The organism is Flavobacterium rhamnosi, from assembly GCF_048286515.1.
Classification (GTDB): Bacteria; Bacteroidota; Bacteroidia; order Flavobacteriales; family Flavobacteriaceae; genus Flavobacterium.
This window is the reverse complement of sequence record NZ_JBLVPS010000001.1, coordinates 288,358-346,028: the sequence shown is the minus strand read 5'-3', so window position 1 is coordinate 346,028 and position 57,671 is coordinate 288,358. Positions and strand designations below refer to the sequence as shown.

Sequence of the window (57,671 nt, the reverse complement as noted above, 5' to 3'; positions counted from 1 at the left end):
TTTGAGCCACAGTACCAATATAAACTAACTTTATCTTATCAGGATTAGGTTGTGCTTGTATGGCTTTTACGATATTTTTTGCTCCACCCACATTTACTTTAATAGTGAGTTCCGGATGATAATCAGCCATAGGCGATACCATTCCTCCTACGTGGAGTACAAAGTCAGCCCCCGTAACGCCGGTCAGAACATCTTCATATTTAGTCAGATCTCCCCAAATTATCTTCAGATTTTTATTATTTTGATAGGAGGACATTATTTTTTTATCTTTTTCAGTAGGCAGTACCAAAGCTACTACGTAGAATCTCTCGCTTCTGCCTAAAAGTCTTATTAAGGTTTCCTGTCCCATATTTCCAGAAGCTCCCGTAAGAAATACTATTTTTTTCATTGTGTTTTTCATTTTTTACAAATGTTCCGTATAATTGTAATTGTGTTAGATACACATGACATACTTAAGTTACAACTAACAGAAACCTATTGTACTTAAATTAATCCTCTTTTTCTGTTCTTATACTAACAGGACCTATCAAACCGGCAGACATTACCTGATCTTCTTGTCCTTTAAACTGAGCATATCGTTTATCCCCCTTTTTTGCATTACCAATAAACCCATTTAACTGACCAGGTGTTACGTGGATTTCGATCAGGTTTGTCCCTGACTTTAGAAAGGATGTTACATCAAGTAAGTAAGGTGCAAAAATTCTTTTTCCGGCAGGCTTTCCGTTAATAAACACTTCGGCAGTAAAGCAAACTGTACCTAAATCAAGAAAATAATGTTTGGAGGAATCTCGAGATTCCCATTGGAATTTAGACGTATAAATCCCTATTGCGGAAGATAACTTCAGTTTTTCATTGGTTTTCCAATCAAATAGTGACGTTCCCTTTATCGTTATACTATCAGCCTTAATATCCCATTGATTAATACTAAGAATTTCTTTTTCCATGTCGGCAATGGAAGGTGAAGTAGATAATTGATTTTCGTCTGCATCATTTGCTGCTGATGCAAATAAAATAATAGAATTATATGGAGCAAATCGATAGGTAATTGTGGAACCACTATTTTTTGTTATAGTTCCCAATTCTGCATTCATCCAAAAACTAGACTTATATTTCTTATCTAGTGTAAGTGCAATAGTTTGCCATTGATCACTTTTATTCCAAATAAAATGTATGCGGCTGCCATCAGTCATTTCCCTTTGCACCTGCCTGATAAAATGATAGGAACCATTGAATGTCACAGATTTTTTGAAGTGCTGTAAACCTTTATCTAACTCCTTTTCATTTTGAGTATAGATGCTGTTTTTTGATTTTAAAGCAGACGTTATACTTTGAGCTGTTTTTTTATCATTTTTTTTCCAGTTTAAAAAAGAAGGCTGTTTAGTCGGCAATACACCGGTAGCCCAGAAATGCATGCCTTTGTTTGCTAGAAGTTTTATCTGTTGGGCCGTCTTCAACTGAATTACAGGAGTATTAATAAGAATCAACGTCTGAAAATGATTCCCACGTATATCAATTTGCTGATCTTTTTCCAGACTAGCTTCCTGTACCGATGCATCATTTACAAATATCCAAGAAATACCTTTGGCTTCTAGTTCATTAATCAAAGGATAAGCTTTAGCTGCCCAAGCTATTTTTTCTGAATCTAATTTTTCTGTACTTGGAGCTTCCTTTGCATTTTTGTTCTTATCTTCAAGATACCCTTTGGTAAAAATTTCTTCTGGATTTTCTGGCATTCCATCAACATTCATAAAAGGATAATAAATCAACACATCTGCAAGTGGTTTTCCGGAACGCAATGCATATTGTGTTCTACTTACGTAGTCATTAATATCTTTTTGATATTTCCAGAAAACATTTCCTTCCCCTAAATTAGTTGAGAAATTAATCATTGTAAGAAATGGCGTAGAAAATGGATACCAACCTTCCGGACCTAATTTATCGGGTGTATACCGATAAGGTATACCATGATAAATTACCTGATTAACTCCTGCAGCGAATAATTTATCAATAGCCAAACGTACTTTTTGTGGAGTAGTGGTATAAGCCTGATTGATTGCCACTGTTGATTCGGCAGTCATTAAAGGACGATTGTATAACAAACTACCCGAAGTCATTACCTTTAGATTGGCTTCTGCTCCCAGCATACTTTCTGTTTCAGGAATGGAAGCTGATCCTGCCATCGCAATCATGTCCATATTTAAACCATAGGCTTGGGTGCGATGCATTAGCCCTTGTTTCTCCATCCAGTTCTTACTAGTTTTGAAAAAGTGTTCTCCTAGCAATTCACTTAGCGTTAAGTCATAATCATACCTTAAACGCCAATCTTCATCAGAAAAATAAAAGTCAGGTTTTGCATCGGGCCTTAAATATGAAACAAAATTGTATCCTTTTTGCATATTGGCCGGCAACCAAGGAGTAATATCATAGCCCCTATTTTTTTTGAAAAAAGAAATAAAATCTAATGAATAATGTCTGTTAGCTTTGAACTCATAACTATCATTAAAGACAGCTCGCATAGGATTGCCAAAATAAGGTTGCAAACCTGTACGTAGACCAAATAAATGTTCGTATGATTTAAGCACTTTTTGTGTAGAAAAATGATCCAATACTGGTCCTTGATTAGGAGATGCAGCAATGTTAGTTTGTTCACCACTTGGAATACTCCACAATGCAATTACTTTCCATTGTCCTTTTGGAAAGTTCCAATTTAGAATGCTGTTTTTTACTAATGCTGTAACAACTTGTGCTGAATTAGGATCCAGTCGAACCGGTTTACCTTTTTCGCTTTCTGAATTAGCTACTAATTTAGCTACTACTACTGCTTGTAATTGGGCAGGAACAGTTGATTTATTTTCGACTGCAGGAAGCGTAATTGCCATTTTTTTTCCACCCTCAACTTTTACCTCGCTGAATTCTAACGAAAGGAATCCATCTTCAGGATCTAAAAAGGATCCGCCTGGAGGCCAGCCGCTTCCGTTTGTCACATCAACGATCATGTTTCGCTTGCGGGAGACTTCCATTACTGTTTTTAAATTCTCATAATATTCTGGCGTATCCCAGCTGAGCACTTTCGCTCGCACTTTTGAATTCATTGGTATACCAATAACCAAGGGCTGAACCTCAACACCAGCGAAGCCATTATCCGCAAATAAGTTAATTTCTCTTTGTAGTTCTTCTTTTGTAACATCATTACCTGGCCACCACCAGCGGGCAAGGGGACCGTACTCCTGAACTGGCAACTGAAATTTGGAAACCTTAAAATCAAAATAGGGCAGCCATTTAGCAGTAGCAGCCTCTTTTCCGGACTGAGCAGAAATTGTTATAGTAGCTGCTAAAAAGACAAACAGAAACAGAGGAAATACTGTCCTTAAATTAGCGTTTTTCTTGTGATAGTATTTCATATTATGTATCTTTTGAGATATTTTTTATGCCAATTTTTATAAAACATAAACTAAAAAGCTTTACCTGATTTCCTTCAATTCCTGTTTTAAAGGCAATTTATGTTGTACTTTTTTTACAACAATTTCCTCAGCCACTTCAAAGGAAATTGTCTTTTTTATATCTAGCGCTGAAGCTGCAATATGTATTGAATACGTTCCTTTATCTACTATCCATGCCGTTTGTTCAGTATCAAATGATGCCAAATCTGCAGCTGTAATAGTAAAGGACAATGTTTGCTTTTCTCCCGGTTGCAATAACTTCGTTTTAGCAAAGCCCTTCAGCTCTTTTAAAGGTTTCTTGAGGATGTTCTCAGGGGCTGAAATATAAAGCTGAACAACTTCTCTTCCTGCCATACTACCGCTATTAGTCACATCAACAGATACTTTCAACTTTTCTTTTAGCTGCTTATCGGTTAGCTTGATTTTGTCATAGTTAAACGTTGTATAAGACATACCATAACCAAACTCATAAGCTGGAGTTACTTTAAAAGTATCATAATATCGGTAGCCCACATAAATTCCTTCTTCATAAAGTGCATTTTCTGGCTTGACACCAGATACAGATGGAAACGTTTTAGCAGATGGGACATCGCTATAGTTTACAGGAAAAGTGATAGCTAGTTTTCCCGATGGATTTACTTTACCTGAAAGTACATCAGCAATGGCATTACCAGCTTCTAATCCAGGCTGCCATGCAAGTAAAATGGCATCGGTACTTTCTCTCCAGCTTGCCACCTCAACCACACCGTCAATATTTAACACGATTACTACCTTTTTGTTAACTTTATGAAATGCGTCTGATATCTGTTTCAGTGAAGCTTTTTCTTCTGCGGTAAGATTAAAATCATAATCAATTTTCCTGTCATGCCCCTCTCCTCCATTCCTACCGATTGTTAAAATTGCTATATCATTAGTTTTAGCTAAAAGTTCAAGTTCTTCCGCAGTAAATTGCATCTGGTCAGCTGCCTTGGGAGTTTCTAATAAATTGGTGCGGGCAGGCATCGAATTTTTTACCGTTTTAAGATAGGCTCGATATTTATCACTAAAAGTTTTATCTAGGGCAAGACCTGCATTTACCAGACCTTTATCGAGGTTAATGACATACGCTTTATTTACTTCTCCACTGCCGGATCCCCCAGCAATAATGTCATACGAATTATTACCAAATAAGGCTATTTTGGCGTCTTTTTTAAGTGGTAGTGCATCGTTATTTCGCAAAAGCACCATTCCCTCAGCAGCTGCATTTCTGGAAATTTGAGCGTTCCCTTTTAGATCAGGATTGTCATTGTTTTTTATTTTATTGTAAGAGGGAGTCTTAAGTGCAATAGCCAGTATCCTCTCAACATTAAGATTAAGGTCTTTAATATCGAGTGTTTTATCTTGTACGGCATTAATAATAGCTTTTGTTTTGGCTGATGTCCCTGGCATCAGTAAATCATTTCCTGCTTTTACCTGATTGATGGTGTTTTTACCTCCAAACCAGTCTGTCATTACAAAACCAGTATATCCCCACTCCTCTCTTAAAATACCGGTTAGCAAATCATGGCTCTCTGAAGCATACTCACCATTGATCTTATTATAAGACGACATCACGGTCCATGGTTTTGACTTTTGTAAGGCTATTTCAAAACCTTTTAAATAGATCTCTCTCAAAGCCCTTTCACTCACAACACTATTTACCGCAGTCCTGTTTGTTTCCTGATTATTGACTGCAAAATGTTTAATACTGGTTCCAATTCCATTAGATTGCAAACCATTGACCATTGCAGCTCCCATCCAACCGCTAACAACTGGGTCTTCGGAATAATATTCAAAATTTCTACCTCCAAGTGGGTTACGTTGTATATTCATACCCGGAGCCAGTAATATATCTACACCATAAGCTTTAACTTCACTACCCATGGCTCGGCCAACTTTCTCAACTAATGACACATCCCAAGACGAAGCAAGCAATGTACCAACAGGAAAGGCCGTACAATAATAGGTTTTTGTTTCCTCTTTCCGAAGTGGTTCTATTCGTAAACCAGCCGGCCCATCCGCTGTAATTACTGGAGGAAGTTCCAATCTTTCAATAGGAAAAGTAGTCCCTGCGGCACCATTAACTTTTCCCATCGTTGCCCCAACAGCTCCATTTACGAAAGCGCTATTCCCTTTCATACCCGTACCAACAACAAACTTAGCTTTCTCCTCAAGGGTCATTTTGCTTAGAATTTCTTTTATTTTTTTATCCTGTGATTGCCCTTTTACTGCGATTGTAAAAACTGTAAAGACCAACAAAAGCATCTTGCACTTATATTTCATTATTTAAATTGTTTTGTATTCGTAAATCCCAAGTTAACAGGCAGTATAAAAAACTCCTTGGGGATTAAAAAACAAGGCAGCAAAAATGCAGCCTTGTTACCTATTATTTTAAACGTACGCCAGTAGCATCAAACATATCCATCATACTTCCAGACAGGTTGTCCTGATCCTTTTTTTCTAAATACATATAAACATCATATCCTTGAGAAGTGAAGTAAACTGTAACCTTGTTTGCCTCTTCTTCTACTTTTGTAAAAGCAAAAAGTTCATTGTTTGAAGTAGGATCTATAGCAGAACCTGATAATTTTCCATCCTGATTGGCGATATTTATAATCATTTTACTATCTCCTCCAGGTGTCCCCTCCACTTTGACATCCCACTTTCCGATAAAAAAACTTTTCTCCTGCGCACTAGCGCTATTTGAAAAGATTAGAGCAAAAAACATTGCTGCAAAAAAAACATTTAACTTTTTCATGTTGTAATTAATTAATTATTTATAAAAATTTGAATTGATTAAAATTAAAATTTATGGCAAAGACAACAGCTTGCGACCATACTAAAAAAACTGTTTTTTCCCATCTTTCATAGCTCGTCAAAATTATTTATTCAGCAGCCAGATATTGGTATCTATAAAAAAATCGAACTAAATATTTTTTTAATTTTTATATAAAAACCTTTGATGGGTCTAACTTCATCATGCAACTTTTAGTTATTCATCATATTTCAAAATTACCCATAAAGTTTCTACCAACTGTCCTACGCAATCGTAATAAAAAAACAGGATTACCTTTCTTTTTTTTATTATATTAATAAAGATTATGTAAGGTATGTCGTGTCGAAAAAACGATCAAATAGACCAGCAGCTTCCAGTATAAATTGATCGGCAGTTTCGGAGTAAGCTTCCCTAGAAATACCTTAATATGGAATCCTGTTCTATTGCTTATTAGCTGGACTACCGAAAAACTAAAAGCCTGCATAGTTAATTCCTTTCAATCCGTTGTTGGCTGATCCCATGTATTTAGCAGGTTACATAGAACACTTGGAAATATGGGAGCAGGTACTGTCGTATCATCAGACTGAGTTAAGAAGCCGGACTCCAAGAACCCATATTTCTTCAAGAAGAAGATTTCAAAACCTTACAGAAAAACTACCAAGGAAACAGCCGAACAAGGTGATTCAAAGTTGGGAGATAAGTTGGGAGATAGTTTCATGAAAATAACGCTATCAAATTACTATTGCTCAATTGGCTTCACAAATAGCAATAAGCACTACTACAGTCGAAAATCGAAGCTTTAATAGTCAATGAGATTGCAATTATACATCATCCTGTACCAAAAAGAAATTATACTGTACGCTATAAATGACATTCAAAAAGGCGGCAGTATCAATGTAGAGTTGAAAGAATTCAACAATGACAAGTCCATTGATGAATAACTATTCTTGTACTTGAATAAACATAATATCGAACTATATGCAAATAAAAAGCAACAATAGTTTAAGGCTTTTATATATGAGGGTTAATGATTCGTTAAAACGATACTTTACAGTTACTACGGCAAAAGTAAATTGTATCTTTGAGTGTGGTTTTGATTAATCACTTGAGTAAAACTATCTGAAAAGAAAAGCTGATTCAAATAGTCATTTCATACTGAACATGTGAGTTGATAAATGGTAAATCAAATCTACAATCGGAGGCCCTTTAAAAAGGCCTCCTTTTTTTGTTAAGGATTACTATTTTCCATTTTCAGGTCTTTTCTTTTATTCTCTTTATTTCCATGCATTATTAAGCCAATTACTTTTTCTTTTCTTCGGCTATAATTAGTTTCAAAGAATTGATATAATCCGTATCAAATTCTATAACTCTTATTTTGTTTAGCTTAAAACTCATTTCACCCTCAAATTTCCCTTCAGGTCCCAAAAAATCTATTAACAGTTCATCCTCATTTATTTCAATAAGCCTACCGAGATAGACCGCTTTATCTGACTTTTTTGTAATCTGAAAAATCTCGTATTTATTTGCTAAAAAATTTATAATTGAAGACAAATCTTTAAGCGGAATAATTTCCTCTGCACTTGTTTTTAAACCTTTAAGTTTAATTACTCTTTCTGTGAATTCATGATCCTTGTCTTGAATAATCGCCTTTACATTTTTGTTTTTTAATATCGTATAGCCATCAATTATAAAATCAACCGGGTTATTTTTAAGTAAAATCCAGTCTTCAGTCCAATCAATAAGAAAACCGTTAAAGATTTCTTTTTTGTCGTCAAATTCTATTGAAATTAATTGTCGTAAGTATTTTTCCATTATGTTTTTAAGTTTTAAGAGCAGTCTGCAACTATCGTCAGTTCGCCCGAAGCGTCCAGATAAAAACCTCCAAACACATCTAAATTTAGCAAATTAAAAGGTAAATATATTGGATTTAAACTACAAATAAAATTCTTTTCAGAAAAAGTCACTTGATACTTCTTAAAAGAAAACAAACCGCAAAAAGCGTTAAAAATCGCTTTTAAAAACCCAAAAGACAAAGCCAATACTTTTACTGCTTTAGTCGATTGTGGTCTATTACATTAAAATTCGATGCAGAGACTCTAACTCGTTGAGAGGTTACACTAATTTATTTAATTTAGAAATCTATATTCATTTGGCGCAATGCCAACCTGCTGCTTGAATAGTCTTGTAAAATGTTGTGGATATTTGTATCCCAATTCATAGGCGATTTCACTCACCGATTTTCCGCTACCGAATAATAACTCCTTTGCAGTCTCAATTATTTTTAAGTGGATATATTCCAAAGCCGATTTACCAGTTTCTTTTTTAACGAGGTCTCCGAAATAGTTTGCGGATAAATTCAATTCGTTGGCAAAAAATGCAACCGTTGGTATACCAATTGCTTGTGGGTTTGCAGATTGAAAATAATTATTTAGCAATGTATCAAATTTTTCTACCACGCCAGTGTAAGCATTGTCACGGGTAATAAATTGACGGTCGTAAAAACGAGTACAATAGTCGAGAAACAATTCAATATTAGATACCAATATTTTTTTACTATGCTTGTCTATCGATTGCTTGAGTTCAAAAACTATTTTCTTGAAACATTCCTGTATCAATTTTTTTTCTTGTTTTGAAAGGTGTAGTGCTTCGTGTACATCATAGGAGAAAAACGAATATTCTTTTATATTTTTCCCCAATGAAGAGCCTCGTATCAAATCAGGGTGAAACAAAAGGGCATAACCAGTTGGCTGATAGTTTTCGCCATCTTCTATAATACTCACTAGCTGTTGTGGAGCAATAAATACTAATGTTCCCTGCTGGTAATCATAACTATTTCTTCCATATTTTATTTCACAATTTTTATCCTCTTTTAGAAAGATAGAATAGAAGCCGAAGCTTACTGCTTCAGCTGATTCTCTTTCTCTTTTCTGCGGTTTTACATTTGAAAAATCAATAAAACTAACCAAAGGATGCAATGTTTCAATATCGACTATATCATTATACTCACTTGTTGTTGCTATGTGGGCTATTTGCTTCATACTGTTTTAATTATCTTATACAAATTTATTAAAACTATTGCTTTACTGGCTATATACTGCAACTATTCCGTAATAATGGTATGTCATTCTGTAATACGGGTAATAAATTTTGGATAAAGCGCCAGTAGCTTTGTACTATAAGAAATTAGAATTAATTATTATAAGAATCAAAATAAAATAAACATGAAAAAAATCGTTTTAGCACTCGCTTTAGTAACCCTTTGTTTATCAGTAAACGCACAAAGAATGAATCGCAACAGCAAAAAAAATGCAGTGATTGAAGATAGAATTGCCCTCAAAAATTTAGTAGATACATTTTCAGTTTTAGCTGATATAAAAGATGTGAAAACTCAACTATTACTTTTCACCGAAAATGCCGAAGTTTCTTCTGTAACTAACGGTCAGCCTGGCGGAACATTAACAGGAAGAAAACAAATAGGCGAAGCATTTACACCTTTTCTTAATCTTTTTGATGTGGTATATCACATCAACGGACAACAAACTGTTACTTTAAATGGAGATAAGGCTTCGGGGATTTCATATTGTCAAGTAGTGTTGATTGGAAATGAAAATGGTAAAAAAATGAAAACCACAATGGGTGTAATCTACCATGATGACTATGTTAAAGTAAACGGTCATTGGCTAATCAATAAAAGACAATCTAATTTTACATGGACGGAAAAAACAGAATTGAAATCTTAAAAAAGAGGTCAATAAAGTGAATTTTCTTAAATCTAATAAATCCCATTGCTAGAAACTTCTTGAACAACAATCCATTTCCCTTTATCTTTTTTCATAAGTACAATAAAAAAATTAGAATGAGAAAATGTTTTTGTCCTAGTAGTGGATACACTAAATGTTAAATATTCTTTTTTACAGGATAGCTTAACGTAAATCTAAGTTTGAAATATATGGCTTGAAGAATAATAGATTTTGGATTGCAAAGGCCTTTGGAATTCATGGGTCGAAAGATTTAAAAGCCCAAAAGCTAAAAAGTTATTTTCAGCTGCGAAAGTGTAAAAAATCCCTTCCGAGCAAAAAACCTGGAAGGGACTATAAATTTATGTCGTTTTTTGAAATAACATAGGTCGATGTACAGCTAAATCATTTAGCCAAGCAAAAATAAAGCCTGCCGTTAAAGGAATTATAATAGATAATAAAGGAATTGGATCAATCTCAGGATGAATTCCAAAGAAGACAATCAATCCCAATTTACAAGTATGCCACAACAATCTTAATAAAAGCACCTAATTTACTATTTGTTCATTATTTAGCGCCGCAGTCAACAGTTATAAATTTATATTTTACCCGTTCAAAATCTATAGGTTCGCCTTTAACAAAATAAGAGGCACCCATAGTGGTTTCTATCTTCCCATTGCCTAAAATAAGTTCGTTTCCTCGCTTTAGAAATGCCATTGGATTTTTGTATGTTACTTTATCATATGTTCCCTGAATAAATGTGTAACTGGCAAATAATGTATCTCCACGGAATTCTCCTGCGATTTTCCCAACCTTTTTAGGCGCATTAAAAATTCTCATCTCCATATCTCCGGTTATTTTTCCATTTCTTAATGTGTTCATTTTTAATTCAATAACATCTTCCTCATATACTGCTTTATAGCACTGGACACTTATCGGTTTTTCAGCCTGGACTTTGGTAGCTTTATCGATTTTTGGGTTTTCATTTTTTTTGCAGCTTTGCAATCCAATACAAACCAGCAGCAAACAAAAAAGACCTAGATTTTTCATAATAGTAAATATTTAGTTAATAGTAGTGATAATTAGATATTTCGACGAAAATTGCCCTGGAATACCCATTAAGAGCAAGGCTTGTGTTCAACTAAGTAGTTCAAGACCTCAAGAGTCCGTACTGCTTAAAGTAAAGGTAATTTTTTAAATTTAGATCCGCAAGTTGCTACACTGATTATGAAGACTTAAAATAGTACCGTGATTTATCACGCATTTTGTTCATTAATACTACGTGTTCACGAAAACGTGAACATAAAAATAATGTGAACATCATAAATAGAAACTTTAGTTCAGAATAGTACAAGCGTGTTTTCTTCAACAGTTTGGCGCAAACCCGGTACTCATTCTTTTTAGTTTCACATTGTGGCCTGCGCTCTATGAGGTGCTTTAAGATTCCCCTGAAGTTTGCGCTCCACAGAAATTCGTGATTGATAAACCTTCTATCTCTGGTCAAGTGGCGTGCCAGACATTCCCATACACCCTAAACCTATTGCTGATACCATAGGTCCGTTTTTTCCTAATTTCCTGTTCATTGTATTTAATTTTAAATTTTTAATAGAACAAAGGTCCTCGAAAGCCTTTTATTCCATTTAGTCTAATTGAGGATTTGGTTAGCCAAAATGAGAAAGTCAGCTAATGTCAAAGTTTAGCTCGATGTTGACAGACGAACAACTCTTGACAACTATATGCTTTTGCATATAATTACCAGGAATTGTTTAAAATCGTTGCAAAAGCATATAATTAGGAGGACAACAGCAGACTTTGAGCTAAATTGGATGCAACGGCTAATCAAATTTTTATAGCACTATAAAACTATTGTGGTAAATTAGCATTCTGAATTATAAAAACGGCTAAGCTTTTTTGTAGCAACTCAAATGACAACGCAACAATGGAAAACAAACTCTTAAAATATTTTTCAGAAATAATGCCTCTTTCCAATGAAGAAGTTGCTGCTATAGTTGAAACTATGAATGTTAAGCAGTACAAAAAAGGTACTATTTTACTTAAAGAAGGGCAGGTTTCATCAGAAGTTTACTTTGTTTTGGAAGGGTGTATTCGGCAATATTATTTGGTGGACGGAGAAGAAAAAACCGGTAATTTTTTCACCGAAGAGCAATGGGTAGTCAATGTGAATAATTTTGGTAAAATCATTCCTTCCCCTTTCTATTTAGAATGCTGTGTTGACAGTTCAGTGGTAGTAGGCAGCAGGCAAAAAGAGGAATCCCTATACAAACGCTTTCCAAAACTTGAAACTGTTTCCAGAAAAGTAATGGAAAAAGTATTTGGAGAACAGCAGCAAATAATGGCTTCCTATACTACTGACACTCCCGAACAACGTTATTTAAAGTTATTAAAATCAAGGCCCGATTTAATCCAACAAATACCACAATACCAAATAGCAAGTTACATTGGTGTTAAACCGGAATCGCTAAGCCGCATAAAGAAAAGAGTTTTAGGAAAACCTTAATAAATTTATCTGAATGAATTATACTGTGGTGCAATCATACTGTTATAGCCACATTACCTTTTTTATGCCCTTTTTCAACATAACTATGTGCCGCTGCGGTCTGATCTAAGGAATACGTTCTATCAATAACGGGTTTCAACTGTCCTGATTCAATAAGTTCTTTAAGAAAATTGATGTCCTCTGCCGTGTGGCTTATTACACCGGTCAATACTTTTACTTTTCTGTTACTTGCCATTGATGCCCAGAAGCCTTGAAGCATTTCAGAAATTCCGGCAGCGCTTAAAATCAATTTCCCGTTTATAGTGCACGACTGTATGCTATCTCTAATTTCAATCGCATTAACAGTGTCAAAAATCACATCATAAGTTTCACCATTTTTAGTAAAATCTTCCTTAGTGTAATCTACTACCTGGTCTGCTCCTAAAGATTTTACCAGCTCAATGTTTGCGGTACTACATACTCCTGTTACAATCGCACCAAAATGCTTTGCAAGTTGAACAGCAGCAGTTCCAACAGCTCCGGAAGCTCCGTTGACAAGAACTTTCTGTCCTTTTTTTATATTTGCCTTTTTAATAAAATGCAATGCCGTAGTTCCTCCAAACGAGATAACAGCTGCTTCCGTATGTGTAATAGTAGCAGGCTTTAACGCTAAAGATCCATTTTCTGGAAAACATTTATATTCAGCATAAGTTCCAAAACTCATATCCGTATGACCAAAAACCTGGTCGCCAACTTTGAAAAGTGTAACCGCGCTTCCAACTTGTTCTATTTTTCCTGAAAAAACACAACCAAGGATACTTATTCTAGGCTTCATCAGTCCCATAAACAATCGTATCGCAAAAGGGTCGGCTTTTCGCAGTCGCACATCACCCGAATTGACTGCCGTGGCACTAACTCTTATCAGAACTTCATTCTGCTTTGGTATTGGCTTTTCCAGCTCTTTGAGTTGCAGAACCTCAGGAGAACCATATTGTCTGTAAATTATAGCTTTCATCTCGCTGTTATTTTAAGTAATTAATATTCACAGTGTAAAATTAATTGTCTCGTTTTTAGAATAAATTGACTTAGGTTAAGAAATGAAAATACTCCATCTTAAAGATTTAGTCTTAAATCCGCAGTTAATTTCACATAAGTCCTACTCAACTTCATTTTTGTCCTATCCCAAAGATTCTATCGGAAAGTACTTTTGCGGAAATATCTTAGAAAGATGATGGCGGAGTAATTTATAAATCAATCCGCCTTTTTTAAACATAGAAACAGGTAAAAGGAATATTTTGATTTCTTATCATCAAATTAAATGTTGTCGAGACTATTCCTGCCTCCTTGCATTCACACATCGGTCTTTAGGGTAACTAAAACAAAAAGGAACTTACTCTTAGACCTTACAAAAAATTAAAATTAACGATATGAACACGAAAGTTATTTGTTATTTGACCTTATTATTTTTATTCTTTTTTAGCAGTATGTTTTCGCAGGAAAAAATCACTTTAAGCGGAACTGTTTCTGATGCCAAAAGCAATGAAACCCTAATTGGTGTTAACGTCTATTTTCCGGAATTAAAAACAGGTACAACCACTAACGAATATGGCTTTTTTTCCATTACGATTCCCAAAGGCAACTATGAAATTCAGGTGAGTTACGTAAGTTTTCAAACAATAACAGAAAATTTTAATCTGGATAAAAACACTAAAAAAAGTTTCAAGCTTTCCTCTATTGAAGAACAGTTAGAAGAAGTCGTGGTTACCGAAAGCCGGAAAACAAATATCAGAAAACCGGAAATGAGTGTCAACAAACTTTCCATATCAACAATAAAAAAAATGCCGGTAGTACTTGGAGAAGTTGATGTTTTAAAATCTATATTGCTGCTTCCGGGAGTAACAAATGCAGGAGAAGGCGCTTCTGGTTTTAATGTTCGTGGCGGTGGTGCTGATCAAAACTTAATTCTTCTTGACGAAGCAACTATTTTTAGCTCCTCGCATGTTTTTGGCTTTTTCTCCGTTTTTAACCCCGATGCAATCAAGGATTTAAAGTTGTACAAAGGCGGCATTCCTGCAAGATATGGAGGAAGAGCTTCCTCGGTTTTGGATATATACCAGAAAGATGGCAGCAGTACTGGTTTTCACATAAATGGAGGAATTGGATTAATTTCCAGTAGATTACTTGCTGAAGGCCCAATTGTAAAAGACAAAGGTTCTTTCCTTATCGGTGGCCGTGCTTCATATGCCCATCTATTTTTAAAACTTTCAGAAGAGCAGAAAAATAATGCAGCCTATTTTTATGATTTGAACACGAAATTATCGTACAAACTAAACCCAAACAACAATTTATTTTTATCAGGTTATTTTGGTCGGGATGTGTTTAGCTTAAACAAAAGCTTTACAAACATATATGGCAACTCAACTTTAAACTTACGTTGGAATCATTTGTTTACCGACAAATTGTTTTCGAACCTATCGGTAATATATAGTGATTATTACTTTGGATTAGATCTGGATTTGGTTGGTTTCAAATGGGATTCAGGAATTAAAAATTACAATATAAAATATGATTTTAAGAATTACATTTCCGATAAATTCAAATTAAATTTTGGCGCAAATAGCATTTATTATGATTTCAATCCCGGAACAATAAATCCAACGAATCCAAATTCAGGAATAAATTTTACCCAATTAGATAAAAAATATGCTTTTGAACCTGCACTATATATAGATGCGGAACATGAAATTTCTAAAAAGGTTTCGCTTTCCTATGGTTTAAGATACAGCCTGTTTTACAGGTTAGGCAAATCAACTGCAAATATTTATGCCAACAATGAACCCGTGACTTTTAATCAGGATTTACAGATTTATGAAAAAGCAACTCCTACAGGGACCAGATTTTACGGTAAAAGCAAAACAATTAAAAGCTACAATTATGTAGAACCACGGTTTGCCATCGCTTATGAACTAGGTGAAAATCAATCTCTAAAAGCGAGTTATAACAGAATGGTTCAGTATTTACAATTAGTTTCAAATACTTCATCACCTACTCCACTTGATGTCTGGATGCCTAGTGATAACTTCATAAGGCCACAAATTGCAGACCAGGTAGCTCTGGGTTATTTCAGAAATTTCAGCGATGATCAATATTCCCTTGAAGCGGAAGCCTTCTATAAAAAAATTCAAAATAGGATTGACTACATAGACGGCGCCGATCTGATTGCAAACGACGCTATTGAACAGGTAATCCTCAACGGTCAAATGCGTTCTTACGGTTTAGAACTGATGTTACGCAAAAATGAAGGTAAATTCACTGGCTGGATTTCCTATACCTTATCAAAATCTGAGCAACAGACCCCAGGAAGAAACAGTTCTGAAATTGGAATCAACAATGGAAAATGGTACAGTTCCGCCTATGATAAATTACATAATCTTGCCGTTACCAGCTCTTATAATTTAAATAAAAAATGGAGTTTTGGTGCTAATTTTATTTTCCAGTCTGGTCAGCCCGCAACATATCCTAACGGGCAATATACCTATCAGGATATTGTAGTGCCCAGTTACGGCTTGAGAAACGAAAACAGATTGCCTATTTACCATCATTTGGACTTTTCGGCAACCCTGACGCCCCATAAAAATGACAAACGAAGCTGGAAATCAGAATGGGTCTTCAGTATCTACAATCTGTATAACCGCAAGAACGCTGCATCAATAGGTTTCAAGCAAAACACCGATACCGGAAATAATGAAGCATTGCGAACCTCAATTTTTGGCTTGGTTCCCGCCGCAAGCTATAACTTCAAATTTTAAGAACAAATCAAAGAACAAATGAAAAATAAAATAAGTCTACTAATCGCAATACTTACAGCCACCTTTCTAAACAGCTGTCAGGACGTCGTTGACATACCTTTATATACAGACAAACCAAGATTAGTAATTGAGGCTTCCATTAATTGGCAAAAAGGAACAACCGGAAATAACCAATCCATAAAACTGTCAACAACAACTGATTTTTACACAAACGCAATCCCGGTAGTTTCTGGAGCAACGGTTTTTATCAAAAACAGTTCTAATGTCATATTCAACTTTATTGAAACGCCTAATACAGGGATGTATTTTTGTAGCACTTTTGTTCCGGTTATCAACGAAATCTATACTTTGACGGTTATTAATAGCGGACAGACCTATACTTCCACAGAAAGCCTCAAACCGGTTGCTGCAATCACTTTGGTGACGCAAGAAATTCAGGAGGGATTAGGAAACGACCTCTTGGAAATAAAAACCTTTTTTAATGATCCCGCAGACGCCGATAATTACTATCTCTACAAATACAAATTTACTAAAAACCTAAAACCGGAATACTCCCTTGATGATGATCTTTTCTTTCAGGGAAATACTTTCTTTAGTCTGGTGCTAGAGGAAGACACAAAACCCGGCGATCAGGTGGAAGTTACCCATTATGGAATATCAAAAGCGTATTCCAATTACATGAACATTCTTCTAAGCGTTGCAGGAACTTCAGAAGGAGGTCCCTTTCAGTCGCCTCCAGTAAAGGTAAAAGGAAATATAAAAAATGAAACGGATTTTGACAACTATCCACTTGGCTATTTCAGATTAAGCGAAGCAGATGTTACTAATTATACAATTCAATAAATTATGCCGGAAATGAAAAATAGACTTTAACTCCTTTATTAGGTACTGCGTCAAAAGTAGTTGTTCCCTGAATACTTGCAACACGGGTTTCTACATTCTTCAATCCACTTTTTGATATTTTTATATCTAAATCCATCCCTATTCCATTATCGGAATAGTTGACTTCTATGCTGTTTTTAGTTTTTTGAAAACGTATTAACACTAAACTGCATTGACTGTGTTTCTTCATATTAACCAATAACTCCTGTATTACACGATAAACTACAATCTTTTTATTCTCTTCTACCCTGTTCCAGTCAATGGCGTCACTATCCTTTAAAATCATATTTACCTGCTCACTTCGATATCCCTGAATCATTTCCTTTAAGGATTCAAAGAAATGTTCATTGGTCTCAATTGTGCTATTTTCTTTAGAAATATTTCGGGTGCGGATATAAAGATTATCCAAATTAGTAAGTAATATTTGCTTATTATTCCCTTCTGCCAAGTCTTTAGCTTCTGCAAAAGTCATAGTATTGAATACATCATTTGCTAATTCGTCGTGCACTTTTTTAGACAATCGTGTTTCTGCTTGATATGTTGCCTGAAGTTTTTCCTTTTTGTTTTTTTCTGTTAAATGATAATACGTAAAAAAAGCTGCAGTTATGAAAGCCAATAATATAAAACCTAATACTAATTTACTGTTTTTTTGTTTCTCCAATGATAAAGCACTTTCTGTCTCTTGGGTTCTAAGTTTTAAATTTTCTGCTCTATTTTGATCTACATCGTATTTAATTTTTGCGAATTGATTTTTAGCATTATTACGAACTTTAATAATGCTGTCATTGAGCCTTATGAACGAAATCGCATAATTATGTTTTCCATTTTTTAAATCGTTGTTAATCAAAAAAGATAAAGATTCCAGCCTCTCATCAATACTATGAATTGACATAGCGGTATGATACGCTGCCAGTGCATATCCATTAGCCTTTTTAGGGTCGCTTTTTAAAAAATATTCAGAAAGATGTAAATTGCTTCCTATAATACCAAAGGAATCATTTCTTCTTTCTCTGATAGCTAAGGCTTCTGTCATTAAATCTAAACCCTCCTGAATTCGATTTACTTTATAATACGAATAACCCAGATTATCCAATGCTCTCGATTTTGTCACAAAGACAGTATCCAAAACAGTTGATTTTAGAATAGATTCTAATATTTTTATGGAGGTACCAAACTCTTTTTTTTCAATATAAACGGATGCTTTATTATTTTCAATAGAAATTTGGGGTACAGTATCTTTCGTAGTTAGCTTAGCTTTCTCATAATAATATAAGGCATCATTATAATTATGAAGCGCTTTCGAAGAAATGCCTAATAAATTGTAAGCTGCGGCTTCATATATAGATTTTTTTGGGGCATAGGTTAGAGATTCTAAGGCGCTTTTCTCGCTTCCAAAATAATCTCCAGCAATTTGTTGTGTGCTTGCCATTTGAATTAAATTATAGACAACTCCTACGCTGTCTTTTTCTAACTCATATAGTATTCTGGAACGGTTATAATAATAAAAAGCACTATCAAATTTTTGACTAGTATAATACGAAATTCCTTTTTCTAAATATATTCTAGCCTGAAGCTTATTTTTATTCTCAATTGTATCCGTAGAAGTGCTAGTTTTTGTTTTTGAAGGATTATTACAAGAAAGGAGTGTGAATAAGAATAAAAAAATAAAAATCGGGGAACGTAACATATTTTGAACTTTCCCCGAAATTAGTGATTAATCTGTAATAAACCGAATTAATTCATGGATTACGGTTTTGGCGGTGGCGGTACTACGATAGGATCATCACCAGGCCCCTGAGGCAAATCAGGGATTGTCACGGTAATACTGTCATCTTCTCGTGAAAACAATTCATCCTTTTCTTGTGATAACACCAACTCTTTTTGGTTTTGAGTTGTGTTTTCCAGCCCTTCCGTATCTGCTGTACAGGATACGAACACTAAACCCGATACTGCAAATACCGCGATAAAAACATTTTTTTTCATTTTTTTAGAATTAAAAATTAGACATGACTATGGCTCTTCGAATTAGTAATTCGAATATCATTAAGGCCTTAGCATTGTATTTTGGTTCGGGAAGTGTAGTGAGCCGAAACAATACAGTATAAATTATACTTCCCGGATAATTATTCCGTACTGTCTCAACATCACTATAAGAACTAGTTTTGTACATTTACCTCTTATGCATGTCAAGGCAGTAACTAATTCTAAGGCAAAGAAATGGCTGTTTATATTGAATAGCACGACGGAATTCCGTCCCTTCCGAAGATTCTGAAAGATGCCGACGAATTCCGAAAAATTCTAATAAATTCCGATACAGATTATGGAAAAAAATTACAAAGAAGCTATAAAATCAAAATACGAAAAAGAAAAGACAGGTATCCATTCCAGTTTTTTAGTCAACCCTTCACCTGCACGATTAAGAATGTTATGTGAAATGATTTTTAAAGAAAATAAAAGCTCGGATGATCTTTATTCTTTTAATGCTTTTTTTGGGTTTGAATTTAATCCGGACAATATGGGCAAACTACGAAATCAAGTAGATCGGTTTAAACCTATCGGTTCTTTCTTAAAAGGGAAAACAGAATTAACCGATATTACCGCGGTCAATATGGCTGCAATTTTAGTCGATTTTAATCCCAGACCTATACAACGGTTTTTAAAAGAAACTAAGGCGACTATAGTTCTTACAGAAGAACAACCGGGATATTCTATTCTGGATACCGTTGGTTATACATCTCAAGAAGAAAGAAATGAGACCAGCCCCGCCAGAACAATTGCAATTTTTGACAATACAATCAAAGCAAAAGCTTCGCCATTAGCAATACTGGCACAAATACAAAACAAAACCATTTCAGTAAAACAAATCGGAAAAATACTAATGCTGCTACTGGTGTTTTTAGTGTCGGGATATGGAGTTAAGGAATTCATTTCTCCAAAAAAAGATTGTATACAGTGGCAAAATGATCATTATGAAGTAGTTGATTGTACAATTGCAGGAATTGGAGTACTGAATGAAATAAAACCCACCACAGCGGAAGAATTAAAATTAAAAAAAATAGAGGTAACCCTGCAAACTTCATTCTTTCAAAAAAACAAAGCGATAGTCTGGTATTGCAAGAACAACGGCAAACTGGAATATTTTAATACTGCAGGCTTTCATCCTGAAAATGGTAAACCATTAAAACCCATTTCTCAGTACATCATTGACAAGTATATTAAAAAGTAGTTTTATGGATAAGGTTTCTTCCTGATATACTATGCAATGAGGTCATTTTTCAAGACGAACAAATTCTCTGCACGCTATATCGAGAATTGAACTGGTCGCATCTGGGTATCAAGCATTATTTTAGGGGACTAGTATATTTATGCGAGGATCAAAATTAAGAGATACAAATCTAGAATTCAAACTTTAGTCCCAAGTATTATTCTTGATCCCATCTTTGTCTTATAATGTCTACGGAAGACCATTCAAAAAGAGCGTTGAATATACAGACATTACTAAAAGCAGAATAGCCCGAAAACATTGAGTTTACGGGCCATTATATTTTTTCTGATTATTATTTAGTTCGTTTCGCTTCTCTATAATAATCCTTGTTAAATCATAGAAATCCAATCATTTTTTTTTTGTACCGCGATTCAAGAGGACTTGTACTAGCGATCTTTCAGCGTTGCTTCATGTATAAATTCTTCAACTTTCTCCACCATATTAGCACTACCACAAAAGAAAGGAGTTCTCTCATGCAATGCTGTAGGCATAATTTCCATTATCCTGGAAACGCCGTCTGAGGCTTTGCCTCCCGCCTGCTCCGCTATAAATGCCATCGGATTGCATTCATACAACAGTCGTAATTTTCCTTTGGAGGCCTCAGAGCTCGTGGGATACATATAGATTCCGCCTTTAATCATATTTCTATGCATATCGGAAGCTAAACTCCCTATATACCTTGAGGTATAAGGTCTGTCCTCTTCTTCCAACTGGCAATATTTAATATAGTCTTTAACTCCTTGTGGAAAATGGACATAATTCCCCTCATTTACAGAATAAATGGAGCCATCAACCGGAAATTTCATCTTTGGATGTGACAGGTAAAAAGTCCCAATAGCAGGATTTAAAGTAAACCCATTTACACCGTGACCTGTAGTATAAATAATCATCGTTGATGTTCCATAAATCACATAACCCGCTGCAACCTGGTTGATTCCAGGCTGTAAAAAATCTTCTAATGTAACTGGCGTCCCTAAGGGAGAAATTCTTCTGTAAACAGAAAAAATAGTTCCAACTGAAACATTCACATCTATATTTGAAGAACCGTCTAAAGGATCCATCAAAACGACATATTTGTTATTATTGCTGTTGTCACTACCTTGTACGGTGATAAAATCATCATTTTCCTCTGATGCAATACCACATACAATTTCACGATTTATTAAGGTTTGAATAAAAGTTTCATTGGCGTAAACATCTAATTTTTGCTGGTCTTCACCTTGAATGTTTTTATCCCCTGCTGATCCAATAATATCAACTAGTCCCGCTTTGTTCACTTTATAACTGACTACTTTTGCAGCCAATCGGATAGAGTTGAAGATTCGGGATAATTCGCCTGACGAATATTGAAAATCTTTCTGGTTTTCAATAATAAATTCTCCTAAGGTTTTGTTGCTTTCTTCCATTATAAATTTTCACTAAAAGTTAATGTTTCTATTTTTTGAAATTCGTAATGCAAAAATTTATTCTACTTCCTTCCGACTCTAATTGGTACCTTGAAAAAAAAAACTTAATCCATAAGAAACACTGTTAACCCACGCGCTCCATGAGCACCTAAAACTAACGATTGTTCAATATCCGCAGTTTTTGAAGGTCCGGCTATAAAAGTCCCAAAACCATATTCTTGATTACCGATACGGTCATACGCCTGATGCATTGTAGCCACAATGTCTTTTTTATGGACTATAATTGCCAAATATTGAGGAATAAATGTAGAGACGCGTTGTCCCAATACATCATCTGTTACCCATAATGCTGAATTTTCAGCAACGCCAAAATGAGCTTTAACCAAAGTCAACTCTACATTTTCTAACGTATGCGGATCATCATTAAACCAGTCTGTCGTTGCTATTTCAGCAAGTTCCGGAAGGGTGGTAATCATCCTTTTTTCAGTAGCATAATTTTTTTTAACAAAGGCAATTACAGCTTCATAATCAGGAACTTCGACAAAGTCTCCGCCAATACCCTGTAAGACCTTTTTGTATTTATCCAATATCTCAAAAGCTTCCAGTCCTAATGTATTCAAATCAGGCAATTCACTGGTTCCTGTTGGTTGGTTTTGTTTTATTTTTTCTAAAATAGTGGCTCTGCTACTCATTTTGCTTGTCTTTAGATTCCTTTGCATTTTTCTTGTACCATTCTCTAAAGGATTCTTCAGGTGGTGCAGGCATTTCTCTTTGTTTGTACCAAGGATTAAGGCTGTTATTGACCAGAACTGGTATGTTTTTCATCACAAATCTTCCAGCTTTTCCAGCTAAATCAAAAACCATAGGATTTGCCAAAACGGTTGCCATTCCTTTCATTGCAACAGTTTTCCCTAGCGGAGAATGTCCTTCTTTTACCAATACCTGACGCCATTTATACAATTGATCGTGAATATCAATCTTTACAGGACAAACATTGGTACAGGAACCACAAAGGGTGCTGGCAAAAGGCAAATCAGCGTTTTTACTCATGTCGAGATTTGGCGCTAATATAGAACCAATAGGCCCCGCCACTGCATTATGATAACTGTGCCCTCCACTTCGTCTGTAAACAGGACAGGTATTCATACAGGCCCCACAACGGATGCACTTCAATGAATTTCTGAAATCTTCTCTGCCTAATTGGGTCGTTCTGCCATTATCGACAATAACAATATGCATTTCTTTCCCGTCTCTTGGTGTTTTAAAATGACTGGAAAAAGTGGTAATCGGTTGTCCCGTTGCACTTCTTGCCAATAATCGAAGGAAAACACTCAAGTGTTTGCGCTTGGGAATTATTTTTTCGAAACCCATACAGGCAATATGCACATCAGCAAGATGCACACCCATATCCGCATTACCTTCATTGGTACAAACTACAATTTCACCTGTTTCAGCAATGGCAAAATTGACTCCCGTCAAAGCCACTTTTCTGGTAAGGAAAGTATCTCTCAGATGCAATCTTGCTGCTTCCGTTAAATATTGTGGATCATTATTTCCTTTTTCTGTTCCAAGGTGTTCATGGAAAGTTTCACTTACATCTTCTTTTTTGAGGTGAATAGCAGGCAAAACAATATGACTTGGCGGTTCTTTTCTAAGCTGAACGATTCGTTCTCCTAAATCCGAATCAATTACATCAATTCCTTTCTCCGATAGATATTCATTCAAATGGCATTCCTCGGTAAGCATCGATTTAGACTTTACCATCTGCTTCACGCCATGCTTTTCCATTATAGAATGGACTATTTTATTGTGTTCATCGCCATCCGCTGCCCAATGAATAATAACTCCGTTCTTCTGGGCATTCGCTTCAAATTCAATTAAATAATCATGAATATTCGAAAGTACATTGTTTTTTATTTGTGAAGCTGTTTCTCTTAGCAATTCCCATCCCGGAATTTGAAAAGCTGCTTTATCTCGTTTTTCACGAACAAACCAAAGCGTTTCGTCATGCCAGTCCACTCGTTTAACATCTTTATTAAAAATCGCTGCGGCTTCGCTATGTTCTAAATTGTCTTTCATATCGAGTTTAATATTTCCGCTATGTGAATAATTTTAATAGGGCTTTTTTGTCTTTTCAAAATGCCTTCTAAATGCATTAAACAGGACATATCTCCTCCGGTAATGTATTCTACCTGATGGTCTGCATGGTCTTTTATGCGATCGACTCCCATTTTTACAGAAATCGCTTCTTCGGTTACACAAAAAGTACCTCCGAATCCACAACATTCATCTTTTCGATTGAGTGAAACCAGATCTATCCCTTTTATTTTACCTAATAACTGCTCCGGTTTAGAGAAAAATGGCGCATTCAACTCACTCATTTGTGAAAGCTTCAATCCACGTTGTCCATGGCAACTTTGATGCATCCCTACTTTGTGAGGGAAATTTCCGGGAATCATTTCGACTTTCAAAATATCAGTAATAAACTCGGTTAATTCGAAAACTCGTTTTCTCATCTGAGAAGCCAATGCTTCATTATTTTCATCATGCAAATGCTCTTTTACGTGCAATACACAACTTCCCGAAGGACAAACTATATAATCAAACTCCGCAAAATTGGCAATAAAATTAGTATCACAACCTTTCGTCAAATGGGCATATCCACTGTTAGCCATCGGTTGTCCACAACAGGTTTGCTTCATTGGAAAACGAACATCACAGCCTAATTTCTGCAATAATTCGTAGGTTGCAATTGCTACTTTGGGATAAAATTGGTCAACGTAACAGGGTATAAAAAGTCCAATTTTCATATTAATGTTTGTAAAATTTTAAATCAATCAAATCGTTTTGAATCGGTTTTGGATTCCAGTTTTTATGAATCGCCAAGGCAGCACCTAAAGCACTGGCTTGCGCCATAGAAGCGGCATAGACTTCCATTTTCGGAAAAGCTTCTGCCAGTAAATTCATAAAAATAGCGTTTTTACTAAAACCACCGTCAACAAATATTTTTTTAACCGGACTGTTATGAATCACTAATTGGGTCGAAAGTATTTGCTGTGCCATAATATCCAACATCAATTGATGATAAGCTATTTCGTAATTTTTGAAATCACTAAGATTTCTTTTTTCAAAAGGAGATTCTTTAAGAATTTCGTATTTATCACCCTTTGAAGAATAATATTTAAGGTTAATCTCTCTCAGCTTAGCAACGATATCTTTATTAAAAACTACCTCTTTATAAGTGTCCAACGGCACTCCAAAATGACTCGCTAACTTTTTGGTTTGTACCTCATGTTCATTACCTGCAAACAACCGAGCTGCCTTAACTGGCTTTTCTTTGTATTGCAAATAACACAAACAGTCGTATTTTAATTCTTCAAAAGTCAATGGTGTGTCATTGAACGGATTCATGGAAATGCTCCAGGTTCCGGTTGATAACAGAACGAAAGGTTCTGTAAAATTTATTGTATACGGAATAATCGCCGATGAGCTGTCATGTAATCCTACACCAACAGCAATACCGTTCGCTAATTTTATGACATCTTCCGCATAATGAATCGGCGGGATCTTCTCTGCTATATTTTCTTTTTTAATCCATTTGTGATACTTCATCTTCTTGAAATTCCAAAGATTGGTATGACAACCGATACTGGTGATATCTGCAAAATATTTCCCCGTTAAAAGAAAACTTAAATATTGCGGCAAGTGCAGACAATACTTCACTTTGGCAAATAATTCAGGCTTTTCTTCTTTCAGACGGTAAATCTGCATTCCGGAATTTAAACTTCCTAAAACAGGAGAAGCTGTTTTTAAAGCAAACTTTTCTTCTCCTTTGTATTTATCATAAAACTCCTTTTTCAGAGCTTCAGGATACGGTTTTAGATAATTATATAATGGTGTTAAAGTATTACCTTCTTCGTCGACATAAATAAAACTAGCTCCGTACGTACTAAAATTTATCGCTTTTAAAAAATACTCTTTTAATTCCTGCAGTTCCGACAACCTGTCTGCTATCCATTTTTTAAGTTCTGCAATATCTTCGCAAGGGAAACCATCCTCATCTGCTGTTTCAGCAAAATTTGCTGATCTTTCCCAGACAATTTGATAGTTTTCATTAAACAGAAAGACTTTTTTGTTTGTTTTTCCAATATCAAAAATCGCTACTACATTCATTTTTGATTGGTTTTTACAAGCCTGTCGCTACTGTTTTAAATCCTCTTTCAGTGATAAGCCCCTTTCTTACTGCAAGATCACGGTATAATCCAACCGGATTCAATGCAGCTCCAGAGCGCAAGCGTGCTTCGGCAACTAAGGCGCGAACATCCGTGCGGAATGCATTTTGCAAAATCTCTTGCGCGGTTACAACATCATTTTCATTTTGAGCAATTTCCAACGCTTTTCTGTCAACTGATAGTGCTTGTGCATAAGCAACCATAATAGCTTCTACCGATTGCAATAGATCTTCCATCGGATCTTTTACGTTATGAGAAGCATCAATCATCCAGCCCAGATCTTTGGCATGATTCATTCCTCTGGCATCCATTCCTTCTACCAATTCGTTGAAAATCAAGAATAATTGGTATGGTTTTAATGCACCAGCCGTTAAATCATCATCCCCATATTTCGAATCATTGAAGTGGAATCCACCTAATTTTTCTTCCATTAATAGTAAAGCTACAATTTGCTCAATATTAGCATTTGGAAGATGATGGCCTAAATCAACTAAAGTGAAGGCTTTGTCTCCTAATTTTTTTACATAAGAATACGATTGTCCCCAATCGGCTACTGTGGTAGAATAAAAGTTAGGTTCAGCACATTTGTATTCTAAATACATTTTCCAGTTGGATGGCAATGCAGCATAAATCTCTTCTAAACTTTCTAGTGTATTTTGATACGCTCTACGGAAATTCAATTGTCCCGGAAAGCAAGAACCGTCAGCAAGCCAAACCGTTAATGATTCAGAACCCAATGCAATACCCTGTTGAATTACTTCTATATTATGGGCAATAGCTTGTTTACGAACCGCTTTATTTACGTTTTGTAAAGAACCAAATTTATAAGAATGCGCCTGATCAGCCTGATCTTGAAATGTATTTGAATTTACTGCATCAAATTTTAAGTTGTGTTGTGCAGCTAGAACTTTAATGGCTTGATAGTCTGTCGGTATATCCCATGGAATATGTAGTGAAATGGCTCCAGAAGAATTGTTTAAAGCATGCAGCAAGCCTACATCTTCAATTTTTTCTTCCAAAGAACGTGGTTCTCCACCTCCTGGAAAACGACCAAAACGTGTTCCTCCTGTTCCTAAAGCCCATGATGGAATAGCAATCTGGAAATCAATTAATTTTTGGATAATAGTTTCGGTTTCAGCAATCTCTGATGCTGTGAAAACCAATTTATTTTTATGAGCCTTCAACAGGTCATCATTATGGGAAGCTATTTTGTATGATTCGATTAACATAATATTTTTTTATAAAGGTAAATAAAAACTTATTTTAAAGCAGCAGTTTTGGTGAATTCAGAATTTAGTTTTCTGCAATTTCACTCCGGTATTTTAACCATTTTGTATTGTATAAAATGCTCTGGCACAATAGACCCAGATGCATTTTTAATCAGTAAAGTAGTGAATCGTTTTCAAATTTAGGTAAATCTAACGTCCGTATTTCACGGACGTTAAAAAAACCAATCTAAAAACCAATTTAACCTAACATGTTAACCAGACATGTTATAAAACAAACATCTAAAATTATCTATAAAAGCCCATTGCTACTCCACCATCCACATTCAAGGCGTTTCCTGTCGACTTATTCAACAAGCCACCAACGAATGCAAAACAAGCATTAGCAATATCATCCGGCAATATAATTTCGTTCAATAACGTACGTTTCGCATAGTAAGCAGGCAATTCAGGCACTGTAATACCATATGCTTTGGCACGACCTTCAGCCCAACCACCTGACCAAATATTGGAATCAGAGATTACTGCATCCGGATTTACTGTATTTACGCGGATTTTATCACCACCTAATTCGGCAGCCATTAAACGCGTTAAGTGAGCCTGTGCTGCTTTTGCTGAACCGTAACCTGGGTTATTTGGTCCTGCAACTACTGCATTCTTAGACACTATGTTCACTAAATCTCCACCAAATCCTTGTTTGCGCATTACTTCTATTCCAGCTTTAGAAACAATAAATTGTCCTTTAACCAAGATATCATATAATTTATCCCAGTCTTCTAAACTGTGTTCTGCAATTGATTTTGAAATGCTGATCCCTGCATTATTTACTATAATATCTACTCCGCCAAAGGCCAGACAAGCAGCGTCTAATGCTTTCTCTGTACTCTTTTCATCCGTTACATTTAATAAGGCACTAGAAACTGCATCTTTACCAAAAGTTTTGATAAAATCACTTGTAGCTCCTTCCAAACGTTCCACATTGATATCATTGATAACAACACAAGCGCCTTCTTCTGCAAATCTTTTTGCAATAGCTTTACCTATTCCGCCTGCAGAACCGGTAATCAAAGCGATTCTACCTGACAACGCTTTTGGCTTTGCCATACGTTGTAATTTAGCCTCTTCCAATAACCAATATTCGATATCAAAAGCTTCCTGACGCGGCAATGAAGTATACTCTGAAACTGCCTCAGCACCTTTCATCACGTTTACCGCATTGATATAATATTCTGATGCTAAACGAGCCATTGTTTTGTCTTTTGCGAAAGTAAACATTCCCACTCCCGGATATAAAATCACCACAGGATTTGGATCACGCATCGCTGGCGAGTTTGATTTCTTACACGTATTGTAATACTCTGAATACATCGCACGATACGCTTCAAAAGCAGGAGCTAATTTTGCTTTAATCGCTTCTACATCTGATAAATCTTCATTTGGATCTAGTTCCAGCACCAAAGGACTGATTTTGGTACGTAAGAAATGGTCTGGACAAGAAGTTCCAAGCGGAGCCAATTTCTCTAAATCATTTGAATTGATAAATTCCAAAACTCTGGCGTCATCTGTATAATGACCAATCATTTTGCGCTCAGAAGAACAGAAACCACGTAATATTGGAGCTACCTTAGCTGCTTTTAACTGACGTGCTTCCACCTCAAGACTTTCTATTTTCTGACCTCCAAAAATGGGTCCTTTTTTACCGTAGTTGCTTTCCAGGTACTCAGCACATTTTTCAATTACTTCAAGTGTGTTTACATAACTTTCGTAAGAAGTGTCTCCCCAGGTAAACAAACCGTGAGAACCTAACATTACTCCTTTTAATTTTTTACCACGAGCTTCTGCTTCTTCAAGACAGGCACGCATTTGCAAGCCTAAGTCGAAACCTGGACGTTGCCATCCCACCCAACCGATTTCTCCGTTGAATAATTCTTCAGTGATTTTTGCTCCGTCTTTTGCTGCCGCGATAGCAATAGCTGCATCCGGATGCAAGTGATCGATATGTTTAAAGGGTAAGAAACCGTGTAAAGGCGTATCAATAGAAGGTGCTTTTGACGCTAAGTCAAAAATACAATGATTGAACAATTCCACCATCTCATCTTCAAATTCGATTCCTCTGTACACGTTCTCCAAATTGCGAAGTCTTTCTAAATAAAGTGCTGCACAACCTGATCTTGTTAAAGTTCCAATATCTCCTCCAGAACCTTTGATCCACATTACTTCAGAATCAGCTCCTGTTAATGGATCTTTATCCGTAATTTTCACAGAAGTGTTTCCACCGCCATAGTTCGTTAATCTTAAATCGGCTCCTAATAAATTAGAACGATATATAAAAAGTGCCACTTCATCTCCTGCTAATTCATTAGCTTTAGCATCATCCCAAAGGTAGCTTACGTGCTCAAAAGTCATGTTATTTGTATTTATATTTGACATAGTGTTTATATTAAAAGTTGTTATAAAAAAGTTTGAATGTGGATGTTATGAATGTTAAAGCGAATTTCCAATTCCTACCAAAAAGATGGAAGCCATGATCAGACCTATACCCCAAAGGAATGTTCTAAAAGTCCTTTTGGATACACCCGTCCATTCTTTTAAATAAAATCCCCAAAAATTTGCTGTTAAAATAATAGTTGCCATGTGTAAAATCCAAGAGCTGGCACCGTTACCGAGCTTACTTTCACCCATTCCATAAAAGAAGAATTGTAAAAACCACATCGTACCTGCAATGGCTGAGAAAAAAGTATTTTTAGCGATTGGAGTTGCACTGTTTGTATAATCTCCAAAAGTTTTATTTTTGAAATTCAGGTACATACACCAAATAAAATTGGTTGTAAGCCCTCCCCAAAGCAATACAATATAAGTCACGTTATTCTGGAATAAAGGATTAAATCCCTGTCTCACTGCTTCATCTGCCATAGGTTTCCCTGCTTCTATTCCAAAATTGAAAAATGAACTCAGAATCCCAGAAATGATAGCAATTATAAGTCCTTTGACTAAACTAAAATCTTTATCACTATTTTCCGGTTTGTCTTTAGCGAAATCAGCTTCTTTAAGCATCCCGGCTTTTCCGGAAATTGCAATACCAATAAGGCAAACCAAAACACCTAACAGAACGATTTGACCTCCAGTATTGGAAAGCATATCCGTAAAAGAAACTTTCCCTTCAACAGGATAAAAATTATAATAAATAGAAGGAACCAATGCGCCAAAGGCAGAACAAAAACCTAATGTAATTGAATTTCCTAATGACATTCCCAAATAGCGAACACCAAGACCGTAGGTAAGTCCTCCGATTCCCCAAATCAATCCCATAGAATACGTAACTGCTTTAACTGTTGGAATTGCCGCGCTAATAATTTCAGCAAAATTAGGTATGGTTAAATAAGCTGCAATTGGCGGAACTACCAACCAAGAGAAAAATCCACCTACTATCCAATAGCTTTCCCATGCCCATCCTTTTACCTTTTTGAAAGGCATATAAAAACTCCCTGAAGAGAAACCTCCAACTGAGTGAAAAAGAATTCCGAGTAATGATTCCATTTAATACTTAATTTATCGTTAATGATTCTGGTGTTGTAAAATAAGAGAATATCTAAATCAAAACTGTCCTACACAGTCCTTGTAAAAACAACTTTTTTTTACTTTTTTATGTTTTATTTGTTTTTTTGACAATTTAAAAAGAAGATTATTGCACTGCCTTATAGCTTTTTACAAGGCAATACAATAAGTACTGATTTTTTTTACGCTGGATTATAGATTATAAATCAATTACAATTCCATTTCAAAGTGGTACTTTCCGGAACCAACAGTTTTGCTTTTCACTTTTATTGCTGCTCCGTTTTCTTTCACTGTTTCTATTTTATCAGTAGGGAATTCAATAGTAGCATCGGTATTAGCCGGAATTTCTACATCAAGGATAAATTTGTTCTTTTCGATCTTCCAGGCAGAAGAAACCAAACCATAATTCGTTTCTAAACTTCCTTTAGCATACGTAAGATCTCCGCCAAGTTCAGGTTTGATGATTATCGATTTATAACCTGCTCCTTCCGCTTCTTTTGTGTCAATACCTGCAATAGTTCTATACATCCAATCTCCCACTGCGCCATACGCATAGTGATTAAAGGAAGTCATACTTGGGTCCTGAAAAGTACCGTCCGGTTTCATAGAGTCCCAACGTTCCCAGATTGTAGTGGCTCCATGTGCTTTGATTGGATACAACCAAGACGGATAGGTATCCTGTAGCAGCAATTTATAGGCCACGTCATTTCTGCCAAAACGAGTTAAAACCGGATTTAAAAAAGGTGTTCCTAAAAATCCTGTAGTCAAATGGTACTCATAACCTTCGATGTTTTTCACCAAACGCTCAACAGCTTGTGCTCTTAAATTTTCCGGTAACATATCAAATTGTAAAGCCAAAATATAGGCAGTTTGCGTTTCTGAAATTAACTTTCCTGATGCCGTCATATACTCTGTTTGAAAAGCTTTTCTAACGCGTTCCAAAAGGGATTGATATTCTTTTACTTCATCAGTTTTCCCTAATAAAGTTGCCGCTTTTATCATGATTTCTACATTGTAAGCGTAAAAACACTGGGCTACCAAATAGTTATCTGTTATCGCTGATTTCATACCGATCATTCCTTTGGAATCATCTACTCTATAACTCAACCAATCCGCAAACTGAAAACCAGTATTCCACAAATCGTTTTTGGCTGCACCACGCACATAATTTAAATAGGCTTTCATACTTGGATATTGTCTTTCCACAACTTCCTTGTCTCCATAGCTTACATACATATTATAAGGAATGATAATACTTGCATCGGACCATCCTGCAGCACCTACAGGCATATCAAAACCAGATCCTTTTAAAGCGTTAGGAATAACAAATGGCACCGCTCCATTTTCGTTCTGATCAGCTGCCACGTCAATCAGCCATTTGGCAAAAAACTGGTCTACATTAAAATTATAGGCTGCAGTTCGTGAAAACACCTCGGCATCACCCGTCCATCCCAAACGTTCATCACGCTGTGGACAATCTGTAGGTACATCCAGGAAATTACCTTTTTGACTCCATTGAATATTAGATTGCAATTTGTTTATATATGCATTTGAAGTTTCAAAAGAACCTGTTCTTTTAACATCTGAATACAAAGCAATAGCCGTAAAATTATCAGGATTTATTTTTCCTGTAATCCCTTCCACTTTTACATAGCGAAAACCAAAAGTCGTAAAATGAGGTTCAAACGTTTCAACTCCATTGCCCCTTAAAGTGTAAGTAGCTTGTGCTTTGGCCGAACGTAAGTTTTCAAAATAAGGAGTTCCTTTTTTGTCCAACATTTCCACATGCGATAGTTTGATTTGATCTCCGGCTTTTCCCTGAACGCTTACCTTTACCCAACCTGCCAAATTCTGACCAAAGTCCAGGATAGTTTCCCCTTTCGGAGAAGTCAGAACAGTTATTGGTTTTAAATTTTCATGTTTGCGAATCGGTTCATTGATGGCTGCCGTAATATAAGCTGTCGGAAAATCTTTCGCTACTGCAGCAGTCCATTTGCTATCGTCAAAATTAGCACTGCTGTAATTTTTTTGTTCTAAACGCGCATCCTGAATCTCTCCGTTATAAATTTCAGAATAGAGAATGTGACTATTACTGACTTTCCAAGAAGTGTCAGAAACAACTGTTTCGGTTGTTCCGTCAGCATATCTGATGACCATCTGGAAAAGCAATCCTGTTTCTTTTCCATAAATATTTTGCTTGTTTTCCCAGGCTAAACGCGTACGATACCAACCGCTCCCTACTAAAACTCCTATACCATTTTTTCCTTGTGAAAGTAAATCAGACACATCATACGTTTGGTATTGCAAGTGCTTATTGTAGCTGGTCCAACCCGGAGACAAGTAGGAATCTCCCATCCTTTTCCCGTTGATCTGTACATCATACAAGCCTCTTGAAGTCACATATACTTTGGCAGAAGCTATTTTTTTACTGGCCAAAAATGATTTTCTGAACATCGGTACAATACCATTCACCGTATCACTTTTTAAACCAGATCCAATCCAGGTTGCTTTCCATTCGTTCGAATTAAGCAAAGCAGTTCCAAACGATGCGGTTGCCCATTTAGAAGTCTTCCCCTGATTGTCCCAAACTCTTACCTGCCAGGTATATTTTGAATCCGATACTAATGGAGAACCTGCATAATTAGTAAAGATGGATGCTTCAGAAGCTACTTTTCCGGAAGCCCAAACGGTATTTTTGCCTTCTTTAACCTGAATTTCGTAAGCCGATTGCTTTACATTTCTTTTATTGGAAACTAATTTCCAACTAAAACGCGGTGTTTTAACTCCAATCCCAATTGGATTGGATAAATTTTCAACGGTAAGGTTGCGAAGTTCTGTTTGTCCAAAAGCAATCATAGTAAAGCAGGTGAACAGTAATAGCAAAATGGTTTTTTTCATTTTTTAATCGATTAGGTTAATCATTCTATTTATTATCTTTTATTATCTTTTATTAATCTTTAAAATCCAGGTCATACAACTGTCTATCCACGCTACAGCACTAGTTGGATTATCCATGCCGTACCCATGTCCTCCTTTTGCATAAAAGAAAGATTCAACCGGTACCTTATTTTTTTGTAAAGCAGCTATGAATACTAGTGAATTTTGCACCTTGACTGTATTGTCATCTACAGCGTGAGTAATAAATGTTGGTGGTGTATTGGTCGTTACTTGAAGTTCATTAGAATAGTCCTTTATTTTTTCCCCATTCACTGACAGACTTGCTAATTTTTGTTCTGATGTTTTCCAGTCACTCATAATTGCATTTAATGCTGCAGGAGACAATCCTTCTCCTATCAAATTATATCTCGAACCCAAATGTGTCAAACTATCCGCCATACTGATAACAGGATAATTTAAAACCATAAAATCAGGACGCAAACTGGTTTTTAGAGGATTGTCAATTAGCACTTTCTCATATTGTGTTCCCGCTGTAGCAGCCAAATGCCCTCCTGCCGAATTCCCTTCTATACCAATTTTATGAGGATTGATTCCCCATTGCTTAGCGTTCTCTCGTACGAGTTGTATCGCTCGTTGCGCATCCTGCAAAGGAACTATTTGTTTATTTTCAACATATAGCGCATTAGGCAATCGGTATTTTAAAACAAACCCTGCAATTCCTTTTTCATTTAATTTTTTGGCAATCTCATATCCTTCATGGTCAATTGCCAAACCAGTATAACCACCACCGGGACAAATAATAACCGCTATACCCGTAGCTTTACTTTTCTCCGGTAAATAAACAGTCAAATCCGGACTGGCTACCCTTAAAACAAAATGAATCGTTTTATTTCCCGATGAAAAAACTGCAGTGGTATCAGTCAGTCCTGGTATTTCTTTAGAATTAGGGGCTTTTCCATTGTAAAGCGGAATTACTTTTTGAGCATTAGCAATTGTAAAACTCAGTAACAAGACGAGAATTGCAGCTTGTTTTATCATTTTTTGTTTTATTATTTAATTACTGGGATATTTGATTTAAGCCTTCTTTTAGCGCTATCGTTTTAGCTTTCCACACCAGCGAACCTGTTATAGTTTTTGGTAATTCTATTTGAATTTTCCATTTTCCATTTTCTAATTTGTAATGTACCGAAATACTTCCTTTTGGATGGGGTATCGTTCCGCTGATGTCCGTCATCTGTCCTAAATGTGGCTCAATTTTAACCTTTGAAAAGCCTATGCCATCACTATCTACTCCTAAAATGGTGCGAAATATTTCGATATTTGGGCTGGAACCCCAAGCATGGCAATCAGAGCGGGTTTTGTCCACATCTGAAGTTTCGGCCCAAGTGGTAAGTCCCATTTGAATATTCTCTCGCCATTTATCCAACCATTTCATATAGTCGTCGCCATAGCCGGCTTTTATAAGCGCCTGATGCAAATAATATTTAAAATATATGGATGCGGGTGCTAAACTTTGATTTGTTAATAACTGTTTAGCAATTTCAATCTGTTCGCTCTGACTGGTTATTCCTGTCAATATTGCTAATGCGTTTGTATGCTGTGAAAACAAATCTTTTTCTTCTCGATCAGCAAACATTTTTTTCTCTTTGTCCCAATATTTTGCTCTGATAGTTTTCTTCAACATATCGATAGATTGCTGATATTGGATTGCCAAGGCAGGAATACCTAATTTATTCTCTAAATCAGCAGCTTCCTGAAATGCCCACAAAAGTTGCAAATCGAGCATGGCAGATGTTCCGTTAGCACTCATTGGGCCAATACCGTCCTTCCATTCTTTGGAACTGTCAACCCAATCGGTAAACATCCATTGTGGCACATTTTTCAATGAACCATCCGCTTGTTGGTATTTCTTAAAGTACTCTAATATCTGACGAACCCCACTCACTTTATCTTTTATAAAAGCTACATCGCTACCATACCTGCTATAGTCGTGCAAAATACCTATATACCATAATGAAAATGTAGGAATGTATTGGGGTGTATAGGACGGATGCCTACTTAATGTAACACCTTCAGGTTGTCTTGAAAAATCCATCAAATTGATCGCATTCTTTACCAAACGGTCATCACCACTATTGTAGAGCGATACTAAAGCTTGAATCCTGCCATCTCCAATGTACTGCAATTGTTCATAATAGGGACAATCCATATACGTTTCTGTAGCACATAGACGAGCAGTCCTCCAACCAATTTCCAAGATTTTATCCATCTCATTGTTTGTTGTAGCAATATTGGCGTTCATCTTAAACGGATACCCAGTGAAAGTACCATATATATCATTCAACGTGAGTGGTTCATTTTGTGTAACAATACTTAGTTCGATGAAGCGATAGGTACGGTAGGTAAGATTTGTGAATTTTTGAACGTTAGTACCGTCAGAAGTCAAACTGTCTTTACGACCTAAAAACTGTTTCCCCTGTGTTTCGTTTCTGTTTCCTTTAGATGGATATGTTGAGTACATTGACTCTGCATACGTTAATGTTATCGCTGCCTCTTTTCCACCACTAAATTCTAAATTCAGATACCCATTCGTCAAATACGTTTGATCTAATATTATTTTAACGGAAGATTTAGCAGGAATATTTATTTCATTTTTCTTTTCAGGAAAACCACTAGGTATTGAACAATTTCCTTCGACATTGACCACTTTCAATAATCGCTCCTCTTTCATCTCCATTTGCGGAATACTCGATGGTACAAGCATCCAACCACTTGTAGTACCAAAAGAACCTAATTGATTTTTAGGAGAACCTCTAAATAGTTGTTTGGCGTTTTGCCAGCTTGAATCATTATAGCCTTCACTTTCCCAAGATTTTGGGTGTAAAGCCATGTTACGAGCCTCTCCCGCACCAGCTACATAGTAAGTACGTACATCAAACTTAATCGGAGCATAGCTATTGTCTTTTTCACATTTCCAACTGTTGTTGGTATTCAGAATTGATTCTGCAGCAGTAGCACCTTGCAGTATAAAGCCCGTTCTAAATGAAATCTGTGCTTCGGGCTTCCACTCCCCTTCATTCCAAACTTGTGCTGCAACTGTATTTTTACCAGCCTTCAGATATCCGGCAATGTCAACCGTTTCAAAATTCCAATGACTCAGATCTCCACGCGCTGGTCCGATGGAAACCAATTTCCCATTTACAAAAAGTTTGTAACGGTTATCAGCCGAAATGTGAACAGTAAAGGAACTTGGTCTGGATGCTAATTCGACTGTTTTACGGAATAAATAAACACCATATCCATCCGCCGTAGCATTTGGTACGGTAACCCAAAATGCCTGCCATCTATTTTCTAAAATGGAAGGCGCTATCTTTTGGGCAAACGTGATTGTTGAAACCAACAATACGTGTAAACATAGTATGATTATGGCACTATTTTTTTTCATTTTTTTAAAGATTTAAGGAGAAGCAATTCTACATAAAGTATCATTTCTGAAAAATTTCAGGATATTTTCTGATAAAATAAACCGGAGTACAACTCCAGGCATGGCAATAACTGTTTACCAAAAAAGCATTGTATGGAGAAAGGAAATCGTTTTTTGGGTCGTATACTTCCCAGAACGTATCCGCTCCTTTATTGACCATGTCACCCCAATAGCTGGTAAGTATATCTTTGGCTTCTTTTTTCATTCCTACCTGTATCATCGCTTCGATAACATAATGGTATAGATACGGAGCACCCGGATAAACGACATTTTCAGTAGTTGCTATCTTCTTTAGTGCTTTTGCGCCTTCGGCTTTAGTAGCCACACCACTTAAAACCATCCAGGCTTGTGAACAATAGGAAATTTGCTTGTTTTTTCCGCTAACAAACAATCCACTTTTGGCATCGTATAAATTCTTGTGCGCCGCTTTAGACATTTTTTCAATAAGAGCCGGCAATTCAGAAACTTCATTTTCTTTGCCTAACATTTTAGCAAGTTCATAGGTGTTTTTATATGCCCAGATCACAACTCCCTGCAGTCCCGCTTGTTTATCCAAACCATCTCTCCAATCAAAAAACAGCCACCATTCTTTATTGGCACGTTCGTAATCCATCATGCCATCCGCTCCAATATATTTTTTAGGGATTTCAATTTGCTTTTTGGCTACTTGCCAAAGATCTAAAGCCGTCTTCTTATCTCCCGTGGCTACAAAATATTCTTTCAGCGCCACATTATAAATAAGCGCATAGTCAAAAAGAGGATTGATTTGTGGATGCGGAGTCGGTCGTTCAAAAACATTGGAAGGTGCTACACCATCCTCATAACTTAGTCCTGCTAATAAATACAGACAGTGTTTTGTAAGATCATGATTTTTGAAAGAGTAAATATTAGCCAATGATTCCAAATACAAATCACCAATCCAAAGGCGTCTGTCTCTTTTTGGTCCATCTTCGTAAACGGTTTGCATGCATTCTTTGAGCGTATTCAACCCAATTTGATCAATTTTTTTGATTAATTCCGGAGTTGTTGCCGCTAAAGGTGCCGCTGGTTCTTTAACAGAAGTCGTTGCATTAACCGAAATGTCCGAAACTTTAAAATCAGAATATACCGAACTTCCCAGTACTTCAATTTTCACATAACGAAACGCTACTCTTCTTGGTATAGTAATACTAGTAGGAACTTCAGATACCGTAACGATTTCGTCTTGCAACCAGGCACGGCTCAGTTGACCATTATACGGGTCAAAAGGCAAAGCCGCTTCAGCTGGAACTTCTGCAAAAGTGAATTTTAATCTAAGAGCAGCATCAGCAGCTCGCTGCATATCTTCAACTTTGAACGTAACAAATCCGGTAAGGTGTTCTCCAAAATCCAACACCACGCCTGATTGTTTTTTCATCGAACGAGTGTACAAACTGTCCATTGGTTGTTTTGGAACCACTTTCCAACCTTGGTAGGCTTTTTCATCTTTTACAAGTGAAACAATACCAACAGGTCTTTTTACCGTTTCAATTAATTTGGGCTTGGTTGCTTCTGCAATATCCAGCCATCCTGCTCTTTGTTTTTGATAAAAATCCTGTGCAAGAAGTGTTGTCCCACTTAACAACAAACAACTCAGTAGCGAAATCGAGAAATATATTTTTTTCATTATAAAAAGTAATTAAGAATTGAAAGTTACCTAAAAAACCAGATAAAGCATAATGCCGTATCTGGTTAGTAGTAACTTAAACAAATAATTTAAAAATTTGGTGATAATAGCGACTCACTTGCAGGTAAAGGAAACAATAAACTAATTGTTCCGAAAGCTGCGGGAGCAGGTGCTAAACCAGCAGGAAAATAATAATCTTGTGGATTCGCTTTCACTCTGGCACCATAAGCTGCCATTACTGTTGCTGCATTTCCTGTACGCACTAAATCTGGCCAACGTTTGTTTTCAAACGCTAATTCAACACGTCTTTCCGCTAAAATTGCAGCACGTAAATTAACCTGACCCACTGCAAGTGAATTAATAAGACCTGCACGATTACGTACATCATTCAAATAATGAGATACGCTTTTTCCTTGCTCGTTTAATGCTTCAGCATACAGTAAAAGTACTTCCGAATAACGATAAACTGGCCAGTTTGTACCGGTGATTCCTGCCTGAGCATGCGGTTGTAATAACTTTTTGATATAAGGATATGTTTTACCGTCAGCTAATGTTGCTGTTGCTATTGAAATAGATTTTCTTAAATCTCCAACTTCATAAGCTGCTACTAAATCCGGAGTTGGGATATTATAAGCCTCAACAGTAAGTGCCTGGGCTCCTGAAGCTCCTGTAATGCTGGTAACTTGTGCAGCAGACATAGGCATCGGCAACATCTCATAAATGAATCCACTGGCATAGCCTTCAGTACCTTCTTTGTATTGTACTTCAAAAACGGATTCTGAATTATTTTTATTACCTACAGAAAATGCCGAAGCATAATCGGTTAAAAGAGTATATTCTCCTGAGTCAATCACTTCTTTTAAAATGGTTTCCGCTGATGCCCAATCTTTCTTAACTGCATGTAGATTCCCAAGCAAGGTTTTAGCTGCTCCAGAAGTAGCTCTACCTGGTTCTTGTACTGATTTTGGAGGTAATAATGTAGCTGCTTCAGAAGCATCTGCGATTATTTGTGCATAAACTGCATCCACTTCAGATAATGGTAATGCCGCTTCTTCTCTATTGGTAACCGGAGTTAAATGCAAAGGCACTTTTCCGAAATACTGAACTAAATCAAAATAAGCCAAAGCGCGCAGGAAAAGAGCCTGTCCTTTGATGTTATTTTTAGAAGCTGCAGCAAAATCGACCCCCTCAACAGATGCCAGCAGTTGGTTTGCTCTTGCAATAATTTGATAATTGGTTGTGTATTTACCTGTTGACACAGAGTTTGATGGTTGATTCGTAAAATCTGCAATTGCCTCCGGATCGATTGTTCCTCGGTAACCTGGATTAAATATATAAGTAGTATTATCAGATCGTAATTCTCCCATTATATAAGCTCCCTGAAAAGAAGTATTGTATAAATTTCTAAGCGGTGCATATGCAGCATTAACAGCCTGCTGTAAATCCGCTTCTGTTTTATAAAAAGTAGCCGTACTCAAAGAGGTCTCGGAAGGAATTTCCAAGAAATCTGAAGAACATGAACCTAAAAACAAGCTCAATGATAAGGCGGTGAATAGTATCTTTTTCATGATGTTTTATTTTTTGTAATTATTGAACCTAAGGCTTTAAGTTTTTATTTAAAATTTATTTTTGATGCAAATCGAATAATTTACGTCTCAAAGCCTTACGTTTTTTAGTTTTTAATTTAGTTTTTTAGAATCCAACATTAACTCCGACTGTAACAGTTCTCGGTACAGGATAACTTCCCCAATCCATTCCTAGATTAAGTGTACTTCCTCCAGTTCCGTTAGCAGATACACTCGCTTCCGGGTTAACTCCTCTGTAATTTGTAAAAGTGTATAATTGTTGTACTGATCCATATACACGTGCTGTTTTGAAAAATTTACCATTCGTAGGAATGTTATATCCTAAAGTAACATTTTTAATAGCTAAATAAGAACCATCACTTACAAAACGAGTACTTGACCAGTCACGCTCCATATACGTTGCAGCAGTTGTTTTCCCATAACGCCCATCTCCAGGATTGGCTTCTGAACGCCAACGGTTTTGAACATCTGCCAACACATTAAACACACCATCTAAATTAGTAGCACCCTGATCAGACATTACCATTAAATCGTTCCCAACAGAACCAGAACATACAATTGCTAAATCAAAATTTTTGTAATTAAATGTATTTGTCATTCCAATTAATGCCGATGGAAATGGATTTCCAATAACGGTACGGTCATCATTGTCACCACCAAAAGTAATTACACCGTCACCATTCACATCTTTGAATTTTATTGTCCCTACTTGAGAATCTGTTGCTTTTGGAGAAGCAGCAAAGTCAGCAGCATCTTTATAAACCCCTTCCTGAATCATACCATAGAATTGACCTAATGGCTTACCTACTTCTGTAATAGTAGCATAGTTTCCAAAACCACCATAAATTCTACCTACACCATCAGCCAAAGCCAATACTTCATTTTGATTAAATGAAACATTTAAGTTGGTATTCCATTTAAATTCACCAGTCAAGTTTTTAGTACTTAAACTAAACTCATGTCCCCAAAACTTAATTTCACCTACGTTATCATTAAAGTTTGTAAATCCTGACTCTTGAGGAACAGCAACATTATACAATAAGTTTGTTGTATTCTTAGTGTAAAAATCATACCCAAAACGAATGCGTTCGTCAAATAATCCTAAATCCAGACCTAAATCCAATTGACTTGTTGTTTCCCAGCCTAATTGTGGGTTACCTAATGAGGTCACTGCTGCTCCACTGGCAACTGTGTTCCCGAATACTGCATTTGACGAATTGTTAATCAAAGCATATTGTGTGTAATTTCCAATATTATTATTTCCAATGATACCAAAACTAGCTTTTACTTTAGCAAAAGAGATTGCAGGTATTTTTTTAGAAAATTCTTCATCAGATATAATCCATCCTGCACCAACTGAAGGGAAATTACCCCAACGGTTATCAGAACCAAAACGAGAAGATCCATCACGACGAATCGCTGCCGTTAATAAATATTTCCCTTTGAAACTATAATTCACACGAGACAATAAAGAAGTCAATGCCCATTCTTGTACATCAGTATACGTATTAGTACGGTCAATGTTCAAAGCAGACTGAATACTTTGAATACGATCATCAGGAAAACCGGTAGCTCTTATTTGAGCTATATCTGCGCGGTATTTTTGATTCGTATAACCTGCCAATATTTCTACATTATGATCCCCAAAATCTTTTGTGTAAGTAGCTGTATTTTCATTCAACCATGACATGTATTTCGTGTCCAAATTAACGGCACTGGCTATAACTGGTGGTAATGATGCAAATACTGTTGAAGCTGTTGATGGATTAAAGTTCTTAAAAGCGCTGTTTCCTAAATCTACATTGAATGTTGTTTTCAATATTAAGTCAGCAATCGGCTCATATTCTACTTTTGCATTGGAAAGCAATCTTGAAGATTTTGTCTCATTGGTAATCTCTTGCGCTGAACGAAACCAGTTAGGAGTAGGAAATGCTCCGTCTACTGATAATGGCAATGAGCCATCTTCATTTCTATAAGCGCTTGTTGGCCATGTCAGCATAGCATTTGTAAACAAACCTCCAGGTACAGCCGAATTCAGATTTGAAGCATAGAAAATACCATCTGAACTAGGTGTATTGTTGATAGAGTAACTTGGCGCTATATTAAAACCCACTTTTACTTTATCAGATATCTCATATTCTGAATTGATACGTAAAGAGTAACGCTTGTAATTTGAGTTAATCATAACCCCGTCTTGGTTAAAAATCCCAAGAACAGCAGAAGTACTCAATTTATCTTTATTAGATGCAATTGTGAAGTTATAACTTTGTAAAGGCGCAGTTCTTAAAAGTGCTCCGTACCAATCATTTGATTTTCCTGCGTACTGAGAAGGATTTTGAAACTGAGCAGGTACTGGTTGCCCTAAATCTTCAAAAGATTCTTTTTTAAACTGAGCAAATTGTTCTGCATTCATTAAGTCAGGACGTCCTTGCTGAGGAACAGATTGACTTCCTGTATAGATATTAAAACTAGTAGTAGTTTGATTTTTCCTAGCTTGTTTAGTAGTAATCAAAACAACCCCATTAGCCGCTCTGGAACCATATAAAGAGGTAGATGCTGCATCTTTTAATACCGAAATATTATCAATCTCATCTGGATTTATGCTGCTGATGTCCCCAACGATTGGAAAACCATCAATAACATATAAAGGATCACTTCCTGCCAGGATTGAAGCCTGACCACGTATTCTGATAGCCATTCCAGCTCCTGGTTTCCCAGTGGTTTGGTTAATTTGTACACCAGCCATTTTTCCTTGCAGTTTTTGAGAAATCTGAGAAACAGGTAAGTCTTTTAGCTCTTTGGCATTAATCGTCTGAACCGATCCTAGCACTTTCTTTTTATTTTGACTACCGTAACCAACAACAACAACCTCATTCAAGACTTTGTTATCAGGTTCCATCGCCACATTAATAGTGCTTTGATTTCCTACAGTTACATTTTTCACTGTATAACCCAGAAATGTAAATTCTAATATTGATTTACTTTCAGCACTAATTTTATAAGAACCATCGATATCAGTATTCGTTCCTTTATTTGTTCCTTTAACTAAAACATTTGCACCTACAATAGGTTGATTATTTTCATCTGTTACTTTTCCCTGAATAATTTGTTGCGCCATCGCTTGGGTACAGAATCCCAAATACAACACCAATGCCTTAATCAGGAATAGGGCAACTCGATGTTGTTGTAAAAAGTTCTTCATTTTTTGGTTTTTTTAAGTTAGTATGTATTTATTCTCACATTTTTTTATACATAACATATTTTTATGTTTTATATATTCCAAAACTATCAAAATGAATTCTTAAGACTGTACTAGGGTTTTACCAGTGCAATCGATTACTTATATTTATTTAAATTATCACATTAATTAGTTTTGTTTATCAGGACAGGTAGGAGAGTTATAGATTGTCCACAAAAAAGGAGAGAAATAGAAATTTACACACAAAAAAAAATGCAGGAAGCACTTGATATTCTTTAATTTAAATTCTCGTAATCCTTAACAAAAACACATAAATGAGAGGGTTTATGTGTTTTTTAATACTTTAAAAAATAGAACTTGACTATTTAAGCGCTTAGTACTTGCAGACAATGGTATAGTTTACCTGCTTTCAGAACTTACCTTTTCTTTAATTCACCGGGTATTTAAATTCGTGAGCTAATGTACCTCATACTAGTAGAGATTATCCATCAACATTTTGATGGTTTTTTTATTTTAGCACCTCCTTTAGACAAATAAAATTCTATTGCTTTTGCAGAAGAAATCAAAGAGCGTCCAAACTTAAATAAACTGACCGAAGCCTAATTCTTTTATACTTCGGTTATTTTTTTACTTTTTCTTGATATTGTTTAATTGTATCTATACCATTAATCAACTTACTATCTTTCGCTTTTACTTCCTGAATAAAGAGATTACATTCATTTTCATTTAGTATACCTGAATAATAAGCTTCCAAAAGGATATCCATAGTTGTTAAATAGACAATACCAAAATAATCACAATAATCCTTAATATCTTTTAAATTACTACTCGCAATATAATCTTTAGTATGTTTCGCTACTGCCATACAGGCCGCTTCTCCATCACCCATATTGGTTTTTAATCGAGCATATTCCATAATAATGGCCTTGTCTTTTGGAAAAGGAATAACTTCTATTTTTGACCATTCAATAAAATTATCTAACGCGACAATACTTTTTTTACGTTTATCTAATTCGGCTTTTACTTTGTCTAAAACAACAAATCGACCAGGAAATATTTTAGGCAAAAGCAATTGTTGTCCTGCTTTAGTGAAATGAATGATGACATCGCAATCCAATAATATTCTTGGTTCTATACTAGTTTTCTTTACCATCATCATTAAATTTTGGATCATCAATATCTAAACCTATATCCAACATTAAAGAATGATAATGACTTTCAGAAATTTTATCAACATCAAACAATGCCTTAACCTTAATTCCATAATCTCCTACTACTTTCTCTTCATCATTTCTTTGATAAAGAGCAGCAGAGTACCCATGCTCCACGGCGCTTTTAATAACCCCTTTTAAATAAGGTTTGTAATCTTCATAATGAATGTACTTGCCTTTGCTTAATCTAACCAAAAGGGCAGCTCTTGATACTCCAAAATACTGCTCCATTTTTATTATGGTACTCAATGATAGCGTTTCGCCCCAACCCAATTCTTTTTCAGGAATTTGTTTTATTATAGCTGCCTCCGGCATTAAAAAATAGGAACTAAAAATATCAGCATTGTATTCTTCCTTATCTTTTTTATCAAATTTACCGGCATTACACATCTGAAAATTAAAATCACTTTGGATAAATAAGTGATACAATTCATGACCAATAGTAAAATTTTGTCTACCTACAGGTACTGCCGAATTAATTAGCATAAATAAATTATCATTGGTTTTAAGTGCCATACCAGAAAATTCACTTTCCAATGGTTTGTAAACGCTTAAAACGCTTAAAGTCAATAATAACTTTTCTAAATCTATCGAAGTCTCACTGCCTAATCCCAATTCTCTTCGGAATTTATTTGCTTTGGCTTCTAATATTTTCTCATTAAATGCCATGATACAATCGATTTATCTTAATATAATTTTTTACAATTTTCCCAAAATCAGAAAGCTTTTCCATATCACTTTCATTGACCGAATCTTTTCTAAATGCAAAAACAACTTCAGCCATTGCTTCTTCTATGGTTTCACTAAAAAAAACAGCTAATTCCACACCAAACAAATCCGATAGTTTTTCTAAAATTTCTAAAGGCGCCTCCCTTTCATTATTTTCATAGAAACTGACCATTTCTCTTTTTACATCAAGAAAACCAGCTAATTTCTCTTGTGTATATCCATATTTTTCACGCAATCCTTTTATTACCAATCCTGTAGTTGCTTCCATGATTTCTTGATTTTTGATTTAAATGTTCTTTTAAGGATTAATTTTATGAGTTACAAAAATAATCATTTTTTATGAATTATAAATAATTGTACAAAATTAAAACAAAGATTTTTTGTATTTAACTTTTCCGATAAACAAGTAAATTTGATTTACGGTTTAAACATAAATCATTAAAAACATGGATACTATTGAATTACCTAGAAAAGAATTCTATGATAAAGTACGATCAACGCCCCTTTCACAGTTAACTCATTATGCATTTACAAATGATGGAATTAAAAAAATTTGCAAACAATTTTGAGATCCCCATATCTGATATTGGGTACTGGATGAAACTAAAATTCAATAAAAACGTAAAAAAAAAGAAAAGTTCAATCCAATCTTTGGAGAAGTAGATAAAATCGTTTTTACAATAAGAGAAGAAGGCAACCCAATAAACGTTCACCAAACTCCATTAACCATAAGAACTAAAGAAATTGAAAATGCCCCTAATGCTTCTTGAATTGTTCCCGATGAAATACCAAAACCTGCATTAAATGGGAATCAAGTTCGTAAGAACCACAAAAATTGCTAATAAAATGATGGGCGATAAAATATCCGAACAATAATTATTTAAAAAATTACTTATTTTAAGATCATCATTAACACAAACAATTTTACAATAATCTTCTAGAAATTCAATAGATTTTTCAAGAGTTTTGCTACCTGCACATTGCTATGCAGTAGCAAGTAAAACCATTTAAAGAAATTGCTTTTGAATTTTAGTTTTGAACTGCTCGCTTTTTTCAAAACAATTCAAGCAGAAAACAGCTAAGACAGCTATTTATCGAATTAAAAAAAGAAGAATTAGCCTGTCTTAGTAATGCTGTAATTTCAAAATAGCAAACAAAAAAAAGAGGTGGAACCAAACTGTATGTTTTGGTTCCACCTCTTTAAAATTAAATTCTAATTATTTCAAATCATTCCAAAAGAATAATTTTTTATTTCACTGCTAAAACGGTCACAGTACTCAATAATCCTGACGGCAGCAATGGAGCATCCGCTTTATAAAATGGCATAGTAGTATAAGTGATTTTGGTAACAGCATCGGGCTGCGCATCACCTATAAGTCTGTTTACCCAAAGATTTGTCACTTTTATTTCTATAGTGTTTTTTCCCGGCTTCAGTATTCCTGTTGCATCAACTCTAAATGGTTTTTTCCATACTGTTCCTATTACTTTACCATTAACTATTACTTCTGCAATATTTTTCACATCACCCAAATCAATCCATAATTGTCCCGCGTTTTTAAACCAGCTTTTTGGCGCTTCAATTGTTTTGGAATACGTTCCGGTTCCTGAAAAATACTTCACTCCAGCATCTGAACTTTCTGTCCAAGAATTTAATTTATCAACTGAAACATTAGAAGGCGCTCCTCTTTCTTTTTGAAAACTTAAATTCCAGTTTCCTTCAAGAGCTGCTAATTTAGTTTCCGTTACTGCAGGTACAATTTGAGCTGTTTTTGCAGTGTTTTCTTTGAACACTACAAATACGGCATCATTTGGCTCAAGATGCAAAGATACTTTGGTACGACCATCTGCAAAAGAATACGAAGCCGGTTCTGTTTTCCCGGTTTCCGGATGCCAAATTTCTACCGTTTTTCCAGTAACTCTAAAAGTTGCTTCTAAATCTTCGGTTCTTGCATTACGATTATTTACCCAATACAATTCCTGTTCTGGCAGCTGGCGGTGAACATACAATAATTGCGTATCAGCTTGTGGTTTTGTATATTCAAAATCAGGTTTAACTTGCAAAGCAGTTAGTACTTTTTCGATACTTTCTCCTGTATATACTTTTCCGTTTCCAATAGATTTTACCGTATTATCAGCACCCCATAATTCACTTACAATGGAATTAAAAGCAGCCTGGTCATCATTTAAACTTGGCGTTCCTATTGGTTTCGGACCTACAACAGTAGCGCCAGCTTTTACCAATTCACTAATTTTAACAGCTACTTTTAACGTCATTTGCTGGCTATTGGCATCCAATGCCAGAACTTTATAATGCATTCCGCTTGGAGTAACAATTTGTCCGTCTTTCACAGAAAGCACATTTAAAAGTGCGTCTGCATTAACAAAATCATAATTATAACCTACTGGAATATTCGGCTGTTTTTTACCAAAAAGAGACGTAATATTATTGTCTTCTCCGTAATAATAGATGATGTCTGCTACAAATTTACCTTGTTGCAGCATATACGAACTTCTGGATAAATAATCTGTCCAAGACTTCGCTTGCTCAGCCCAGGTTTCATGGCGCGTAAACCATTGACCGAACGGTCCAAGTCCGAGACCGGGAAAATGCTCATCCGACGGTTGGTGTACAGAAGTATGAATTACAAATCGGTTCAATCCACTGGCTAATTCCATATCGGCAGTTGGTTTCAATCGTTCCGGTGAAAAGGCAAAAGAATTACCAATTGCTGTAAGGGATTCCGCAGCCACTAAATTTTGTCCGTAAATATGAGCCACAGAAGCGGATTCGCGAATATCAACATTATACGTCTTACCATCCCCCCCTATTGAACCCGGTGTCCACATGGCGCCCATAGGAATATCGGCAGTACGTTTTACTTCCATTCCATCAGCAATTAACGCACGACCACTTTCATGGGACTCAGAATAGCGTTTCATTCCGCGCTCGTGTAATAAAGTCGTCAATTGATCATAATGGTATTCTGAAACCATTTCACTTAGTGTTTTTCGATAATCCCACAAGAATTTTTCACTAGCTTCCGTATTTTTAATAATCTGACCTGTCAGCGCAGGCATCCATGGTACTAAACTGTAGCCTCTTCGTTTTAAAAACTCAGCAGGTAAATTTTTTGTCCAGTTTTGTGCTCCGGCTTCCCAGCTATCCGTAACTATATATTGTAAACCTCCTTTGTCTCCCATCAAACCTCCTGTCGCACTTTTGTATTGGTCTAAATAATTTTCAAAATAGGCCCTTATGGCTACAGGATCCAACTTGTCCACTTCTAAACCTGTTGCTTCCTTTGAAGCAGGATGGTTAGTGATTCCCAATAAAGAAAAACCAAAACGTACAAGTTTCCAATTTCCTGCAGGTGGCGTCCAGTTCAATGCTCCGTCTGCATTGATTTTGTCTGATAAATCAACTACATTTTCAAGAGCAATCCCATCTGTGCTTGGCGTACCTTTTAAATCGATATTTGTAACAGCAGCAAAAGCGGCTTTCTCTTCAAATCGATCAATTTTCGTGCTGCTATGCAAAACAATTTCTGCAACATCTGTTCCTGGTGAAGGTTTTGGAGCAGCACCAGAACCGAGCATCGCTTCAAAACTAAAAATAGGAGGAGGATTTTTAAAAGTAACCCTAAAATATTTTGCAGTTGTAACTGGAAAAGTAATAGTTTGCTGCACAAGTCCTCCAGCCGGAATAAAAGTCACTTTTTTGAAATGAATACCATCGTCGCTAACCTCAAGGGAACGCGTATCTGCTTTGTCTCCAAAAAGTCCAAAAGGACCTTTGTCTCCACCTCCAACAATTGTTATTCCTTTAAACGCCTGAGGTTTTTCAAAAGCAAACTGTATCCATGCGCTTTCATCATTTAGTGTAGAAGGCAGTAAAATAGTAGTTCCTAAATCCCCGTCTGTAAGTTGGTTGACGGAAAAATTCCCTCCACTCGAACTAACTTTTGCTTTTAAATCACTAAAATTGACCTCTCCTTCTGGCAATTTATAAGCCATAAGGCTAATATCTTCATAATAATCTACTGGTGTTTCACCTGGCTCTCCTATACTCATTGATTCAAAGAAAGGTATGTTCTGAAAATCTCCTGTTTTCGTTGGTGCTTTTGGCAAAACACCAGTGAATTTTTTGCCTCCCTTAATACGGATTTCACTCCATACCAATTTTTTCATCCCATCTTTCGGACTTACCCAGGGTCCGCCGCTTTCACTCCATCCCGGTGATCCTGCAATAGCCATTTCTAACTGTAATGAATCTGCTAATTTAGTCGTAAATTGAAAAGCATCTTTCCAATCCGGAGTCATGTAGGTTAGTCGCTTTTTTACAATTTGTGGTGTTGCCATCGCCGCATCAAAATTCATAAAGCCACCAATACCTATTCGATTCATCCATAAAAGGTCTTTGGCGATACCCTCTTTAGCGATATTTCCGTTCATCCAATGCCACCATACACGTGGTTTAGCAGAATTTGGTGGTATAGCAAAATCCTTCAATAAGGCGTCTTTATGGTCTTGTGCATAACTATTGCTACAAGCCAGTACCAAAGAAAATACTGCTATTAGTCCAGAATGTTTTTTCATATGTTTTATTTATATAGAGTGAAATTTATTTTAAATTTTAACGAAATACCCACTAAAAACAACCCTTTCTCTGTATTAAAAGTACATTTCTTTAAAGACGCACTAAAATGCTGTTGTTCTTTGTAAATTAAGGGAATATCAAAAACGTAACTGTCCTATTCAATCGTTATCGTAAGTCGTTTTTTAATTCTTTTTATTGATGTTTTCAATAAATTTTATTTATCGTTAAATAATAAGTCTAAAAATGACAAACAAAAACAATCTTTTCCGCAGCAGAAAAACCGGCTGTTAAACAATATCAAATGACTAAATATCAAACCATTGCCTCCCATTGTTTTCTATTAAAAACAATCGGAGGCAATAATAGCATTAAGTATATTTATAGGATAATGAGCGGTTTGCAAACTAGATTAAATCCCTTTAAATAATTTTCATTACAAGGTTTTCATTTGCAAAAAAAAGCGTTTACCACGCATTTTTTATTGTTTCCTGGTATTCTGCACCAAGTGTTTCTTTGAAGGCAAGTATTTTTGTAATATGCAGTCGATTATTGTCTGAAAACAATAGCTCCTTAGAAACTATGTCTTCTAAATGTATTGGATAGTGTGAAGGAAAAACAGCAATTCCAATGCCGGCATTGACTAATCCCACCAATAATTCTGTATTAGAAACTTCCTGGATAATATTTGCATCTCTCGAGAAACCTGCATTTCGGCAATAAACTTCTACCTCATCTAAAATTGGAGGGCATAAGTCTTTTGTCAGCTCAACCCATCTGTCATTTCTAAGTTGTTCTATTTTTATTTTTTGGTATTTCGCCAAAGGGTGTTTTTTGGGCATAATGACGTTAAGAAATTCATTTTTAAAAACCTGAAAATTCAAATCTTTATAAACAAGTGGAAAAGTCGTAATTCCTATATCAATATTTCCTTTGAACAATGCTTCTTGCACCGATATTACTGACGAACATTCCACTATTTTAAAAGTAGTATCCGGAAATTTCTGCTGCAGATTTTGTATTACTTCTGTCACCTCATTTACGAGACAGATTTTAGGAATTCCCAGCTTTAACTGTTTGCTTTTTTCACTGCTGATTTTGGCATTTTTTACTGTTCTGTCAAGAAGCTCTATTACACGACTGACTTCTTTCATTAAATAAGCGCCCGCTTCAGTCAGCTCAACTTTTCTATTATTGACCCGTTTTACCTTGTCAAAAAGCTCAAATCCCAGCTCACTTTCCAATTGTTGAATCTGATGCGTTAGCGCTGGTTGCGTAATGTGTAGTTTTTCAGCGGCCTTGCCAAAATGAAGTTCTTTAGCAACTACCAGAAATGATTTTAATTTACGTAATTCCATTAGTATTGTATTATAAAGATCCTCTAATAACCAGTTCAAATGGATTTTCGATATGTTCTTTTGAGGAGTTCAGCACTAGTTCTGCTGCCGATTTTCCCATGGTTGCAAAATCAGTTGAGATTGTGGTAAGTCCATTCATTATGAATTTTTTAAGAGGTGTTTCATTGTATGAAATCACCCCGACCTGTTCCCCCACCGTTAGATTTAAGGTTATAATTTTATCCAAAACTTTCACTAAATCTTCCTCCATTAAATTAATATAGACTTCGCCTTCATTTACTTCTTCAGTATCCAGATCATCTACAATTTTATAGTTAAAAGCATAACTGTAGCAAAAGTTCTTGAAACCTTTTACGATCTCCTTCGGAAAATAACTATTGTCAGGGAAAATCAATTTCAAGGTATGGTATTTACTTAAAAGGTCTAAGGCTTTACTGAGTGCATTGTAAATATCTTCTTCGAAATTCTCATACACGGCTCCATAATTCCCGGTTATTCCTTCAATTTTTTTACCTACAATAATTAATTTTTCTTTTGGAATTTCTTCAATTAGTAGCTGATACCCTTCCGCTTTTTCGATAAAATGGGGAATGATTACATAATGCGTATAAACCGTCTTTTGCTGGTTTAACAATTTTTTGAACAACCCATAATCATTATTATAAATATAAAAATCAATAGCCGCTTTTTCACCCAAAGTCTCTACGAAAGCATCGTAAATTATTTTCTTATGGGCGCTCAATTTATTGAACATCAGGAATATTTTCAAATCCTGAGAAACATCTGTGTTGGCAATAAAATAGCCTTTTCCGTGAAAAGCTTCTAAAATGCCCATCTTACGGAGTTTATTATATCCCTTTTCTATCGTAACCCTGGATATTTCGTAGTGAAAACTCAACTCATTGATAGACGGCATGGAATCTCCCTTTACAAGAATCCCTTGCTTTATTGCATTCAAAACTGCATTCACTAGCTGCTGGTATTTTGGAGTAGCGGAAAGTTCATCGATTTTGAGGCTGTCAATTTTTGACATTTTTTTCATACGACTTTATTTGTTTTTTTTTGAATCGTAACGGTTTCACAGAAACTTTAGATTATCGGAACTAAATTAAGAAAAATATTTTCCTTACAAATGGAATACTACTTATTATTAAGTAAATGTACTTAATTTGTCTTAAAAGCTAAACATTTTTCAAAGTCGAAATTTAACACATTTAAAATTGATTTCCATACATTCAATGTGTTTATTTAACACATTGTTAGGATTGCAGTACTAAATTTACAAAAAAGGGCAGTCTCTAAAACGAACTGTCTTCTGATTATTTTGAGATGCCCTCTGATTATTTTTTAATACCGTCATTTAACACTACTTTTTTTATGATATACGCTTATTTAAACCTAAATATTTAAAATAAATGTTATTCATAATACTCTTTTAATTTTAAAAATCTATATTTGAGTAATCGATTGCGCAAATAAGACAAATTATATGTTTTTCTTGTAGAAAAAGGCATTCGCATCGATAATGGGTACCGGGAGATTTAGTCCTAAATAATCCGGTTCAACTAAATTTCTGAAGGAATAATAACAAACAATAATTGTTTGTTTTTTTTCAAAAACCAGTATTTAGATACTCCCAATAATTTAGAAATTAAATACCTGTAATAGGGGTATATTTTATGCAATATGGATATGATTAAATTTATTAAAATAGATGAAAATTCGCGTATACCTAAATACAAGCAAATTGTAGATTCTATTATTTTTAATATTTCTATCGGAAATCTCAAAATAGATCAAAAGATTCCCTCCATTAATATGTTTAGTGAGGATTTTTATATTTCCAGAGATACCGTAGAAAAAGCATACAATGTTTTAAAGGAACGAAAAGTAATCTCCTCCATTCGAGGAAAAGGATATTATATTACCGGAACAAAACTAATTTCGAAAATAAACATTCTGTTTTTAATTAATAAGTTGAGTTCCTATAAAATGGCAACATACAACGCTTTTGTAAACAGCATCGGTGCAAATTCGCACACTGATTTGCTGATTTATCATTGTGATGAAACCTTGTTCCTGAATTTATTAGAAAAAAACATAGGAGATTATGATTACTATATCATAATGCCACATTTTAAAACTGAAGATTTGAAACATGTCAGTTATACTGACGAAGTGGTTAAAGCTATTAAAAGGATCCCAAGAGAAAAACTTATCATGATGGATAATATTAAGCTTGGAATGGATGGTGAAATTGTGGAGATTTATCAGGATTTTGAAAATGACATTTACAATGCTTTAAAGGAAGGGCTTCCGAAAATAGTTAAGTATGAAAAATTAATTTTAGTGTATCCTGAAAAAGCAGTCTATCCCTATCCCCGAAGAATTCTACATGGGTTTAGGAAATTTTGCATCGAACATTCTATTAATTTTGAAATCATTAATGAGGTATACGATGATATAATTCTTAAAAAAGGAGATTTGTTTATTACCATTGAAGAATCTGATCTGGTTAATTTGGTAAAGCAAATTAGAGATGACGAATTTGTTTTAGGAAAAAACATTGGCGTTATTTCCTATAATGATACCCCCTTAAAGGAATTACTCGGAATAACGGTCATGTCTACAGATTTTAAAGTAATGGGAGAAAGTGCCTCAAGAATGATTCTCAATAAAGAAAAAGGCAAAATAAAAGTGCCCTTCAATTTCATCGATAGGGACTCCATTTAGCTTTTTATCCCAGCAAAGCACTATTCCATTAAATATTTAAAGTATCAATAATCCCTAAACTACTTCAAGCTTTGAACTAGTTTCATAGCAAATAGCCAGTTGCGTATGGCTCAAATTGAATTTTATGAAAAACAAAATGAATACTGGCTGTAGCCTTAAATTAGTCTTGATCTTTTTATATTTTGGAAGTATTGCTCCCCTTCTATCGCAAAACAAAGAAATTCCCCTATGGGATAAAATACCCGGATCTATTTCGGCAGTTAATCATAAAGAAGAAAAAAATTACGATACAGAAGGCGTTGTAAAAGGAGTCAGCAAAGTTTCTCAACCAACATTAACCGTTTTTTTGGCGGATCAGGACAAATCGAACGGCACTGCTGTTATTATTTGCCCCGGTGGAGGTTATTCGCACCTGGCCATCAATAAGGAGGGATATACGGTTGCAAAATGGCTCAATAGCTTAGGAATAGCGGCATTTGTGCTAAAATACCGAATGCCAAATGACCTAACCATGAAAGACAAATCAGTGGGACCTTTGCAAGATGCCCAAGAAGCAGTGAGAACGATCAGACGTAATGTAGACAAATGGCATCTGAATCCTACTAAAATAGGAATTATGGGATTTTCAGCCGGAGGACATTTGGCAGCTACCCTCTCCACACATTATTCCGATACTACATATGATTCAAAAGATACCGTAAGTGCACGTCCGGACTTTTCGATTTTGATATACCCTGTCATTTCAATGGAAGACGGAATCACACACAATGGCTCCAAAACAAATCTGCTGGGAACAAACCCCAGCAAAGAAATGATTGAGAAATACTCTGCCGAAAAGCAGGTTGATTCCAATACACCTAAAGCATTTTTAGTACATGCAACAGACGACAAAGCGGTTCCTGTTTCCAATACCCTAAAGTATTATCTTGCCCTAAAGGAACACAATGTATCAGGAGAAATGCATGTCTATGAAAATGGAGGACATGGTTTTGGTATGGGCATAGAAGGAACGAGTAACGAATGGCCAAAAGCCTGTCAAAAATGGCTGGCTGCAAACGGATTTATTCAAAAACAAGAAGGGTACATTTTTTCTTATTTTAAAGGAAATGGGGAAGATGGACTGCATTTAGCGTATAGTGAAGATGGTTACAAATGGGAGGCTTTAAAAAATGACACTTCTTTCCTGACTCCTGAAGTAGGGAAAGATAAATTAATGAGAGATCCTTGTATTATAAAGGGAGGTGATGGAATGTACCATATGGTGTGGACGGTAAGCTGGACGGACAAAGGAATCGGATATGCCTGGTCGAAAGATTTAATTAATTGGTCTAAACAAGAATTCATTCCTGTTATGGCGCATGAGAATACGCGCAATACCTGGGCACCAGAAATCACTTTTGATGAAAAAACGAATACATATATGATTTATTGGGCGTCGACTATTGACGGAAAATTTCCTGAAACCAAATCAGAAGATGAAAAAGGATACAATCATCGAATTTACTATACGACCACAAAAGATTTTAAAAAATTCACTCGTACTAAACTTCTTTATGAGCCTGGTTTTAATGTCATTGATGCTACCATTTTAAAACAAGATAAAGGGTTTGTCATGTATTTAAAGGATGAAACCCGAACACCAATACAGAAAAATATAAAAATAGCCTATAGTGATCATTTGGCAGGACCTTACACTAAAGCTGGCAAATCCATTACCGGCGATTACTGGGCAGAAGGACCTACCGCTATCAAAATAGACGGGAATTGGATCGTTTACTTTGATAAATATACCCAGAAAAAATATGGTGCGGTAAAAGAAACGGAAAATGGCTGGAAAGACATTTCTGATGAGATTAGTTTTCCTTTGGGAACTCGCCATGGAACGATTCTTACCGTTCCACAAGCTGTGCTTACGCAATTAAAAAAATAGCCGCCTCTTGAACAAAAGCCGATCTATCAAATGCACCTACTTATAGATTAACATTATAATCTGACATTTTATTTCTTACCATTTGCTACTTTATCGAGGTATATTTATTCCATAATAGCATTGATAACTGACCTAACTTTACTTAGTCTATCTTGGGTTAACATCATTATTTAAAGCCCATTTTATCCACTTTTTTTTTCAGGTTAATCGACTTAAGAATATCAAAACTTTTTCATAATTTCTATTATTCTTTTTGCCGGTTCTCGTATTTCAACAGCTCGGCTATTTAAATAGCCTTCAACATCTTTCTCAGTTAATGCTTTTATTGCTACATAATAAGGTGCTAATACTGTGTCAAAACCTTTGGCTTCAAGGATACTTAGAAACCAAGTACCATATCCTAATTTAATAGCAACCGTTCCAAAACGCCACCAATCATCTTGAGTAGAAAGCGGAAGAGATTGCTCTACTTTATCAAATGCCTTTTCAAGATCTTCTTTTGCAATGCCTTCATTTCTCTTGTATAATTCAAATAGAGTTTTATTTAGCCAATAACGATCTGTAGCGACTTCATCGATTTCTAATTTACTAAAATATTCGTCCGCCTCAGCAATCTTATTCATTTTCTCCCTATATAGGAATACTAAATTGTATTTTGGTATATTTGAATCTAATTCTAATTCGATTGCTTTTTTATATGCTTTTTCAGCTTTTTCATAATCTTTCAAGTGGTCTTGGTATAAGTTTCCTATAACATTCCAACCCTCCGAAATATTTGGATTAAGCTCAATTGATTTTAAAAATGCTTTCTTTGCTTTATCATAATTTTGTAAATTTAGCATATATAATGTTCCTAAATTAACCCAAGCTTCTGAATCATTTGGATTCAGTTTAATAAAAGCCAAATAAAGTTTTTCAGCTTCTTTATCTTTATCTAATTCCGAATGATAGAACAATGCTAAATTAAAAAGCGAATCAGTATTAATCTCTATAGCTTTTAAATAAGCCTCCTCAGCTTTATCATTAAGTGAAAATCCATGCCAATAAAGGTTTCCTAAATTATTCCATGCTGCTCCCATTTTGTCATTTAATTCAATTGTTTTTAAATAAGCTTTCTTAGAATCTAGATTTTTATTTAAAATTTGATAGACGTTCCCTAAATTAAAATAAGCTTCGGCATTATTTTTATCTCTCCCAATCTCTTCTAATAACTGCTTTTCAATATTTAGATATTGTTGATTCATTGGGCTATCTTCAGCACCATCACTCTCTAAATCAAACCGCTCATATATACTAGGATTTTCTTTTACTTCATCCCTTAAGTCTTTATGATATTTATCTTTAGGTTGTTTTTTTAAGTTTTTGTCTTTTACGACTTCTGCCATCGCCAAATTTAAGGTAATATGATTAAGGCTTCGACTTTCTCTTGACAACTTATTCTTTGTAATGATATGCAAATCG

39 protein-coding genes (2 of these 39 only partly in view) are annotated in these 57,671 nt (G+C 35.5%); 8 read left to right on the top strand and 31 right to left on the bottom strand.

Annotated features, from left to right (window positions below; all coding sequences use genetic code 11):
• The 4 genes from ACNQGN_RS01450 to ACNQGN_RS01435 form a co-directional block, all read right to left on the bottom strand.
• Window positions 1–388 carry the start of an NAD-dependent epimerase/dehydratase family protein gene (locus ACNQGN_RS01450; RefSeq protein WP_417986101.1) on the bottom strand. Its footprint begins 1,046 nt before the window's first position, so the window shows 388 of its 1,434 coding nt (coding positions 1–388); it begins with the start codon at window positions 386–388; the stop codon falls past the left edge of the window.
• A 100-nt stretch (window positions 389–488) separates the two neighbouring features.
• Window positions 489–3,401 (bottom strand): glycosyl hydrolase, encoded by a 2,913-nt coding sequence (locus ACNQGN_RS01445; RefSeq protein WP_417986100.1) that lies wholly within the window; start codon window positions 3,399–3,401, stop codon window positions 489–491.
• Between the two features lie 60 nt (window positions 3,402–3,461).
• The gene (locus tag ACNQGN_RS01440) at window positions 3,462–5,741 is read right to left on the bottom strand and encodes a beta-glucosidase (protein WP_417986099.1); all 2,280 of its coding nucleotides are present in this window, start codon (window positions 5,739–5,741) and stop codon (window positions 3,462–3,464) included.
• 103 nt (window positions 5,742–5,844) lie between these two features.
• Window positions 5,845–6,216 carry a hypothetical protein gene (locus ACNQGN_RS01435; RefSeq protein ID WP_417986098.1) on the bottom strand — a complete coding sequence of 124 codons (372 nt, stop codon included), beginning with the start codon at window positions 6,214–6,216 and terminating at the stop codon, window positions 5,845–5,847.
• A gap of 827 nt (window positions 6,217–7,043) precedes the next feature.
• Here ACNQGN_RS01435 and ACNQGN_RS01430 point away from each other — a divergent pair.
• Entirely contained in the window at window positions 7,044–7,175 is a 132-nt protein-coding gene (locus ACNQGN_RS01430; RefSeq protein ID WP_417986097.1) for a hypothetical protein, read from the top strand.
• Window positions 7,176–7,533: 358 nt separating this feature from the next.
• Here ACNQGN_RS01430 and ACNQGN_RS01425 read toward each other — a convergent pair whose 3' ends face one another.
• Together ACNQGN_RS01425 and ACNQGN_RS01420 are read right to left on the bottom strand one after the other, a co-directional pair.
• Window positions 7,534–8,046: a hypothetical protein gene (locus ACNQGN_RS01425; protein WP_417986096.1), complete on the bottom strand. Its 513-nt coding sequence runs from the start codon at window positions 8,044–8,046 to the stop codon at window positions 7,534–7,536.
• A 314-nt stretch (window positions 8,047–8,360) separates the two neighbouring features.
• Window positions 8,361–9,272 carry a helix-turn-helix domain-containing protein gene (locus tag ACNQGN_RS01420; protein ID WP_417986095.1) on the bottom strand — a complete coding sequence of 304 codons (912 nt, stop codon included), beginning with the start codon at window positions 9,270–9,272 and terminating at the stop codon, window positions 8,361–8,363.
• Window positions 9,273–9,455: 183 nt separating this feature from the next.
• Here ACNQGN_RS01420 and ACNQGN_RS01415 point away from each other — a divergent pair, with 183 nt between their 5' ends.
• The gene (locus tag ACNQGN_RS01415) at window positions 9,456–9,974 is read left to right on the top strand and encodes a nuclear transport factor 2 family protein (protein ID WP_417986094.1); all 519 of its coding nucleotides are present in this window, start codon (window positions 9,456–9,458) and stop codon (window positions 9,972–9,974) included.
• 564 nt (window positions 9,975–10,538) lie between these two features.
• On the opposite strand, the gene ACNQGN_RS01410 is transcribed toward ACNQGN_RS01415, so the two are convergent.
• The gene (locus ACNQGN_RS01410) at window positions 10,539–11,021 is read right to left on the bottom strand and encodes a hypothetical protein (protein ID WP_417986093.1); all 483 of its coding nucleotides are present in this window, start codon (window positions 11,019–11,021) and stop codon (window positions 10,539–10,541) included.
• 889 nt (window positions 11,022–11,910) lie between these two features.
• On the opposite strand from ACNQGN_RS01410, the gene ACNQGN_RS01405 reads away from it, so the two are divergent.
• Window positions 11,911–12,489: a Crp/Fnr family transcriptional regulator gene (locus ACNQGN_RS01405; RefSeq protein ID WP_417986092.1), complete on the top strand. Its 579-nt coding sequence runs from the start codon at window positions 11,911–11,913 to the stop codon at window positions 12,487–12,489.
• Window positions 12,490–12,523: 34 nt separating this feature from the next.
• Here the strand turns inward: ACNQGN_RS01405 and ACNQGN_RS01400 are convergent, their stop codons facing one another.
• Window positions 12,524–13,483, bottom strand: a complete 960-nt coding sequence (locus tag ACNQGN_RS01400; RefSeq protein ID WP_417986091.1) for an NAD(P)-dependent alcohol dehydrogenase — start codon at window positions 13,481–13,483, stop codon at window positions 12,524–12,526.
• Window positions 13,484–13,895: 412 nt separating this feature from the next.
• On the opposite strand from ACNQGN_RS01400, the gene ACNQGN_RS01395 reads away from it, so the two are divergent.
• Both ACNQGN_RS01395 and ACNQGN_RS01390 read left to right on the top strand, forming a co-directional pair.
• On the top strand, window positions 13,896–16,277 hold the full coding sequence (locus tag ACNQGN_RS01395; RefSeq protein ID WP_417986090.1) for a TonB-dependent receptor: 2,382 nt from the start codon (window positions 13,896–13,898) through the stop codon (window positions 16,275–16,277).
• Between the two features lie 18 nt (window positions 16,278–16,295).
• Window positions 16,296–17,120 (top strand): DUF4249 domain-containing protein, encoded by an 825-nt coding sequence (locus ACNQGN_RS01390; RefSeq protein WP_417986089.1) that lies wholly within the window; start codon window positions 16,296–16,298, stop codon window positions 17,118–17,120.
• A 1-nt stretch (window position 17,121) separates the two neighbouring features.
• Here the strand turns inward: ACNQGN_RS01390 and ACNQGN_RS01385 are convergent, their stop codons facing one another.
• The gene (locus ACNQGN_RS01385) at window positions 17,122–18,846 is read right to left on the bottom strand and encodes a tetratricopeptide repeat-containing sensor histidine kinase (protein ID WP_417986088.1); all 1,725 of its coding nucleotides are present in this window, start codon (window positions 18,844–18,846) and stop codon (window positions 17,122–17,124) included.
• 59 nt (window positions 18,847–18,905) lie between these two features.
• On the bottom strand, window positions 18,906–19,142 hold the full coding sequence (locus ACNQGN_RS01380) for a hypothetical protein (RefSeq protein WP_417986087.1): 237 nt from the start codon (window positions 19,140–19,142) through the stop codon (window positions 18,906–18,908).
• 337 nt (window positions 19,143–19,479) lie between these two features.
• Here ACNQGN_RS01380 and ACNQGN_RS01375 point away from each other — a divergent pair, with 337 nt between their 5' ends.
• Complete coding sequence (locus tag ACNQGN_RS01375) at window positions 19,480–20,385, top strand: hypothetical protein (protein ID WP_417986086.1); 906 nt, start codon at window positions 19,480–19,482, stop codon at window positions 20,383–20,385.
• 425 nt (window positions 20,386–20,810) lie between these two features.
• Here the strand turns inward: ACNQGN_RS01375 and fbp are convergent, their stop codons facing one another.
• The 20 genes from fbp to ACNQGN_RS01275 form a co-directional block, all read right to left on the bottom strand.
• The gene (gene fbp, locus ACNQGN_RS01370; protein WP_417986085.1) at window positions 20,811–21,830 is read right to left on the bottom strand and encodes a class 1 fructose-bisphosphatase; all 1,020 of its coding nucleotides are present in this window, start codon (window positions 21,828–21,830) and stop codon (window positions 20,811–20,813) included.
• A gap of 104 nt (window positions 21,831–21,934) precedes the next feature.
• The gene (locus ACNQGN_RS01365; RefSeq protein WP_417986084.1) at window positions 21,935–22,522 is read right to left on the bottom strand and encodes a LutC/YkgG family protein; all 588 of its coding nucleotides are present in this window, start codon (window positions 22,520–22,522) and stop codon (window positions 21,935–21,937) included.
• A complete protein-coding gene (locus ACNQGN_RS01360; RefSeq protein ID WP_417986083.1) occupies window positions 22,515–23,909 on the bottom strand; it encodes a lactate utilization protein B in 1,395 nt (464 codons plus the stop codon). Before ACNQGN_RS01360 ends, ACNQGN_RS01365 begins: the two co-directional genes overlap by 8 nt.
• Window positions 23,906–24,640 carry a (Fe-S)-binding protein gene (locus tag ACNQGN_RS01355; RefSeq protein ID WP_417986082.1) on the bottom strand — a complete coding sequence of 245 codons (735 nt, stop codon included), beginning with the start codon at window positions 24,638–24,640 and terminating at the stop codon, window positions 23,906–23,908. The genes ACNQGN_RS01360 and ACNQGN_RS01355 overlap by 4 nt, the downstream gene beginning before the upstream one ends.
• A gap of 1 nt (window position 24,641) precedes the next feature.
• Complete coding sequence (locus ACNQGN_RS01350; protein ID WP_417986081.1) at window positions 24,642–26,003, bottom strand: FGGY-family carbohydrate kinase; 1,362 nt, start codon at window positions 26,001–26,003, stop codon at window positions 24,642–24,644.
• A gap of 13 nt (window positions 26,004–26,016) precedes the next feature.
• On the bottom strand, window positions 26,017–27,291 hold the full coding sequence (locus tag ACNQGN_RS01345) for a sugar isomerase (protein WP_417986080.1): 1,275 nt from the start codon (window positions 27,289–27,291) through the stop codon (window positions 26,017–26,019).
• 285 nt (window positions 27,292–27,576) lie between these two features.
• Window positions 27,577–29,718: a bifunctional aldolase/short-chain dehydrogenase gene (locus ACNQGN_RS01340; RefSeq protein ID WP_417986079.1), complete on the bottom strand. Its 2,142-nt coding sequence runs from the start codon at window positions 29,716–29,718 to the stop codon at window positions 27,577–27,579.
• Between the two features lie 54 nt (window positions 29,719–29,772).
• Window positions 29,773–30,825 (bottom strand): L-rhamnose/proton symporter RhaT, encoded by a 1,053-nt coding sequence (gene rhaT / locus ACNQGN_RS01335; protein WP_417986078.1) that lies wholly within the window; start codon window positions 30,823–30,825, stop codon window positions 29,773–29,775.
• 228 nt (window positions 30,826–31,053) lie between these two features.
• Entirely contained in the window at window positions 31,054–33,741 is a 2,688-nt protein-coding gene (locus ACNQGN_RS01330; RefSeq protein WP_417986077.1) for a family 78 glycoside hydrolase catalytic domain, read from the bottom strand.
• A 42-nt stretch (window positions 33,742–33,783) separates the two neighbouring features.
• Window positions 33,784–34,779 carry an alpha/beta hydrolase gene (locus tag ACNQGN_RS01325; protein ID WP_417986076.1) on the bottom strand — a complete coding sequence of 332 codons (996 nt, stop codon included), beginning with the start codon at window positions 34,777–34,779 and terminating at the stop codon, window positions 33,784–33,786.
• 19 nt (window positions 34,780–34,798) lie between these two features.
• Entirely contained in the window at window positions 34,799–37,186 is a 2,388-nt protein-coding gene (locus ACNQGN_RS01320; protein WP_417986075.1) for an alpha-L-rhamnosidase-related protein, read from the bottom strand.
• A 40-nt stretch (window positions 37,187–37,226) separates the two neighbouring features.
• Window positions 37,227–38,870 (bottom strand): alpha-L-rhamnosidase-related protein, encoded by a 1,644-nt coding sequence (locus ACNQGN_RS01315; RefSeq protein ID WP_417986074.1) that lies wholly within the window; start codon window positions 38,868–38,870, stop codon window positions 37,227–37,229.
• 89 nt (window positions 38,871–38,959) lie between these two features.
• Window positions 38,960–40,438, bottom strand: a complete 1,479-nt coding sequence (locus tag ACNQGN_RS01310) for a RagB/SusD family nutrient uptake outer membrane protein (RefSeq protein ID WP_417986073.1) — start codon at window positions 40,436–40,438, stop codon at window positions 38,960–38,962.
• A 124-nt stretch (window positions 40,439–40,562) separates the two neighbouring features.
• Window positions 40,563–43,658, bottom strand: coding sequence for a SusC/RagA family TonB-linked outer membrane protein (locus tag ACNQGN_RS01305; protein ID WP_417986072.1), 3,096 nt, complete (start codon window positions 43,656–43,658; stop codon window positions 40,563–40,565).
• 616 nt (window positions 43,659–44,274) lie between these two features.
• Window positions 44,275–44,808, bottom strand: a complete 534-nt coding sequence (locus ACNQGN_RS01300) for a PIN domain-containing protein (RefSeq protein WP_417986071.1) — start codon at window positions 44,806–44,808, stop codon at window positions 44,275–44,277.
• Window positions 44,792–45,535, bottom strand: coding sequence for an ImmA/IrrE family metallo-endopeptidase (locus tag ACNQGN_RS01295; protein WP_417986070.1), 744 nt, complete (start codon window positions 45,533–45,535; stop codon window positions 44,792–44,794). The genes ACNQGN_RS01300 and ACNQGN_RS01295 overlap by 17 nt, the downstream gene beginning before the upstream one ends.
• Entirely contained in the window at window positions 45,525–45,863 is a 339-nt protein-coding gene (locus tag ACNQGN_RS01290; protein ID WP_417986069.1) for a helix-turn-helix domain-containing protein, read from the bottom strand. Before ACNQGN_RS01290 ends, ACNQGN_RS01295 begins: the two co-directional genes overlap by 11 nt.
• 980 nt (window positions 45,864–46,843) lie before the next feature.
• Window positions 46,844–50,191, bottom strand: a complete 3,348-nt coding sequence (locus ACNQGN_RS01285; protein ID WP_417986068.1) for a glycosyl hydrolase — start codon at window positions 50,189–50,191, stop codon at window positions 46,844–46,846.
• Between the two features lie 465 nt (window positions 50,192–50,656).
• Window positions 50,657–51,547 (bottom strand): LysR family transcriptional regulator, encoded by an 891-nt coding sequence (locus tag ACNQGN_RS01280; RefSeq protein WP_417986067.1) that lies wholly within the window; start codon window positions 51,545–51,547, stop codon window positions 50,657–50,659.
• Between the two features lie 10 nt (window positions 51,548–51,557).
• Window positions 51,558–52,589 (bottom strand): GntR family transcriptional regulator, encoded by a 1,032-nt coding sequence (locus ACNQGN_RS01275; RefSeq protein WP_417986066.1) that lies wholly within the window; start codon window positions 52,587–52,589, stop codon window positions 51,558–51,560.
• Window positions 52,590–53,239: 650 nt separating this feature from the next.
• Between ACNQGN_RS01275 and ACNQGN_RS01270 the strand changes: the two genes are divergently transcribed.
• Both ACNQGN_RS01270 and ACNQGN_RS01265 read left to right on the top strand, forming a co-directional pair.
• On the top strand, window positions 53,240–54,280 hold the full coding sequence (locus ACNQGN_RS01270; RefSeq protein WP_417986065.1) for a GntR family transcriptional regulator: 1,041 nt from the start codon (window positions 53,240–53,242) through the stop codon (window positions 54,278–54,280).
• Window positions 54,281–54,404: 124 nt separating this feature from the next.
• Window positions 54,405–56,210 (top strand): prolyl oligopeptidase family serine peptidase, encoded by a 1,806-nt coding sequence (locus tag ACNQGN_RS01265; RefSeq protein WP_417986064.1) that lies wholly within the window; start codon window positions 54,405–54,407, stop codon window positions 56,208–56,210.
• Window positions 56,211–56,431: 221 nt separating this feature from the next.
• Here ACNQGN_RS01265 and ACNQGN_RS01260 read toward each other — a convergent pair whose 3' ends face one another.
• Window positions 56,432–57,671: the 3' portion of a tetratricopeptide repeat protein gene (locus tag ACNQGN_RS01260; RefSeq protein ID WP_417986063.1), read on the bottom strand. It continues 1,211 nt past the right edge of the window; the window shows 1,240 of its 2,451 coding nt (coding positions 1,212–2,451); its start codon lies beyond the right edge, outside the window; it ends in the stop codon at window positions 56,432–56,434.

What these genes read in the sequence shown, in the direction of transcription:
- ACNQGN_RS01445 (WP_417986100.1), bottom strand. Translation starts at nt 3,401, where the DNA reads ATGAAATACTATCACAAGAAAAACGCTAATTTAAGGACAGTATTTCCT.
- ACNQGN_RS01440 (WP_417986099.1), bottom strand. Translation starts at nt 5,741, where the DNA reads ATGAAATATAAGTGCAAGATGCTTTTGTTGGTCTTTACAGTTTTTACA.
- ACNQGN_RS01435 (WP_417986098.1), bottom strand. Translation starts at nt 6,216, where the DNA reads ATGAAAAAGTTAAATGTTTTTTTTGCAGCAATGTTTTTTGCTCTAATC.
- ACNQGN_RS01430 (WP_417986097.1), top strand. Translation starts at nt 7,044, where the DNA reads ATGAGATTGCAATTATACATCATCCTGTACCAAAAAGAAATTATACTG.
- ACNQGN_RS01425 (WP_417986096.1), bottom strand. Translation starts at nt 8,046, where the DNA reads ATGGAAAAATACTTACGACAATTAATTTCAATAGAATTTGACGACAAA.
- ACNQGN_RS01420 (WP_417986095.1), bottom strand. Translation starts at nt 9,272, where the DNA reads ATGAAGCAAATAGCCCACATAGCAACAACAAGTGAGTATAATGATATA.
- ACNQGN_RS01415 (WP_417986094.1), top strand. Translation starts at nt 9,456, where the DNA reads ATGAAAAAAATCGTTTTAGCACTCGCTTTAGTAACCCTTTGTTTATCA.
- ACNQGN_RS01410 (WP_417986093.1), bottom strand. Translation starts at nt 11,021, where the DNA reads ATGAAAAATCTAGGTCTTTTTTGTTTGCTGCTGGTTTGTATTGGATTG.
- ACNQGN_RS01405 (WP_417986092.1), top strand. Translation starts at nt 11,911, where the DNA reads ATGGAAAACAAACTCTTAAAATATTTTTCAGAAATAATGCCTCTTTCC.
- ACNQGN_RS01400 (WP_417986091.1), bottom strand. Translation starts at nt 13,483, where the DNA reads ATGAAAGCTATAATTTACAGACAATATGGTTCTCCTGAGGTTCTGCAA.
- ACNQGN_RS01395 (WP_417986090.1), top strand. Translation starts at nt 13,896, where the DNA reads ATGAACACGAAAGTTATTTGTTATTTGACCTTATTATTTTTATTCTTT.
- ACNQGN_RS01390 (WP_417986089.1), top strand. Translation starts at nt 16,296, where the DNA reads ATGAAAAATAAAATAAGTCTACTAATCGCAATACTTACAGCCACCTTT.
- ACNQGN_RS01385 (WP_417986088.1), bottom strand. Translation starts at nt 18,846, where the DNA reads ATGTTACGTTCCCCGATTTTTATTTTTTTATTCTTATTCACACTCCTT.
- ACNQGN_RS01380 (WP_417986087.1), bottom strand. Translation starts at nt 19,142, where the DNA reads ATGAAAAAAAATGTTTTTATCGCGGTATTTGCAGTATCGGGTTTAGTG.
- ACNQGN_RS01375 (WP_417986086.1), top strand. Translation starts at nt 19,480, where the DNA reads ATGGAAAAAAATTACAAAGAAGCTATAAAATCAAAATACGAAAAAGAA.
- fbp (WP_417986085.1), bottom strand. Translation starts at nt 21,830, where the DNA reads ATGGAAGAAAGCAACAAAACCTTAGGAGAATTTATTATTGAAAACCAG.
- ACNQGN_RS01365 (WP_417986084.1), bottom strand. Translation starts at nt 22,522, where the DNA reads ATGAGTAGCAGAGCCACTATTTTAGAAAAAATAAAACAAAACCAACCA.
- ACNQGN_RS01360 (WP_417986083.1), bottom strand. Translation starts at nt 23,909, where the DNA reads ATGAAAGACAATTTAGAACATAGCGAAGCCGCAGCGATTTTTAATAAA.
- ACNQGN_RS01355 (WP_417986082.1), bottom strand. Translation starts at nt 24,640, where the DNA reads ATGAAAATTGGACTTTTTATACCCTGTTACGTTGACCAATTTTATCCC.
- ACNQGN_RS01350 (WP_417986081.1), bottom strand. Translation starts at nt 26,003, where the DNA reads ATGAATGTAGTAGCGATTTTTGATATTGGAAAAACAAACAAAAAAGTC.
- ACNQGN_RS01345 (WP_417986080.1), bottom strand. Translation starts at nt 27,291, where the DNA reads ATGTTAATCGAATCATACAAAATAGCTTCCCATAATGATGACCTGTTG.
- ACNQGN_RS01340 (WP_417986079.1), bottom strand. Translation starts at nt 29,718, where the DNA reads ATGTCAAATATAAATACAAATAACATGACTTTTGAGCACGTAAGCTAC.
- rhaT (WP_417986078.1), bottom strand. Translation starts at nt 30,825, where the DNA reads ATGGAATCATTACTCGGAATTCTTTTTCACTCAGTTGGAGGTTTCTCT.
- ACNQGN_RS01330 (WP_417986077.1), bottom strand. Translation starts at nt 33,741, where the DNA reads ATGAAAAAAACCATTTTGCTATTACTGTTCACCTGCTTTACTATGATT.
- ACNQGN_RS01325 (WP_417986076.1), bottom strand. Translation starts at nt 34,779, where the DNA reads ATGATAAAACAAGCTGCAATTCTCGTCTTGTTACTGAGTTTTACAATT.
- ACNQGN_RS01320 (WP_417986075.1), bottom strand. Translation starts at nt 37,186, where the DNA reads ATGAAAAAAAATAGTGCCATAATCATACTATGTTTACACGTATTGTTG.
- ACNQGN_RS01315 (WP_417986074.1), bottom strand. Translation starts at nt 38,870, where the DNA reads ATGAAAAAAATATATTTCTCGATTTCGCTACTGAGTTGTTTGTTGTTA.
- ACNQGN_RS01310 (WP_417986073.1), bottom strand. Translation starts at nt 40,438, where the DNA reads ATGAAAAAGATACTATTCACCGCCTTATCATTGAGCTTGTTTTTAGGT.
- ACNQGN_RS01305 (WP_417986072.1), bottom strand. Translation starts at nt 43,658, where the DNA reads ATGAAGAACTTTTTACAACAACATCGAGTTGCCCTATTCCTGATTAAG.
- ACNQGN_RS01300 (WP_417986071.1), bottom strand. Translation starts at nt 44,808, where the DNA reads ATGGTAAAGAAAACTAGTATAGAACCAAGAATATTATTGGATTGCGAT.
- ACNQGN_RS01295 (WP_417986070.1), bottom strand. Translation starts at nt 45,535, where the DNA reads ATGGCATTTAATGAGAAAATATTAGAAGCCAAAGCAAATAAATTCCGA.
- ACNQGN_RS01290 (WP_417986069.1), bottom strand. Translation starts at nt 45,863, where the DNA reads ATGGAAGCAACTACAGGATTGGTAATAAAAGGATTGCGTGAAAAATAT.
- ACNQGN_RS01285 (WP_417986068.1), bottom strand. Translation starts at nt 50,191, where the DNA reads ATGAAAAAACATTCTGGACTAATAGCAGTATTTTCTTTGGTACTGGCT.
- ACNQGN_RS01280 (WP_417986067.1), bottom strand. Translation starts at nt 51,547, where the DNA reads ATGGAATTACGTAAATTAAAATCATTTCTGGTAGTTGCTAAAGAACTT.
- ACNQGN_RS01275 (WP_417986066.1), bottom strand. Translation starts at nt 52,589, where the DNA reads ATGAAAAAAATGTCAAAAATTGACAGCCTCAAAATCGATGAACTTTCC.
- ACNQGN_RS01270 (WP_417986065.1), top strand. Translation starts at nt 53,240, where the DNA reads ATGATTAAATTTATTAAAATAGATGAAAATTCGCGTATACCTAAATAC.
- ACNQGN_RS01265 (WP_417986064.1), top strand. Translation starts at nt 54,405, where the DNA reads ATGAAAAACAAAATGAATACTGGCTGTAGCCTTAAATTAGTCTTGATC.